The organism is Micromonospora sp. DT44 (assembly GCF_049841635.1).
Taxonomy (GTDB): domain Bacteria; phylum Actinomycetota; class Actinomycetes; order Mycobacteriales; family Micromonosporaceae; genus Micromonospora.
Map to the genome: position 1 here is coordinate 57672 of NZ_JBNCKS010000010.1, position 57206 is coordinate 114877.

General features: G+C 70.4%; 52 protein-coding genes (2 of these 52 cut by a window edge). 25 read left to right on the forward strand and 27 right to left on the reverse strand.

Annotation, left to right across the window (positions count from 1 at the left end; translation table 11 throughout):
* A protein-coding gene (locus ACLQ25_RS08070; RefSeq protein WP_425730263.1) for a Xaa-Pro dipeptidyl-peptidase crosses the window boundary here: on the reverse strand, positions 1-1722 show its 5' portion. It extends 162 nt beyond the left edge of the window; the window shows 1722 of its 1884 coding nt (coding positions 1-1722); its start codon is at positions 1720-1722; its stop codon lies off the left edge, out of view.
* 319 nt (positions 1723-2041) lie between these two features.
* On the opposite strand from ACLQ25_RS08070, the gene ACLQ25_RS08075 reads away from it, so the two are divergent.
* On the forward strand, positions 2042-5392 hold the full coding sequence (locus tag ACLQ25_RS08075) for a S8 family peptidase (protein WP_425730264.1): 3351 nt from the start codon (positions 2042-2044) through the stop codon (positions 5390-5392).
* Positions 5393-5441: 49 nt separating this feature from the next.
* Here the strand turns inward: ACLQ25_RS08075 and ACLQ25_RS08080 are convergent, their stop codons facing one another.
* Positions 5442-5927, reverse strand: a complete 486-nt coding sequence (locus tag ACLQ25_RS08080) for a DUF2231 domain-containing protein (RefSeq protein WP_425730265.1) — start codon at positions 5925-5927, stop codon at positions 5442-5444.
* A gap of 100 nt (positions 5928-6027) precedes the next feature.
* Positions 6028-7041 carry an SEC-C metal-binding domain-containing protein gene (locus tag ACLQ25_RS08085; RefSeq protein WP_425730266.1) on the reverse strand — a complete coding sequence of 338 codons (1014 nt, stop codon included), beginning with the start codon at positions 7039-7041 and terminating at the stop codon, positions 6028-6030.
* A 117-nt stretch (positions 7042-7158) separates the two neighbouring features.
* Between ACLQ25_RS08085 and ACLQ25_RS08090 the strand changes: the two genes are divergently transcribed.
* The 6 genes from ACLQ25_RS08090 to ACLQ25_RS08115 all read left to right on the forward strand — a co-directional run bounded on the left by ACLQ25_RS08090 (position 7159) and on the right by ACLQ25_RS08115 (position 15975).
* Positions 7159-9228, forward strand: coding sequence for a phosphocholine-specific phospholipase C (locus ACLQ25_RS08090; protein WP_425730267.1), 2070 nt, complete (start codon positions 7159-7161; stop codon positions 9226-9228).
* A gap of 642 nt (positions 9229-9870) precedes the next feature.
* Positions 9871-10923, forward strand: a complete 1053-nt coding sequence (locus tag ACLQ25_RS08095; RefSeq protein ID WP_425730268.1) for an ABC transporter permease — start codon at positions 9871-9873, stop codon at positions 10921-10923.
* Between the two features lie 49 nt (positions 10924-10972).
* Positions 10973-12712 carry an ABC transporter substrate-binding protein gene (locus ACLQ25_RS08100; RefSeq protein ID WP_425730269.1) on the forward strand — a complete coding sequence of 580 codons (1740 nt, stop codon included), beginning with the start codon at positions 10973-10975 and terminating at the stop codon, positions 12710-12712.
* Positions 12713-12833: 121 nt separating this feature from the next.
* Positions 12834-13811 (forward strand): ABC transporter permease, encoded by a 978-nt coding sequence (locus tag ACLQ25_RS08105; protein WP_425730270.1) that lies wholly within the window; start codon positions 12834-12836, stop codon positions 13809-13811.
* On the forward strand, positions 13808-14911 hold the full coding sequence (locus tag ACLQ25_RS08110) for an ABC transporter ATP-binding protein (protein ID WP_425730271.1): 1104 nt from the start codon (positions 13808-13810) through the stop codon (positions 14909-14911). The genes ACLQ25_RS08105 and ACLQ25_RS08110 overlap by 4 nt, the downstream gene beginning before the upstream one ends.
* Before the next feature lie 11 nt (positions 14912-14922).
* Complete coding sequence (locus tag ACLQ25_RS08115) at positions 14923-15975, forward strand: ABC transporter ATP-binding protein (RefSeq protein ID WP_425730272.1); 1053 nt, start codon at positions 14923-14925, stop codon at positions 15973-15975.
* Positions 15976-16059: 84 nt separating this feature from the next.
* On the opposite strand, the gene ACLQ25_RS08120 is transcribed toward ACLQ25_RS08115, so the two are convergent.
* The 4 genes from ACLQ25_RS08120 to ACLQ25_RS08135 are packed head-to-tail and all read right to left on the reverse strand — an operon-like array spanning position 16060 to position 19899.
* Positions 16060-16896 (reverse strand): aldo/keto reductase, encoded by an 837-nt coding sequence (locus tag ACLQ25_RS08120; RefSeq protein WP_425730273.1) that lies wholly within the window; start codon positions 16894-16896, stop codon positions 16060-16062.
* Between the two features lie 44 nt (positions 16897-16940).
* On the reverse strand, positions 16941-17582 hold the full coding sequence (locus ACLQ25_RS08125) for a hypothetical protein (RefSeq protein ID WP_425730274.1): 642 nt from the start codon (positions 17580-17582) through the stop codon (positions 16941-16943).
* Positions 17563-19362 (reverse strand): glycoside hydrolase family 15 protein, encoded by a 1800-nt coding sequence (locus tag ACLQ25_RS08130; RefSeq protein WP_425730275.1) that lies wholly within the window; start codon positions 19360-19362, stop codon positions 17563-17565. The genes ACLQ25_RS08125 and ACLQ25_RS08130 overlap by 20 nt, the downstream gene beginning before the upstream one ends.
* 27 nt (positions 19363-19389) lie before the next feature.
* Positions 19390-19899, reverse strand: coding sequence for a hypothetical protein (locus ACLQ25_RS08135; RefSeq protein WP_425730276.1), 510 nt, complete (start codon positions 19897-19899; stop codon positions 19390-19392).
* A gap of 224 nt (positions 19900-20123) precedes the next feature.
* Here ACLQ25_RS08135 and ACLQ25_RS08140 point away from each other — a divergent pair, with 224 nt between their 5' ends.
* Positions 20124-20636: an RNA polymerase sigma factor gene (locus ACLQ25_RS08140; protein WP_425730277.1), complete on the forward strand. Its 513-nt coding sequence runs from the start codon at positions 20124-20126 to the stop codon at positions 20634-20636.
* A 28-nt stretch (positions 20637-20664) separates the two neighbouring features.
* A complete protein-coding gene (locus ACLQ25_RS08145; protein ID WP_425730278.1) occupies positions 20665-21393 on the forward strand; it encodes a hypothetical protein in 729 nt (242 codons plus the stop codon).
* A gap of 195 nt (positions 21394-21588) precedes the next feature.
* Here the strand turns inward: ACLQ25_RS08145 and ACLQ25_RS08150 are convergent, their stop codons facing one another.
* The 3 genes from ACLQ25_RS08150 to ACLQ25_RS08160 all read right to left on the reverse strand — a co-directional run bounded on the left by ACLQ25_RS08150 (position 21589) and on the right by ACLQ25_RS08160 (position 23428).
* The gene (locus ACLQ25_RS08150) at positions 21589-22092 is read right to left on the reverse strand and encodes a hypothetical protein (protein WP_425730279.1); all 504 of its coding nucleotides are present in this window, start codon (positions 22090-22092) and stop codon (positions 21589-21591) included.
* A 243-nt stretch (positions 22093-22335) separates the two neighbouring features.
* Positions 22336-22548 carry a DUF397 domain-containing protein gene (locus tag ACLQ25_RS08155; protein WP_425730280.1) on the reverse strand — a complete coding sequence of 71 codons (213 nt, stop codon included), beginning with the start codon at positions 22546-22548 and terminating at the stop codon, positions 22336-22338.
* Positions 22541-23428: a helix-turn-helix domain-containing protein gene (locus ACLQ25_RS08160; RefSeq protein WP_425730281.1), complete on the reverse strand. Its 888-nt coding sequence runs from the start codon at positions 23426-23428 to the stop codon at positions 22541-22543. Before ACLQ25_RS08160 ends, ACLQ25_RS08155 begins: the two co-directional genes overlap by 8 nt.
* 232 nt (positions 23429-23660) lie before the next feature.
* Here ACLQ25_RS08160 and ACLQ25_RS08165 point away from each other — a divergent pair, with 232 nt between their 5' ends.
* Both ACLQ25_RS08165 and ACLQ25_RS08170 read left to right on the forward strand, forming a co-directional pair.
* Positions 23661-23963 (forward strand): DivIVA domain-containing protein, encoded by a 303-nt coding sequence (locus ACLQ25_RS08165; protein WP_425730282.1) that lies wholly within the window; start codon positions 23661-23663, stop codon positions 23961-23963.
* Complete coding sequence (locus tag ACLQ25_RS08170) at positions 23960-24211, forward strand: hypothetical protein (RefSeq protein WP_425730283.1); 252 nt, start codon at positions 23960-23962, stop codon at positions 24209-24211. Before ACLQ25_RS08165 ends, ACLQ25_RS08170 begins: the two co-directional genes overlap by 4 nt.
* A 50-nt stretch (positions 24212-24261) precedes the next feature.
* On the opposite strand, the gene ACLQ25_RS08175 is transcribed toward ACLQ25_RS08170, so the two are convergent.
* Together ACLQ25_RS08175 and ACLQ25_RS08180 are read right to left on the reverse strand one after the other, a co-directional pair.
* Positions 24262-24732 carry a PASTA domain-containing protein gene (locus ACLQ25_RS08175; RefSeq protein ID WP_425730284.1) on the reverse strand — a complete coding sequence of 157 codons (471 nt, stop codon included), beginning with the start codon at positions 24730-24732 and terminating at the stop codon, positions 24262-24264.
* A gap of 332 nt (positions 24733-25064) precedes the next feature.
* A complete protein-coding gene (locus ACLQ25_RS08180) occupies positions 25065-25322 on the reverse strand; it encodes a hypothetical protein (RefSeq protein ID WP_425730285.1) in 258 nt (85 codons plus the stop codon).
* A 424-nt stretch (positions 25323-25746) separates the two neighbouring features.
* On the opposite strand from ACLQ25_RS08180, the gene ACLQ25_RS08185 reads away from it, so the two are divergent.
* Positions 25747-26163 carry a DUF2267 domain-containing protein gene (locus ACLQ25_RS08185; protein WP_425730286.1) on the forward strand — a complete coding sequence of 139 codons (417 nt, stop codon included), beginning with the start codon at positions 25747-25749 and terminating at the stop codon, positions 26161-26163.
* A 139-nt stretch (positions 26164-26302) separates the two neighbouring features.
* A complete protein-coding gene (locus ACLQ25_RS08190) occupies positions 26303-26602 on the forward strand; it encodes a DUF2267 domain-containing protein (protein WP_425730287.1) in 300 nt (99 codons plus the stop codon).
* 69 nt (positions 26603-26671) lie between these two features.
* Here ACLQ25_RS08190 and ACLQ25_RS08195 read toward each other — a convergent pair whose 3' ends face one another.
* From ACLQ25_RS08195 to ACLQ25_RS08210, 4 genes are read right to left on the reverse strand one after another with little or no spacing between them, the layout of a single operon-like run.
* On the reverse strand, positions 26672-26869 hold the full coding sequence (locus ACLQ25_RS08195) for a DUF4926 domain-containing protein (protein WP_425730288.1): 198 nt from the start codon (positions 26867-26869) through the stop codon (positions 26672-26674).
* Position 26870: 1 nt separating this feature from the next.
* Positions 26871-28031, reverse strand: coding sequence for a WXG100 family type VII secretion target (locus ACLQ25_RS08200; RefSeq protein WP_425730289.1), 1161 nt, complete (start codon positions 28029-28031; stop codon positions 26871-26873).
* On the reverse strand, positions 28028-28348 hold the full coding sequence (locus tag ACLQ25_RS08205; RefSeq protein ID WP_425730290.1) for a type VII secretion target: 321 nt from the start codon (positions 28346-28348) through the stop codon (positions 28028-28030). Before ACLQ25_RS08205 ends, ACLQ25_RS08200 begins: the two co-directional genes overlap by 4 nt.
* The gene (locus ACLQ25_RS08210) at positions 28335-28733 is read right to left on the reverse strand and encodes a YbaB/EbfC family nucleoid-associated protein (RefSeq protein WP_425730291.1); all 399 of its coding nucleotides are present in this window, start codon (positions 28731-28733) and stop codon (positions 28335-28337) included. The genes ACLQ25_RS08205 and ACLQ25_RS08210 overlap by 14 nt, the downstream gene beginning before the upstream one ends.
* A 158-nt stretch (positions 28734-28891) precedes the next feature.
* Between ACLQ25_RS08210 and nhaA the strand changes: the two genes are divergently transcribed.
* From nhaA to ACLQ25_RS08230, 4 genes are all read left to right on the forward strand, one after another.
* The gene (gene nhaA, locus ACLQ25_RS08215; protein ID WP_425730292.1) at positions 28892-30826 is read left to right on the forward strand and encodes a Na+/H+ antiporter NhaA; all 1935 of its coding nucleotides are present in this window, start codon (positions 28892-28894) and stop codon (positions 30824-30826) included.
* A 63-nt stretch (positions 30827-30889) separates the two neighbouring features.
* A complete protein-coding gene (locus ACLQ25_RS08220) occupies positions 30890-31876 on the forward strand; it encodes a LuxR C-terminal-related transcriptional regulator (protein ID WP_425730293.1) in 987 nt (328 codons plus the stop codon).
* Between the two features lie 112 nt (positions 31877-31988).
* Entirely contained in the window at positions 31989-33773 is a 1785-nt protein-coding gene (locus ACLQ25_RS08225) for an alpha/beta hydrolase (RefSeq protein WP_425730294.1), read from the forward strand.
* Between the two features lie 96 nt (positions 33774-33869).
* Positions 33870-35660: a gamma-glutamyltransferase family protein gene (locus tag ACLQ25_RS08230; RefSeq protein ID WP_425730295.1), complete on the forward strand. Its 1791-nt coding sequence runs from the start codon at positions 33870-33872 to the stop codon at positions 35658-35660.
* A 12-nt stretch (positions 35661-35672) separates the two neighbouring features.
* Here the strand turns inward: ACLQ25_RS08230 and ACLQ25_RS08235 are convergent, their stop codons facing one another.
* The 4 genes from ACLQ25_RS08235 to ACLQ25_RS08250 are packed head-to-tail and all read right to left on the reverse strand — an operon-like array spanning position 35673 to position 38915.
* The gene (locus tag ACLQ25_RS08235; protein ID WP_357133162.1) at positions 35673-36299 is read right to left on the reverse strand and encodes a response regulator transcription factor; all 627 of its coding nucleotides are present in this window, start codon (positions 36297-36299) and stop codon (positions 35673-35675) included.
* Positions 36296-37489, reverse strand: coding sequence for a sensor histidine kinase (locus ACLQ25_RS08240; RefSeq protein ID WP_425730336.1), 1194 nt, complete (start codon positions 37487-37489; stop codon positions 36296-36298). Before ACLQ25_RS08240 ends, ACLQ25_RS08235 begins: the two co-directional genes overlap by 4 nt.
* A 53-nt stretch (positions 37490-37542) precedes the next feature.
* A complete protein-coding gene (locus ACLQ25_RS08245) occupies positions 37543-37995 on the reverse strand; it encodes an ABA4-like family protein (protein ID WP_425730296.1) in 453 nt (150 codons plus the stop codon).
* Positions 37992-38915, reverse strand: coding sequence for a hypothetical protein (locus ACLQ25_RS08250; protein WP_425730297.1), 924 nt, complete (start codon positions 38913-38915; stop codon positions 37992-37994). The genes ACLQ25_RS08245 and ACLQ25_RS08250 overlap by 4 nt, the downstream gene beginning before the upstream one ends.
* A gap of 164 nt (positions 38916-39079) precedes the next feature.
* Here ACLQ25_RS08250 and ACLQ25_RS08255 point away from each other — a divergent pair, with 164 nt between their 5' ends.
* Positions 39080-39829 carry a glyoxalase gene (locus ACLQ25_RS08255; protein ID WP_425730298.1) on the forward strand — a complete coding sequence of 250 codons (750 nt, stop codon included), beginning with the start codon at positions 39080-39082 and terminating at the stop codon, positions 39827-39829.
* Between the two features lie 37 nt (positions 39830-39866).
* On the opposite strand, the gene ACLQ25_RS08260 is transcribed toward ACLQ25_RS08255, so the two are convergent.
* On the reverse strand, positions 39867-41114 hold the full coding sequence (locus ACLQ25_RS08260) for an MFS transporter (protein ID WP_425730299.1): 1248 nt from the start codon (positions 41112-41114) through the stop codon (positions 39867-39869).
* Positions 41115-41196: 82 nt separating this feature from the next.
* On the opposite strand from ACLQ25_RS08260, the gene ACLQ25_RS08265 reads away from it, so the two are divergent.
* The gene (locus tag ACLQ25_RS08265; protein ID WP_425730300.1) at positions 41197-42081 is read left to right on the forward strand and encodes a LysR family transcriptional regulator; all 885 of its coding nucleotides are present in this window, start codon (positions 41197-41199) and stop codon (positions 42079-42081) included.
* 36 nt (positions 42082-42117) lie between these two features.
* Here ACLQ25_RS08265 and ACLQ25_RS08270 read toward each other — a convergent pair whose 3' ends face one another.
* Complete coding sequence (locus tag ACLQ25_RS08270; RefSeq protein ID WP_425730301.1) at positions 42118-43647, reverse strand: TROVE domain-containing protein; 1530 nt, start codon at positions 43645-43647, stop codon at positions 42118-42120.
* A gap of 519 nt (positions 43648-44166) precedes the next feature.
* On the reverse strand, positions 44167-44880 hold the full coding sequence (locus tag ACLQ25_RS08275; protein WP_425730302.1) for a permease-like cell division protein FtsX: 714 nt from the start codon (positions 44878-44880) through the stop codon (positions 44167-44169).
* Positions 44881-44931: 51 nt separating this feature from the next.
* Here ACLQ25_RS08275 and ACLQ25_RS08280 point away from each other — a divergent pair, with 51 nt between their 5' ends.
* A complete protein-coding gene (locus ACLQ25_RS08280) occupies positions 44932-45054 on the forward strand; it encodes a hypothetical protein (RefSeq protein ID WP_425730303.1) in 123 nt (40 codons plus the stop codon).
* 42 nt (positions 45055-45096) lie between these two features.
* Here the strand turns inward: ACLQ25_RS08280 and ACLQ25_RS08285 are convergent, their stop codons facing one another.
* Positions 45097-45507 (reverse strand): NUDIX hydrolase, encoded by a 411-nt coding sequence (locus tag ACLQ25_RS08285; RefSeq protein WP_425730304.1) that lies wholly within the window; start codon positions 45505-45507, stop codon positions 45097-45099.
* Between the two features lie 40 nt (positions 45508-45547).
* Positions 45548-46054: a low temperature requirement protein A gene (locus ACLQ25_RS08290; protein WP_425730337.1), complete on the reverse strand. Its 507-nt coding sequence runs from the start codon at positions 46052-46054 to the stop codon at positions 45548-45550.
* A gap of 129 nt (positions 46055-46183) precedes the next feature.
* On the opposite strand from ACLQ25_RS08290, the gene ACLQ25_RS08295 reads away from it, so the two are divergent.
* The 4 genes from ACLQ25_RS08295 to nrfD all read left to right on the forward strand — a co-directional run bounded on the left by ACLQ25_RS08295 (position 46184) and on the right by nrfD (position 52413).
* Positions 46184-46975, forward strand: a complete 792-nt coding sequence (locus ACLQ25_RS08295) for a PrsW family intramembrane metalloprotease (protein WP_425730305.1) — start codon at positions 46184-46186, stop codon at positions 46973-46975.
* A 147-nt stretch (positions 46976-47122) separates the two neighbouring features.
* Positions 47123-50398, forward strand: a complete 3276-nt coding sequence (fdh, locus tag ACLQ25_RS08300) for a formate dehydrogenase (protein ID WP_425730306.1) — start codon at positions 47123-47125, stop codon at positions 50396-50398.
* A 3-nt stretch (positions 50399-50401) separates the two neighbouring features.
* Positions 50402-51445 carry a 4Fe-4S dicluster domain-containing protein gene (locus ACLQ25_RS08305; RefSeq protein WP_425730307.1) on the forward strand — a complete coding sequence of 348 codons (1044 nt, stop codon included), beginning with the start codon at positions 50402-50404 and terminating at the stop codon, positions 51443-51445.
* Positions 51442-52413 (forward strand): NrfD/PsrC family molybdoenzyme membrane anchor subunit, encoded by a 972-nt coding sequence (gene nrfD, locus ACLQ25_RS08310; RefSeq protein ID WP_425730308.1) that lies wholly within the window; start codon positions 51442-51444, stop codon positions 52411-52413. Before ACLQ25_RS08305 ends, nrfD begins: the two co-directional genes overlap by 4 nt.
* Positions 52414-52425: 12 nt before the next feature.
* On the opposite strand, the gene ACLQ25_RS08315 is transcribed toward nrfD, so the two are convergent.
* Both ACLQ25_RS08315 and ACLQ25_RS08320 read right to left on the reverse strand, forming a co-directional pair.
* Positions 52426-53982: an OFA family MFS transporter gene (locus ACLQ25_RS08315; RefSeq protein WP_425730309.1), complete on the reverse strand. Its 1557-nt coding sequence runs from the start codon at positions 53980-53982 to the stop codon at positions 52426-52428.
* A gap of 177 nt (positions 53983-54159) precedes the next feature.
* Positions 54160-54714: a winged helix-turn-helix domain-containing protein gene (locus ACLQ25_RS08320; RefSeq protein ID WP_425730310.1), complete on the reverse strand. Its 555-nt coding sequence runs from the start codon at positions 54712-54714 to the stop codon at positions 54160-54162.
* 290 nt (positions 54715-55004) lie between these two features.
* Here ACLQ25_RS08320 and ACLQ25_RS08325 point away from each other — a divergent pair, with 290 nt between their 5' ends.
* On the forward strand, positions 55005-57206 hold the 5' end (the start) of the coding sequence (locus tag ACLQ25_RS08325; protein WP_425730311.1) for a S8 family serine peptidase. 2205 nt of this gene lie beyond the right edge of the window; 2202 of the gene's 4407 nt are visible here — the first part of the coding sequence; the start codon lies at positions 55005-55007; its stop codon lies beyond the right edge, outside the window.

The window sequence follows — 57206 nt, forward strand, 5'->3', positions numbered from 1 at the left end:
CTTCGGCTCCATGGTCCACCGGTAGTCGTACAGCTTGCCCTGCTTGACCGGCGCGGTGCGCGCGGCGCTGACGCGGTTCTGCGGGTCCATCCAGCCGCGCGTCACCACGACGGGCGTGGCGGTCGACCCGGCCGGGCCGTAGTCGACCAGGTAGGCCGTGAGGTTGGCGTCCGGCTTGTTGTCGATCGCCATCCGGAGCCGCATCTCGGGGCGGCCGGAGATGCGGACGCTCTGCGCGAGCGCGGGGGAGCGGTAGGCGAGCCGGTTGGCGCTGGCCGTGTCCGGGTCGGCGACCAGGGTGTCCGGGTGGATCGTCCGTCCCTCGTCGACGAAACTCTGCTCGATCCGGGCCTTCGGCGGTTTGCCCGTGGTGAGCGTGCCCGGGGCGGTGGCGTCGGTGGCGGCGAACCGTAGCCCGACCTCACGAGCGGCCGGGTCGGGCCAGTTGGCGTACGTGGTGTACGCCCGGTCCTCGCGCTGGAGCACGGCGGTCGGCTCGTCCATGATGCCGTTGCGCACGTTCCACAGCCAGAAGTCGAACCAGCGGTTCTCGGTCTGCTTGTACGTCCAGGTCTGCCCGCTGGGCAGGGTCACCGAGGCGCTGCTGCCCGGCCCGCCGTGCCCGCCCTGGTGCAGCCAGATCTTGCGCGGCACATGGCGCTTGGCCAGCTCGTCCCACCAGCCGGCGAAGTGCTCGGTCTTGACGTTCCAGTCGTTGAGGCCGTGCACGACGAAGACGCTGGCCTGGACGTTGCGGGCGTCGAGGTAGTCGCGGTCACGCCAGAACGGTGAGTAGTCGCCGGTGACCCGGTCCTGCTCCGTGGTGATCTGCGCGAGCTCGTCGGCGCACTGCCCCTCGGCACGTGCCTGCCCGGCCGTGTACTGGGCCAGGATGTCGAGGTCCTCGCCCTGGAACGTGCCGGGCGCGACCACCAGGCCGTTGGCCCGGTAGTAGTCGTACCATCTGCTGATCGCCGAGACCGGCACGATGGTCTTCAGGCCCTTGACCCCGGTGGTGGCCACCTGGTTGGGCAACGTCCCGTTGTAGGAGACGCCGGTCATGCCGACCGCGCCGGTGGTCCAGCCGGCGGTGACCGGGGCGCCGCTGGCGTCGTACGCCTTGGCCCGCCCGTTGAGCCAGTCGATGACGGCCCTGGTGCCGAGCGTCTCGGCCTGGTCACCGCTGGTCGGGCAGCCGTCCGAGTCGCCGGTGCCGACGCTCTGGCCGAGCACCACGGCGTACCCGCGGGGCACGTAGTAGTCGTCCAGCGAGCCGGGCAGGTTGGCCTTGGCCTGGGCGCGCTGCGTGCCGGCGTCGAGCGCACGTCGGCCGGAGCGGTCGGCCAGGCCGTTCTGCGGCAGGTCGTCGACCAGCACGCTCGGGTACGGCACGTCGCCCCAGGTGCCCTTGCGGTACGGGCTGTGCTCGAAGATGACCGGCACCTTGAAGCCCTCGGTGGCGGTCTCCCGGGGCCGGGAGATGTCGATCGCCACCCGGTCGGGACGACCGTCGTGATCGGTGTCCACCGGGGTCTGGACGTACACCCGCTCCTCGATGGCGTCGGCGAGCGAGAACACCGGTTGGGTCATCCCGTCGGCCACGACGATGCCGGTGGGCGTGGACGTTGTGGGGCGGGCGGCTGCGGGTGTCGGTGTCGCGCTCAGGACCAGTGCGCCGGACACGCCGACGCTCAGAAGGGCCAGATGACGGGGGCGACGCACGCGCGTCTCCCTTCGGTCGGGCTGGTTGCCGGGTCTCGGCAGGGGCCAGTCGCGAAGATCCATTCGTCGCCATGCTAGGTGCGGGTGGACGTCGGCGTCGATCCCTTCGGGTGGTCACCTCCGGCCGTTCTCCCGATCGGGATCGCGGCGGTAACCGAATCGACATCGAACCAGGTAGGCCGGCGACACATGGCAGGCAACGTTGTCTCGATTGACGAAAAAACCGTCTTCGCGACCTCCCGAAGATCCGCCGCGCAGACCTATGATCTTGCAAATGTCGCCCAAGAGGCGCCATTTGTCCACATCAGACAGGAGCGACATGCTCAGGAGAACACGCTGGCTGCTGGCCGTCGCCGTGACGGCCACGGCGCTGACCGCCCTGCCCGGCGGCACCGCCACGGCCGGCCCCGGCGGTATCGCCGGCACCGACACACCCCGCACCTCCCCGGACGGCAAGACGCACACCGTCACCCTGCTGACCGGCGACGTGGTGATCGTCCGCAGCACCGTTTCGGGCTGTCCGCAGGTCACGATCCGGCCGGTCGACGAGAACGCGGTGATCGACCAGAGCTGCGGCCCCGACGGTCACCTGCACGTCGTCCCCGCCCGTGTCGCGTCCCAGATCGGCTCGGTCCTCGACCCCGACCTGTTCGACGTCACCGCGCTGATCGCCGACGGGTACGACGACGAGAGCACCCCCCAGCTGCCGGTCATCGTGCAGCCCGCCACCGCGTCGGCCCGGGTGGCCGCGCTCGCCGACGTCCAGACGCTGTCCAGCATCGGCGCTGTGGCCGGACACGTACCCAAGAAGAGCCCGGCCACCGCGAAGCTCGCGACCAACTCGCTGCTGGCCGGCGCGAAGAAGGTCTGGTTAGACCGCAAGGTCCGCGCCACCGCCCTGCCCGCCGGCGCGAAGCCCGCCGGCCTGGACCGTAACCTGACCCAGATCGACGCGCCCGACGCCTGGAAGGCCGGCTACACCGGCAAGGGCACCCGGGTCGCAGTGCTCGACACCGGCGCCGACTTCAGCCACCCGGACCTCGCCGGGCGGGTCGTCGAGCGGGCCGACTTCACCGCCGAGGGCGGTGACGCCGTCGACCACAACGGCCACGGTACGCACGTCGCCTCGACCATCGCCGGCACCGGCGCGGCCTCTGCCGGTCAGCGTCGTGGCGTCGCGCCGGACGCCCAGCTCGTGATCGGCAAGGTGCTCGACGACCACGGCTCCGGCGAGGACTCGGGCATCATCCTCGGCATGGAGTGGGCGGCCACCCGGGCCGACGTCATCAACATGAGCCTCGGCGGCAGCCAGGCCGACGACGGCAGCGACCCGCTCTCGCTCGCCGTCGACGCACTGAGCGAGCAGACCGGCACGCTGTTCGTCATCGCGGCCGGCAACAACGGCGCGCAGATCTCCTCGCCCGGGTCGGCCGCCACCGCGCTCACCGTCGGGGCCGTCGACCGCGACGACAAGCTCGCCGACTTCTCCAGCCGGGGACCGCTGATCAACAACAACGCGGCCAAGCCGGAGCTGGTCGCGCCGGGCGTCGACATCGTCGCGGCGCGTGCCGCCGGCACGAACCTCCAGGACCCGATCGACAGGTACTACGAGTCGCTCAGCGGCACCTCGATGGCCACGCCGCACGTCGCCGGCGCCGCCGCGCTGCTCGCCCAGCGGCACCCCGACTGGACCGGCGCGAAGATCAAGGCCGCCCTGGTCGGCGCGTCCGACCCGCTCACCGGCTTCGACCCGTACGCCATCGGCGCCGGCCGCCTCAACGCGGCCCGTGCCCTCGGCGGCCCGACCAGCGACCAGCCGGTGATCAACCTCGGCACGTTCGCGTACCCGCAGTCCGGGACCAGCGAGACGAAGCTGAGCTGGACCGGCGGATCCACCCCGGCCACGACGGTCCTCGACCTCGACGTGTCGATCGTCAACCACGACGGCCAGAGCGTGCCGCGCGGCGCGGCGTCGCTGTCGACGAACCGGGTGACCCTCAAGCGGGGCGCGACGGGGGCGGCGACGCTGCGGATCAACCGCAAGGCGCTGGCCAGCCGGCCGGGCCTCTACCTGGCCACCGTCACCGCCCGCACCGGCCACACCGTGGTCGCCACCACCCCGGTGAGCTTCTACGTCGAGCAGCCCAGCTACGACCTGACGATCCACACCAAGCCGATGCCCGGCCTGCGGGAGGGCGCGGACGCCTGGATCAACCTCATGGTCGCCAACCTCACCGACCCGCTGCTGTTCTACGGCGGAGCCGGTGGCACTCAGGGGGACACGTTCACCCTGCGGGTGCCGGCCGGCCGGTACTCGGTGCTCGGCGCGTCGATTGCCTACTACGTCGACAGCGACGTGCAGGAGAGCACCCTCACCGCCGCGGGTGACCTGGACGTGCACGCCGACCGGAGCGTGACCCTCGACCCGGCGCAGGCCCGGCCGGTCACGGCGACCGTCGACGGGGCGGCCACCAAGACCACCCGGACCGACCTCACCACCTTCCAGACCGCGGTGAACGGCCTGCAGTGGTGGCACCAGATCAGCGGGTTCGGTGTGGCGGCGGCGATCCGCAGCGTGGCGGTCCCGAAGCCCACCATCGGATCGCGGCGCACCTGGGCGGCCGTCAACATGGATTCGCCGGTCGGCACCGCGAAGCCGTACCGCTACAACATCGTGCACGAGTACACCGACGGTGTGCCGGCCGACCCGTCGTTCCGGGTGACCAGGGCGGAGCAGGCGCGGCTGGCCCGCATCGACGAGCGGTTCCACCAGACCGACTCGCCGGAGATGTACACCACGTTCGTCCGCTTCGGCGAGACCGCCGACGGCGTGCCGGTGACCCAGACCTTCGAGGGCGTCATGCCGCCGAACCGGACGTCGTACCTCTCACCGGAGATCGTCTGGGCCGACCAGGGTGTCTACGGCGGACTGGGGGCCATGGAGGCGCCGCGCCAGTACCGGCCGGGCAGCCAGCAGTCCAAGGTCTGGGCACGGCAGCCGCTGCACTCCGACTGGTACGACGACCCGGCCGGTGACGGCTGGAGCTGCGCCAGCCCGCCGTCTCGGACCCAGGGCAACCTGCACCTGGACATGGTGACGCTGACCGACCAGCACCAGCGCGCCGACTGCCTGCAGGGTGAGGTGATCGGCGTGAAGCGCACGATGTCGCTGTACCGCAACGGCAAGCTGGTCGAGCAGAGCGACCGGCCGGTCGCCGACTTCACGGTGCCGCAGGCGATGGCCGACTACCGGCTGACCTTCGACGTCGACACCAGCCTCATCCTGCCGATCTCCACCAAGGTCAGCACGTCCTGGACGTTCCGGTCCGCCGGGCCGGACGGGACCGGCCGCGTGCCGTTGCCGCTGCTCGCGGTCGACTACGCGCTGCCGATGGACCACGACAACCACCCCGTCGGCGGTCCGGCGGAACTGACCGTCCGGCAGGCGCACGGCGTCAAGGCGCAGAAGGTGACGTCGATGCAGGTCTGGACGTCGACCGACGACGGCGTCACCTGGAAGTCGGCCCGGGTCACCGGAAGCGGTGACAACTACCGGTTCGACCTGCCGAAGGTCGCCTCCGGGCAGGCCGTCTCGCTGCGGGTGAAGGCCGCCGGCAACGGCGGTAGCGGCATCGAGCAGACCGTCATCCGGGCGTACCACGCCGGCTGACGGGTGACGTGGTGTCGGCTCGGCTACGGCCGGGCCGACACCACCGCCGTCACTGACCCTCCCAGACCGCCTTCGCGCCGGAGTCCCCGGTACGGACCACGTAGTACACGGCGACGGCGGCGGCCACCACCGACAGCACCTGCAACGTCACGGTCACCGCCCGATTGGCGGGTACGCCCTCGGCGACGCGCGGCGGGACGAAGCGGACCAGGGCCAGCGCCACGACCGCCAGCGCGATCGTCGCGTACAGGGTCAGGTCCCCGAAATCCTGGTGCGCCTCCAGCTTCGGGACGAACTCCGGCGTCACCCGGTTCGCCGAGCGCAACCGCTCGAGGAAGGCGTCCCCGGTGAGCTTCGCCAGCAGCGCGCAGATGGGCGCGCCCACCGCGAGCAGCGCTAGCACCCAGCGCGTGTGCGGCCGGATCGGCGCGACGAGCGCGTAGCCGATCGCGAGGAGCGCCAGCAGCGGCACGAACACGACCGCGGCGTGCAGCACGAGCGGATGGGCGGGGATGCCCTGGAACTCTTCGAACATTCGGCGACTCCTCCGGCCACGGCGGATCTCGATGATCCGCGGCATGGAGGCTATCGGTACCGACCGGGCGTGCCCAGAGTCGTTTACGGGGAGTCGCCGCTCAGCTCCGTGAGCGCGGCAGGCAGTCCTTCTTGTACTTCAGGCCCGATTCGCACCAGCACGCGTCGTTGCGCTCGGGTGGCCAGGGCACCCGGGCGGCAGGCCGCGCCGACACCTCGGCCGCGTAGCCGGCCCGGATCGCCGCGTCGGTCGGGTCGCCGTCGCGTCCACGGGCGAAGGCGTCCAGGCCGGCCACCGTCGCCCGGTACACGCCCAGCCCGGTCCGGCCGGCGCCCGTCAGCCGTACCAGCTCCTTCTCCAGCCGGGCCCGGTGCGCGTCCCAGTCCGGCCCGTACACGTCGGTCAGCTCGGGGTGGGCGGCGAGCAGCTTGTCGAACTCGTCCCGGGGCCAGAGCAGCAGATCCGACGCGCCGCCCTGGCGCTCCGAGACCTGGCGGACGAGCTGGTTCTCCAACCGGTCGGCCAGATCGTCCTGCCGGTCGTGCGGCAGGTTGAGGTTGCGGCGTACCCGGTGGCGCTGTTGCAGCAGCAGGAACAGCACACCGGGGGCGTCCGGCGGACCGACCTCCGGGTCCGCCGTGGTGTCGCGCTCGCCGAGCAGCGTGTCGACCGCCTCGCTCAGCCATGTCTCGGCGGTCGACGAACGACCGGCCGCGTCCAGCGCCGCGCTCAGGTAGGCGGGCACGTCGGGCTGCGTGAGCAGCAACGGACGCAGCGCCGTCAGCTCGGCCATCGCCTCGTCGTCCCGGCCGCCAGCCTGGAACATCACCCGGGCCCGCAGCGCGCGGGCCACGCCCGCCCGGGGGTCGTCCACCGAGGGGTACGCCGCCAGCGCCTGATCCGCGTACCGCAGGGCCGCGTCCGTCCGGGCCCGGATCCGGGCGATCTCGGCGGCGAGCGTCAGGGCGTCCCCGGCATCGTCCGGGTCCTCCAACCGGCCCTGCTCGACCGCCTCGGCGATGTCGGCCGCGACACCGAGCGGGTCGGCCGCACCGAGCGCCGAGCGGCGTAGTTCGGCGAGGTCAGCCTTGGTGAGTACGTCTCTCGTCGGCACGATCTCACGGTACGTCGGAGGGCTCCCGTCCGGTCCAATTATGGTCATCTGCTGTCAACCCGCCCCCGATAGCGTCCGGTCGCCAGTTTCTCGACCAGAGCACACAAAGGCGGAGTTATGGGCACGGTGGATCGGCGTACCTTCCTCAAGGCGATGGGAGTTCCCGCGATCGGCGCGGCGCTCCCGCTGGACCTCAGCAAGGCGCTCGCCATCCCGGCGAACAACCGGACCGGCTCGATCGAGGACGTCGAGCACGTGATCATCCTGATGCAGGAGAACCGGTCCTTCGACCACTACTTCGGCGCCATGCGCGGTGTACGCGGCTTCGCCGACCCCCATCCGGTGACCCTGCCGTCGGGCAAGGACGTGTGGCACCAGCCCGACGGCGCCGACGAGCTGCTGCCGTTCCGCCCCGAGGTGAAGAACCTCGGCCAGACCTTCCTGCCGGACCCGCCGCACGGGTGGAACGACGGGCACGCCGCCTGGAACGACGGCCGGTTCGACGGGTGGGTGCCGAACAAGGGCGTCACGTCGATGACGTACCACACCCGGCAGGACCTGCCCTACCACTACGCGCTCGCGGACGCGTTCACCGTCTGCGACAGCTACCACTGCTCGCTGATGGGGCCGACCGACCCGAACCGCTACCACATGTGGAGCGGCTGGGTCGGCAACGACGGCAAGGGCGGCGGCCCGGTCATCACCAATGCCGAGGCCGGCTACGACTGGTCCACGTACCCGGAGCGGCTGGAGCGCAACGGCATCTCCTGGAAGATCTACCAGGACGTCGGCACCGGGCTCAACGCGGCCGGCTCCTGGGGTTGGACGAACGACCCGTACATCGGCAACTACGGCGACAACTCGCTGCTCTACTTCCGCCAGTACCAGAACGCGCAGCCCGGCACGCCCCTGGCGGACCGCGCGAAGACCGGCACCGAGATCCGTACCCAGGGCCGCGACCCCGAGGCGCTGCTGGCCGACTTCCGGGCCGACGTCGAGGCGGGACGCCTGCCGCAGGTCTCCTGGATCACCGCGCCCGAGGCCTACACCGAGCACCCGAACTGGGAACCGGCCTACGGCTCCTGGTACGTCTCGCAGGTCATCGACATCCTCGCGTCGCACCCCGAGGTGTGGAGCAAGATGGCGCTCTTCATCACGTACGACGAGGAGGGCGGCTTCTTCGACCACGTGGTCCCGCCGACGCCTCCGCAGACGCGCGAGCACGGACAGTCGACCGTGCCCACCACCAACGAGATCTTCCCCGGCGACGCCGACCACCCGGCGGGCCCGTACGGCCTGGGCATCCGCGTACCCATGATCATCGTGTCGCCGTGGACGCGGGGCGGCTACGTCAACTCGCAGGTCTTCGACCACACCTCGCTGATCAAGTTCCTGGAGACGCGGTTCGGGCACGGCCGGTCGGACCTGGTCGAGAAGAACATCACCCCGTGGCGGCGTGCCGTCGTCGGCGACCTAACCACGGCCTTCGACTTCCGGCACCCGAACCGTTCGCGCGACGTGAAGCTGCCGGACACCGACGACTTCAAGCCCGGCGACCTGGTCCGGCACCCCGACGAGGTGCCGGTACCGCCGGCCGAGGGGCGGCTGCCCAAGCAGGAGCGCGGTGTACGGCCGGCGCGGGCGATCCCGTACGCCCTGCACGCCGACGGACGTCGGGGCGACGGCGAGTTCCGGATCGACTTCCGCAACACCGGCGGCGCGGGAGCGGTCTTCCAGGTCCGTCAGGCCGGCAGCACGGCCGCGCCGCGCAGCTACACGGTCGAGCCGGGCAAGCGCCTGGCCGACACCTGGCAGGTCTCCTCCGGGTACGACCTGTCGGTGCACGGACCGAATGGCTTCTTCCGCCGGTTCGCCGCCGGCCGCTCGGATCTCGACATCACGCCCACCTTCGACGAGCGGGGCGACAAGATCGAGCTCACGCTCACCAACCGTGGGCCGAAGCGGGTCGAGGTGACCGTCCGGGACGGGTACCACTCGCGGCCGGTCACGCTGTCGTTGCGCCCCGGTCACACCGAGCGCGCCACCTGGGCGCTGGCCCGCACGCACGGCTGGTACGACCTGACGGTCGCCGTCGCGGGTGACCCCGGCTTCGCGTACCGCTGCGCGGGCCACGTCGAGAACGGCAAGGACAGCATCAGCGACCCGGCCCTGGGTGGGCTCGTCTGAACAGTGTCGCGTCATCCGTCCTACCAGGACGGCCGCGATCAGCCCTCGTCGGTCTCCGGCTGACGACGGTACGCCGGTGAGCGTCATGACTCTGTGGTTGGACAAGCCGCAGAGTCATGGCGCTCGTCGCTGTTACGGCTCGCGTGGACGTCACGCCACGCTTCGCCGCACCAGCGGAACGGGCATGGTGCGACCTATTAAGTAGCCATGACCGCAAATGTAAAAGCGCTCCGAAGGGGCCTGTAGATCTGTGCACGACTAATGCGCTGGCAGCTTCAGGGAATGGCATTTCTGAGTATTGTTCTCCCATTCAAGGCAATTACCAGAAGTAGCCAATAAAGTTGCCCCGAGCAACGTTATGCTTCGATGCACGAGAAGATCGACGTAGTGAGCTGCTGTTATAGCGACCACCGCAACCCGGACGGCGGCGACGGCAGGACGTCGATGTCACCCTCAGTCACCGTGCGCTCCGTCCCGTCGCAGCCGTCGCTGACGACTCGACTGGCGGCAAGAAATGCTTAACGGCCGTCGTCCACGTAATTAACCCGTAACGGATCGGACCCACAACGAAATCATTTGCCCGGCTAACGTTCCGGCACTAGAGCCGCCACCTGTTCGGGGAACCGCTCAGGTGGCGGTGCCATGTGTCAGCTCGATGAGGAGGTCGTCCGCGTGGAGCCGATGGTCACCGAGCCCCAGGTGCTCCGCGCCGGAGAGCCGGGCGACGAACGGGGGCGCAGCGTGGCGTCGCCCGCCGCCCTGGTCCGGACGGTCAGCAGGTCACCGACCCGGATCGCCCTGGCCCGGCTGCGCCGCGACCGGGTAGCGATGATCTGCGCCGCGATCTGTGCCGCCTACGTCCTGATCGCGATCTTCGCGCCGTTGCTCGCCCGGGTGGAGGGGCAGAACCCCAGCGAGCTGCACCAGAGTCTGATCGACGAGTTCGGCTTCCCGACGATCGGGCCGACCGGCGAACACTGGTTCGGGGTGGAGCCCCGCCTGGGTCGCGATCTCTTCGCCCGCTGGGTGTACGGCGCACGCCCGTCGCTCATCGTCGCCGTCGCGGTCACCACGATCACCACGATCATTGGCGTGGTCGTGGGCCTGGTCGCCGGCTTCTCCGGCGGCTGGGTCGACCGGGTGCTCTCCTGGCTGATCGACCTGGTGCTCAGCCTGCCGTACCTGCTCTTCGCGATCGCCAGCTCCGCCGTGCTGGTCGCCATCTTCGGCGGCGCCGACGGTGCCGGCTCCGAGGACGTGGCCCAGATCCGCTTCATCTCGCTGATCTGCGTGCTGTCGTTCTTCGGCTGGGCGAGCCTCGCCCGCCTGGTCCGGGGGCAGGTGCTCTCGCTGCGGGAGCGGGAGTTCGTCGCGGCGGCCAAGGTGCTCGGCATCCCGACCCGGCAGGTGCTCTTCAAGGAGCTGCTGCCGAACCTGGTGGCACCGATCGTGGTCTCGGTGTCGCTGGCCCTGCCCGGCTACGTCGTGGCGGAGGCCGGCCTGACCGTGCTCGGGGCGGGGTTGATCGAACCCACGCCGTCCTGGGGCCTGACGATCTCCGCCGCCACCACGTACTACCGGGCCGACCCGCTCTACCTGTGGCTGCCCGTACTCGGCATCACGATCCTGGTGCTCGCCCTGAGCCTGCTCGGCGACGCCGTACGCGATGCCTTCGATCCCCGGACCCGTCGATGAGGACGACCCGGGTTGAAGTGCAACCGAAAGACAAGACAGGAGTACGTCTGTGAGGCAACTGAAGGTTGGTCTCGCCGCCGCGCTGGCCGCCACCATGGCGGTGGCCGGCTGCGGTAGCCCCTCGTCGAACAACGGCAGCAGCGGCGGGGGTGACGCCAAGGGCATCGAGACCCAGCAGAGCGCGCTCGACCCGACCGCCAAGGGGCCGGCGGCCGAGGTGCCCGGCGCCAAGAAGGGCGGTGTCATCACTGTCTACTCCCAGCTGACCCCGAACACCTTCGACCCGACCGACACCTACTACGCCGACGCGTTGGCGATCGAGAAGCTGATCTTCCGCAGCCCGACCCAGTTCGCGATCCGCAACGGCAAGCCGGTGCTCGTACCGGACCTGACCGACCTCGGCACCGTCTCGTCGGACAAGCTGACCTGGACGTTCAAGCTGCAGTCGGGCATCAAGTACGGCGACGTCAGCGAGGTCAAGGTCGAGGACCTGGCGTACGCGATCAAGCGGTCGTTCGCCCACGACGTGTTCGCGAACGGTCCGACGTACCAGCTGACCACCTTCAAGGACGGCGACAAGTACAAGGGCCCCTACGTCAGCGGTGACACCTACGCCGGTGTGGAGACCCCGGACCCGAGCACGCTGGTCATCCACCTGGCCCGGCCGTTCGCGGACCTGCCCCTCTACCTGACCTTCCCGGTGTTCACGCCGATCCCGAAGGCCAAGGACACCAAGGAGAACTACAAGAACAACCCCCTCGCGACCGGGCCGTACCAGTTCGACACCTACACCCCCGGCACCGAGCTGAAGCTGAAGAAGAACCCGAACTGGGACCCGAACACCGACGCGGTGCGGCACCAGTACCCGGACGGCTTCGACTTCAAGTGGGGCGGCGAGGACCCGAAGACCCAGCAGCAGGTGCTCAACAGCGCCGGCGAGGACGCCAACGCCCTCAACTACGGCGCCGTCGACGCCTCGCTGATCCCGCAGCTCACCGGGGACAAGAAGGCCCAGCTGATCCAGGGCGAGCAGCCCTGCACGTACTCGGTGCAGATGGACACCCGCAAGATCCCGCTGGAGGTGCGTAAGGCGATCGCCAAGGCGTACCCGTACGACCAGGTCAACAAGGCCGCCGGTCTGAACAGTTTCAACTCCCAGCCGGCCAGCACCATCCTGCCGCCGAGCGTGCCGGGCTACACCAAGTACGAGCCGCTGCCGGGCCTGAGTGGTGTCGGCCAGGGCGACCCGGCCGCGGCCAAGGCCGACCTGGAGGCGGCCGGCAAGGTCGGCTTCGAGCTCACCTGGTACTACGACAACACCAAGCCGATCCCGCAGCAGACCAACCAGATCCGGGTCGACGCCTTGAAGGCGGCCGGCTTCACCGTGAAGCCGATCGGTGTCACCACCGCGGAGCTGCGCTCCAAGATCGCTGACTACGACGCTCCGGTCAACATGGGCCAGGCGCCGCAGGGTTGGTGCTCGGACTGGCCGAGCGGCGGCAGCTGGTTCCCGGTGCTGTTCCAGTCGCACAGCATCTCCGACAACCTCAGCTGGGGCGAGCTCAGCGACAAGGCGCTGGACGCCAAGATCGATGAGATCGGCAACCTCCCGGCCGACCAGGCCGTCGCCAAGTGGGGCGAGCTGGACAAGGAAATCATGGGCAAGTACGTGGCCCTGCCGCGCTACTACGGCAAGCTCGCCTTCGCCATCGGCACGAACATCGGTGGCGCCGAGGGCGACGCCTCCGCGGGTGAGCCGTTCTACCTGAACTTGTTCCTCAAGAACTGACTCTCCGCACTCCCAGTCGTGGACGCCGGCCGGCCTCCGGCACTGTGCCGGCCGGCGTCCACCCTCTCCCGATCCGGCTTGGGCTCCCCGCCCCGGCCCGCTGCCACCAGGAGCCTCGGCGGTGCTCATCTACATCCTGCGACGGATCGTCAGCGCGGTCTCCGTCGTCATCGTGACGCTGATCGCCAGCTTCGGGCTGTTCTTCGTCGCGCCCACCGACCCGGCCGGAACGATCTGCGGCCAGCGCTGCACCCCGGAGCGCTACGCCGACATCAGCGCCAGCCTCAACCTCGACGAGCCCGTCGCGCAGCAGATCGGCGGATATCTCGAGGGGCTCGTGGTCGGGCGCACCTACCACTCCGGTGGGCTCGCCATCGACTGCCATGCGCCCTGCCTCGGCTACTCGTACACCCTCGGCCAGCCGGTCACGAAGCTGATCGGGCAGGCCCTGCCGGTCACCGTCTCGATCGTCCTCGGTGGCGCGGTGGTCTACCTGATCGTCGGCATCCTCGCCGGCATCGTCGCGGCCCGAAGACGAGGGACCTACCTGGACCGGCTCATGGTCGGCACCTCGCTCGGCATCAACGCCGTGCCGTACTTCGTGGTCGCGCTGCTCGTCTCGCTGTACGCGACGTTCCTGCCGCACGCCGGCTACCACCCGCTGCTGGAGAACCCGTTCACCTGGGCGACCGGACTGCTGGCCGCCTGGCTGACGCTGGGCCTGGCCAACGCCGCCTCGTACACCCGCTACGCCCGAGCGTCCATGATCGAGACGCTGGGCGAGGACTACATCCGCACCGCCCGCGCGAAGGGCATCAACGAGCGTCGGGTGGTCTACCGCCACGGCCTGCGCGCCGCGATCACCCCGATCGCCACCATCTTCGGCATCGACCTGGCAATCCAGTTGACCGGAGCGATCTTCACCGAGGCGCTGTTCGGGTTGCCCGGCCTCGGCGTGCTGACCCTGCGCGCCTTCAACCAGTACGACCTGCCGGTGCTGATGGCCGGCGTGCTGGTCGGCTCGGTGGTGCTGGTCGTGATGAACCTGCTCGTCGACATCCTCTACACGATCCTCGACCCGCGAGTGAGGCTGGGATGACCGAACCGCACCTGCTGTCGAGCCCGGAGCGACGGCCCGAGACGGTCTCCCGCGCCCGCCGCGCCGTCGGCGACCGTGCCGCCGGGCAGTCCTACCTGGAGGTCACCGACCTCACCGTCACCTTCCCGACCGCCGACGGCCTCGTGCGGGCGGTGCAGGGGCTCAGCTACTCCCTGCCACTGGGTCGCACCCTCGCGGTGGTCGGCGAATCCGGCTCCGGCAAGAGCGTGTCCAGCATGGCCATCATGGGCCTGCACGACCCGCGCAGCACCCGGATGACCGGCTCGATCACCGTCGGCGGCGAGGAGATCGTCGGCATGCCGTCCGCCGAACTCCGCAAGCGGCGAGGTGCCAACGCCGCGATGATCTTCCAGGATCCACAGTCGTCGCTGCACCCGTACTTCACCGTCGGCGACCAGATCATCGAGGCGTACCGGGCGCACCACCGCGTGTCCAAGCGGGTGGCCCGGGACCGGGCGGTCGACATGCTCGGCCGGGTCGGCATCCCCAACCCCCGCCGCCGCCTGGGTGACTACCCGCACCAGTTCTCCGGCGGCATGCGACAACGCGCGATGATCGCGATGGCCCTGGTCAACGACCCCAAACTGCTGATCGCCGACGAGCCCACCACCGCGCTGGACGTCACCGTGCAGGCGCAGATCCTCGACCTGATCATGGAGTTGCAGCAGGACTTCGGCTCGGCGGTCCTCTTCATCACCCACGACCTCGGGGTCGTCGCCGAGATCGCCGACGACGTGCTGGTCATGTACGGCGGACGCGGCGTCGAGTACGGCCGGGCCGACGCGATCCTCGGCCGGCCACTGCACCCGTACACCTGGGGTCTGCTGGAGAGCATCCCGGCGGTCTCCGGCGAACCGGCCCGGCTGCACCCGATTCCCGGCACGCCGCCCAGCCTGCTCGCGTTGCCCACCGGGTGCTCGTTCCACCCGCGGTGCGAGTTCGCCGGTCGGGCGCGGGGTTGCGCCGTGGACCTGCCCGAGCTGGTCTCCCGCACGGCGGACACCACCCGGACCTCCCGCTGCCACCTGCCCGACCCGGCCGGGATCTTCGAGACCGACATCCTGCCCCGGCTGCCCTGAAGGAACACGTGATGACCACTGCCACCACCGACACCGCGACCCTCGCCGCGACCGGGGCACCGTTGCTGGAACTGCGGGACCTGCAGATGCACTTCACCGCTCGGGGCGACGGGTGGTTCGGCCGCGACGACCACCGGATCCGCGCCGTCGACGGAGTGTCGCTGCAACTGCGCGCCGGCGAGACGCTCGGCCTGGTCGGTGAATCCGGTTGCGGCAAGACCACCACCGGCCGCCTGATCACCCGGCTGCTCGAACCGACCGGCGGTCAGGTCCTCTACCAGGGGACCGACATCACGCACCTGAAGGAGAAGGACCTGCGGCCGTACCGGCGGGAGCTGCAGCTCATTTTCCAGGACCCGTACTCGTCGCTCAACCCGCGGCACACGGTGGGCACCATCATCGGCGCGCCCCTGCGGGTGCACAACCTGGTGCCCAAGGGCAGGGAACTGGACCGCGTCCGCGAGTTGCTGGAGGTGGTGGGGCTCAACCCCGAGCACTACAACAGGTACCCGCACGAGTTCTCCGGCGGTCAACGGCAGCGCATCGGCATCGCCCGCGCGCTGGCCGTACAGCCGAAGGTGATCGTCGCCGACGAACCCGTCAGCGCCCTCGACGTGTCGATCCAGGCGCAGGTGATGAACCTCCTCGAAGACCTCCGCAAGGAGTTCACCATCGCCTTCGTCTTCATCGCCCACGACCTGGGCGTGGTGCGGCACTTCTGCGACCGGGTGGCCGTCATGTATCTCGGTCGGGTCGTCGAGACCGCCGACCGCGACGCGCTCTACGGCACGCCGCAGCACCCGTACACCCAGGCGTTGCTCTCCGCCGTACCCGATCTGGGGGTCGTGCGCGGCGGGGCGCCGAAGACCCGGATCCGGCTGGCCGGCGACGTGCCGGGCCCGATGGACCCGCCGACCGGCTGCCGGTTCCGCAGCCGCTGCTGGAAGGCCGAGGACGTCTGCGCCACCACGACCCCGCCGCTGCGCCAGGTGGGCGACGGGCACGCCGCGGCGTGCCACTTCGCCGGCCCGTTGTCGGAACCGGCCACCGCGGTGGCGGCCTGACGAGCCCGGCCCGGCCTCGTGGATGCCGCCGCCGGCCGGCTACCGCACGCGCCCGAGGTACGTCAGCATCGTGCGGCGGGCCCGTCAGAACTCCTCGTACACCGCGGGGTCCTGATCTGAGAGGCGCCCGTCCGGGCGGCCCAGCGCGGTGATGGCCTCGACCTGGTCGTCGGTGAGCGTGATGCCGAAGACGTCCAGGTTCTCGACCTGCCGCTGCGGCGAGGCGGCCTTGGGCAGCGGGATCACCTGGCGGGCCACGTGCCAGGCCAGGATCGTCTGCGCGGTGCTGACGCCGTGCGCGGCCGCGATCTCGGCGATGACCGGGTGCTGTCGCAGGTCGTTGCCGTGGCCCAGCGGACTCCACCCCTGCACCAGGATGCCGTGCTCCCGGTGGTAGTCGAGCGCCTCCTGCTGCGGAAAGTACGGGTGCACCTCGATCTGGTTGACCACCGGCGCGACACCGGTCTCGGCAACCAGCCGGTCGATGTGCTCGGGCAGAAAGTTGGAGAGCCCGATGTGCCGCACCAGACCCCGCTCGCGCGCCTCGATCAGCGCCCGCCAGGCCTGCACGTACCGGTCTTCCTTGGGGTTCGGCCAGTGGATCAGGTAGAGGTCGATCCGGTCGAGGCCGGTGCGGAACACACTCTCCTCGATGGTGGTCAGCGCCTCGTCGTAGCGGTGGTGCCGCCCCGGCAACTTCGACGTGACGATCAGTTCGTCGCGGACGTCGCCCGCGTCCCGCGCGGCCCGACCGACCGCGCCCTCGTTCTCGTAGTTGACCGCCGAGTCGAGCAGCCGGTAACCCGCCCGGATCGCGTGCCCGATCGCGTCGACGCCCGCCGAGCCGTTCAACTGGTACGTGCCGAGCCCGATCGCGGGCAGGGTCGTGCCGTCGGCAGCGCTCAGGTGCGGAATCGTCATGATCAGGACCCTACTCGCACGAGTGGCGCGTCACCGAGGGCTCGTCAACTGTCGATGAACCGTAGGAAGACCGTGCCGCTGCCGGCATCGAGGTAGACGGTGCCGTTGCGGGGTGTCGTCTGGACGTCCTCGGCGTACTTCTCACTGACCTGCCAGGTGCCGCCGGTGGGCAGGAACGGACGCAGTTCGGCGCTCAACGACGCTTCCCAGCCGGGTGGCGCGGGCTGCCACTCGTATTCCTTGAGGATCGTGGCGATGGTGTCGGGTCGCAGCACGACCAGTGCCTCGATCTGAGTGTCGGTCGGGCCCGGCACGGTGACGCGGCTTTCACCCCCGGCGGTTGCTGCCTGCCAGTGGGCTTCGACGAAGTCGCCGAGACGCGGGAACCGTTTCGCGATCGGTTCCCTGTCGGTCTGGACCGGTGCCGGGCTCACGCTGGCGGTCCGATCTGGCGGATCGTCGTTGCGGGCGGTGTCGGAGCATCCGGCGAGAGCGACGACGAGCGTCGTCGCCACCAGCCCGGCGCGAAGGTCAACCATCACGATGTGCTCCTTGTCGGACCCTGTCATGCAGAAAAGCGAACCGATGCCCAAACCGGTGACCCCCGGTTCGTCCACGATACTGAGGACACCACGGCGGCGACGCCAGCCGCCTGCGGCAGCCCTCTCAGACAGACCCGGGATCACCAACGGGGGCGTCGCGGATGGCGAGCGCGGCCTGGACGAGCGCGGCGTGGGTCAGCGTCTGGGGGTAGTTGCCGAGGTGGGCGCCCGTCGCCGGGTCCACCTCTTCGGCGTACAGGCCGAGGGGACTTGCGTAATCGACCAGGGCCTCGAACAGCTCGACGGCCTCGCGCCGACGTCCGGTGCGGGCCAGGGCCTGAACGAGCCAGAACGAGCAGGGCAGGAACGCGCCCTCGGTGCCGGGGAGGCCGTCCCGCCCGGGCGGGTAGCGGTAGAGCAGTGGACCGCCGGCGGACAGCCGGTCCCGGATGGCGTCGATGGTGCCCCGTACCCGGGGTGAGTCGGTCGGGTCCATGCCGAGCAGCGGCAGGACGAGCAGCGCCGCGTCGAGGTCCCGGGAGCCGTACGTGCGGACGTAGCTGTTCGCCGCCGGGTCGACGCCGCGCATCCGGACGTCGGCGGCAATGGCGTCCCGGGATCGCTGCCAGCGTCGACGTTGGCGGTCCGACAGGGGATGGGTGTCGGCGATGGCCAGGGCACGGTCCAGGGCGAGCCAGCCCATGAGCTTGGAATGGACGTGTTGGGCGGGCTCGCGTACCTCCCAGATACCGGCATCGGGCTCCGGCCAACATTGGGAGACCACGTCGGCGAAACCGCGCACCGCCCGCCACGTCTCGGCATAGAGGCGGTGTCCGGACTGAGCGAACGCCCAGGCCGCGTCAATCACCCAGCCGTAGCCGTCGAGCTGGTGCTGACCGGCAGCGGCGTTGCCCACGCGTACCGGCCGGCTGCCGAGGTAGCCGGGCCAATCGAGTTTCCGTTCCGCCGGTACGTGCCGGCCATGCAGCGTGAGCAGCGCCGGCAGGCGTGGCCGTTGCAGCCGGCTGGCGTGCAACAGCCAGGCGAGGAAGCCCTGGGCCTCGTCGGCCTTGCCGACGCTGAGGAAGGCGCTGACGCCGATGCTGGCGTCACGGGGCCAGACGTAGCGGTAGTCCCAGTTGCGTTCCCCGCCGGGATCCTCGGGCAGGGACGTGGTGGGTGCGGCCACCGGCGCTCCCGAGGGCGAGTAGGTGAGCAGCCGCATCGTGAGCAGACTCCGTACGACGTGCTCCCGGAAGGGCACCCGCTCGTCGATCTCCGCGGTCCAGGCGCGCCAGCGGGCCTCGTCCTCGACGAGCAGGTCCCAGGCGGCCGTCGGCTCGACGTGGACGATCGGCTCACGGTGGGCCACGGCCAGCACGAGGGTGACCGGATGATCGGGCCGGACCGTGAGGGGAGTCGGTCGGCCCGGTTCGATCCGGACCGTGGGCGTGCTGTCCAGCGCGACCGCCAGCGCCCCCCACTCACACACCAGGGTCTGACGCCGGTGCTGGACCCGGGGCCGGCGGTGTCGTACGCCCAGGCGGGGATCGAACTCCACCACCGCGTCGACCGCCGCCCGCTCGGCCGACAATCGGCGTACGACCAGTGTCGTGGGCAGCAGGCGACCGCTGACCTCGGCCACCATGGCCTCGGTGAGGCGGAGCCGGCCGCCGCCCACCGCCCAGGTGGTCTCCAGGGTGGCGGTGTGCTGCCGGTACCGGCGTTCGAGGACCGTGGCCGGCCGCGCCGGGCCGACCCGGAACGTTCCGGCGTCCGGACCCCCGACCAGTCGGCCGAACAGGGACTCACCGTCGAAGCGCGGTACGCAGAGCCAGTCCATCGCGCCGTCACTGGCGACCAGCGCGGCGGTACGCGTGTCGCCCAGCAGCCCGTAGTCACTGATCGGCCGCTCACCGGTCACGGCGGTCGCTCCTCGACGAGCCCCGGGTCACCGGGCCTGCAGGAGTATCCCGAGAGCAACCCCGTAGACGACGTGGACGACAACCGTGACCAGGGGAGTCTGGACCCCGTAGTTGAGGGCGAACAGCCCGGGCGGCTCCAACACCGCCGTGCTTGCCGGTCCCGCCCGCTGCGACGCCATGCGGGGGTGGACGCCAGGAAGCAGCGGCAGCAGCACCGTCAGGGCGATGCCGACGTGCACGATCCCGAGCAGCGCTCCGATCCACCAGGTGGCGCGGTACAACAGCGCGAACGTGCCCGCGTACCCGAGGGCGAACCCCTGACCGACGCACAGGTGCAGGAAGAACCCGACGACCCGGGCCCGGTCGGGATCGGCGGTGACGAAGGTCCCGAGCACCAGGGGCAGGTCGAGCCGGGTGAGGCCGGCCAGCTGAGCGGTGATCATCGCCGCGGTGAGCAGCGCGGTGGCGACCAGCCCGAACAACGCCCATCCGGCCCAGTCCATCTCAGCAGTCGTCGACGCCGCGGGGGTGCTCATTCATGGGTCCACCCTTCGGCTGAAACGGCGCGTGATCCGCGACCGAACGCCCACCCCCGAGCGTCCGGTTTATCACCATAAGCCACTGGAGCTGTCGAACTGGCCTGCTTGCCCAGACGTCTCTTGACGAGTTTGCCCGCCGCAACTGCCTGGTGGTTGCGCCCCAACCGGACCGGCCCCTCGTTCGTCCAAGATAGTGAGGACAACACCGAGGGGACTCTGTCGTGGCAGGTTGGGAGCAGGCGCTGGCGGATCTCGTCGACGCCCGAGGCGCGGCGCTGAAGCGCTACGCCTACCTGCTCTGCGGCAACGACAGCGACGCCGAAGACTTGGTGCAGGACGCGTTGGTGCGAGCATTCACCCGGCCACGGCGCGACAACGTCGAGAACTCTGAGCAGTACGTTCGCAAGGTCGTCGTCAACCTCTACCTCGACCGGATCCGGCGGCGGGAGGTGTGGCGGCGCGTGATGCCGTTCGCGCTGGCGCCGGACCGGGTCGAGGACGGTTCACGTGCCGCGGATGCCCGACATGACCTCCGGGCGGCGCTCCTGGAGCTCACCCCACAACAACGTGCGTGCGTTGTCCTCTACTACCACGTCGATCTGCCCATTCCAGAGATCGCCGCACAACTCGGCTGCGGTGCCGGCACGGTGAAACGCCACCTGTATGACGGTAGACGTCGCCTGGCGGGGCTGCTGCACGACGACATAGGGGAGGACGAACGTGCCGTCCGATGACCGTGTTTGGCGGGACCGTCTGGCAAGCGTGGCAGACGAGGCCGATCCGCCGTCGTTCGCCACTGATCGCGTACGCGCACGCGTCCGGCACCGTCGAGGGCTGCTGGCGGCCGGAACCGGCGTTGCTTCGATCATGGTGATGTCGCTGGTGACGGTCGCCGTGGCCGGGATCGTCAGCGGCGGTGATCCGACTATCGGCACAGGCGCGACTCCGGGGCCGTCGACCCCCACCGGGCCAACCGCCACTGCCGAGAAGGAGCCCGAGGTGTACGTCTGCGGCGACCGCTACGACCACGTGGCTCCCACTCCGGGCGGCCTCCTTACTGCAGACGTGTCCTCGGTGGTCAAGGTGAGGAACGACTCCGGCCCAGCAGTGACGGTGACATTCGCCGCCACGCGGGCGGTCCATGTGGCTTCCAGTCCGCCATCGCTTCTTCAGGTGCTCTATCTGAAGGACGGTGTCATTGTCGGCGGAGGGCCGATGGTCAACAAACCGGGCGATCCCAGTTCCCAGGGCATCGATGCGATCCGAAGTGGGTTTGATCTCGCTCCCGGCAAACCTCACGAACTGCAGCTGGGCCCGCGAGAGATGTTGTGCCCGTCCCTGACCTGGCCCGACATCTGGGCCACGCCCGATCGTTACGAGGTCGCGGTGGTGATCGGCCCGGTCGAAGACCGCGGGGACGAGCTCGTCCTCAATGTGCCGCTCCCGCCCTCGGCCGCCTCGCTGGTGATGAAAGCGGCGTTGCCGGGCTGAGCGACGTCTTCCCCGCGCAGCCCGACTTCGAGGCCACGCGGGGAAGTGTCGGTGCCGGAGATCAGGGTGCGAGCGACATTCCAAGTGTGTTGAAGATGGCCGGCGCTTACGTCCACCTCGCCATCGTGCCGCCGCCATGGCTCATGATTCCGCGAGCCTGACGAACGTTGGCACTCACGCCGCAGTGATCGCCTGTCACAACGAGATGACGACCGGTTGGACTTGGACGTTCTTGGGCAACTGCTGAGGCGAGGGGACCGGCGTACTGATGTTGACGGACAGGTTGTAGCCGTAAATGGCGACTCCGTCGAGGTGGTTCGCGCCCGGCCAGCTCGACTCGAGGCGAACCGCCATCAGGGTGGGGAAGTTGGTCACCTTCTCGGCGCACGAGCGGATCAAAACCACGCTCGGGGTGGCGGTCAGGTGGATGGCCAGCATCCGGGCCAGCTTCTTGTAGGTCCAACCCCAGTCCTTGGCACCTGCCTCGGCGTCACCGATCTCCTCGTCGTTGCCGTGCGCACGAATGCACAGTGGCTCACCGTTCTGCACCCCGGCCAGGTAGGTGGCCAACTGCCGATCCGCCTCCGCCTGCGTGAGCCCGGCGTCGATGGGCAGGAGGGCACCCCATGCGGCCGCGCCCGATTCGGCTCCCTCAGATTGACGGCGGGTATTCGGATCCTGGGTTGCCACGATGAACATGACTCGCTCCTTCGGATTCGCTGCCTCGAGTGGGCCGACGAGAGCAGGCTAGCCCGGTGGGCAGCGACAGAGGCTGTCGTCTATCCGGCGTGGATCGTTGTGGTCGCATCTCGGACAACCGCTCGCCGACCATTGTAGACAGTGCTGGCTAATCCCAGTCATTGATCCGCAATTCCTGTGGAGGCAATTGCCGTAGGGCGGACTTCCGCAGGGCGCTTTCTGTGCCACCCGTCGGAGTGGTCGTCAGGACTGCGGGAGGTGGATCGTGTTGCTGCCGGCGCTGCCGATGAAGGCGTCCCAAGCCGTTGGGTGGAAGGTGAGAGCCGGTCCGGCCTGATTCTTGGAGTCGCGGACCGCGACGATGCCGGGGAGATTGGTGGCGACCTCGACGCAGTCGCCACCGTTGTCGCCGCTGCGGGTGCTCTTGCGCCAGATGGCGCCACTCAGGTCAGTCATGCCGCATCTCCCCAGCGATCTGCTTGATCATGTCCATCGATTCTGCCTCGCCGAGGGCCAGCGCATCCAGTCCTCGCCAGACGCGCTCGTAAGCGGCCAGTTCGTCGGGCTTGTCAAGGTACAGGGCGCCGGTCAACGACTCGCTGTAGACCACCGACGGTTCCGGCGCGGTACGACCGCCCTTGGTCGCCGGGAAGTCAAGGATCACAAAGGATCCCGCTACCGCGCCAGGCTGCGGGCCTGCTGCCAGGGGTAGCACCCTGACGATGACGTTCGGTAGCTCGAACAGTCTGATGAGGTGAGCGAGCTGCTCGGTCATGACCTGCGAACCACCAACACCCCGCCGAAGCACCGCCTCAGACAGCACGGATTCAAGCCTGGGAGCTGCCGGCAAGCGTCGAAAGAGCAATGCCTGCCGTTGAAGTCGGACCTGTACCGCTCGCTCGCGTTCCTCCTCGTTGAGCATTCCGCCCAGGCGGTAGAGCGCGCGGGCGTACTCCTTCGTCTGAAGGATCCCAGGGATGAGCGACTCGTCATATCGGCGAAGGTGGGCGGCAGCGGATTCCAGGCCCACGTACAGCTCGAACCAGTTCGGCACTGCGTCGCCGTACGCGTGCCACCAGCCCTTCGACTTCGTCTCGGCGGCCAGTCCGCGCATCGCCTCGGTCATCTCGGGCGACACCCCGTACAGCTCGCACATCGCCTTGACGTCGAGCACCCGGACGGAGCCCTGGCCGCATTCGAGGCGCCAGATCTTCTGCCGGCTGTATTCGAGGGCTTCGGCGGCGGCGTCGAGTGTCACCCCGGCCTCGTTGCGGAATTGCCGCAGCAGCCGGCCGAGTTGCCGGCGCGGCACTGTCGATCCGATGTCGTCGGGCATCCGCACACTCCCTGGTTCCAACGCGCAACACTGCGTGACCTGCTTCTGCAACTCCTACGGGTTTCAGCAAAGAAAGTCAATGCACAACGGGGAAATCGCGGTATTGAACGTTGCATTTTCGATGCGGAGTGTCGCAGGCTGATCACAGCACGGCGGCCGGCCGGTCCCCCCGAACGGCCGCCGTGCATTCCCGAGCACCCCTCGCCCCTCCGCATCCGGAAGGCAGGCAGACATGAACGCCAGAAGCCAGCGACCAGGGACGGTGAGCGGTGGTGCGACCTACCGCTCCGCCGCGTACACCAGTCTCTTGCCGTGGCAGGTGCGTGAGCGCCGCTTTCCGCCTGTCGGGCTCGGGCGTCGCGGTCTGAACCCCGACGACGTGTACGCCTTCCTCGACCGGGTCGCCGTCGACATGGCGGCCGTCTACGCCGCTCTCGCCGAGAGTCGCCGCGAGACGGTCCGGATCAAGGCCGGCCTGCGTCGCTGGCAAGCCGGTCAGGCCCGCGCCCGCAACGAGCGGGACCAGGTCCAATGAGCCAGCGGTACGTCATCCACCTGCCCGTCGTCGCCACCGACCTGCCCGCCGCGCAACGCCTCGCCCGGGTGATCGGCCGCTGGATGTTGGTGCTGCCGATGACGGACCCGGGGGAGACCACCGTATCCGAGGAGGACCAGCAGTTCCTGCGCCACCGGGTCTTCTGCGACCTGCGGCTGCCCGGCGGCCGGCGCTGCCTCCTGCGCGACGGCCACGACGGCGACTGCTCCCGGCGTTTACGTCGATGACGAGTGCACAGCGCCGTACACGTCGCAGAGGCGATCTGCTTCGCTTGGCGTCAACGCTGCTTGGTGCAGGTGAGCACAATCAGCGTGTCAGTGGGCACCTTGCTCCCAGCCTTGGTGGACTGTTTGGTGACGGTCCAGTTCGAAGCAAGCAGAACAACGGTGTCGTGTTCGTCTTGGGAGCCGTACTGAATTTTGGTGAACCCGAGGTCACGGAGTTGGTCCGCAGCCACGGCCGCGTTCTGCCCAACCACGTTGGGCATCGCGACGGTTTCCGGCGCGGTGCTTGATAGCGGGGCGGCCGGTGTGCTGCTGGCGGCTGGAATCTCCGCCGAGACGGACGGTGTGCTTGGGGCATTGGTAGTCCGAGGAGCGTCGGCGGGAGCCGACGCGATCGCCGTAGGCGCAGGATCGGATTCGCCCATGCTCCGTCCGATCGCCACGCCACCGCAACACCCGATGAGTAGGGCGACGGAGCCTGCGATGAGGCCGACAACGAGCGGGTTGGTCACCTTCTTCGGCATTGTGGGCAGGCCCGGAGGGGGTGGCGGTTGTTGAGGAAAAGTCACTGGCCGATTTTCATGATCACCCGCGCTGTTGGCTAGCCGCCGACCAGGTGTCGCGATCAGCCCGTTCGGTCGACTGTCTACGCCACGTGGATAGATGAAATGAGCGAGTGGGGTTGCCGGGTAGGGCGCAGTCGTCACCGCTGTCGCCGCTGCGTTTGCTCTTACGCCAGGCGGCGCCGGTTAGATCAGTCATGCCACGGCGGCGAGTGCTCCCGCGGCTTGCGCCGGCGTGGGGAGTGGAGCGGGCCGCCGGGCCAGTGGGGCCCCGGCGGCCGGGAGTACGCCATTCAGTAGGTGAAGGTCCAGAGAAAGTAGAACCCGGGTGCGTTGGGACCGTACTGGCGGTACTCGCAGTAGTACCAGCTCCACTGCCCGGTGCGGGCACCCTCGCTGCCGTAGCTGTTGCAGAACTGGCCATCGGAGTAGACGCCGCGGAGCGTGCCGCCCTGCGGGTCGGCTGCCGCCGGGGCGGCGCCGGTTCCGACGAGTCCACCGATTGCGAGCGTCGCCGCCACCGCCAGCGTCGCCCATCTGCGTCCGCGCATGGGGTCTCCTTTCTTCACCGTCCACAGTGAACGTGCTTCGCGCCCAGTCGAGGCCAGGACATCGAAGCCTATGAGTGCAAGGCTATCCGTTGGAGCGGCCTCCGTAGTACGGGCCGAACGGGTGGCCGGTGGTGGGGAAATCCCCACTCCTGATTCGCCCGATCGGGATGAGGTGCGCTCACCTCGAGTTCCGGCAGGTTGTCGAGCTGCGAGGGTGCGCGACAACCAGTTGGGATCACGGGCGGCTCAAGGAGCGGGATCGCCAGGGAATCCTTCCGCCGTCGCCGGGAACCCAGGGCCAGCTAGTTCGAACACGTTGACCCTTGCGCGTGAGCGAGGAGCACTGAACGGACACGGGACGCATCGAGGTTAGGGGTGCCCTAACCGGCGGTTCGACGGCGATCGGGCCGGAGAGGAGAATCAGGTGGAATACGATGATTTCATCAACCTAGTGGCCACGCGGGCGAAGATGTCGACCGAGCAGGCGGCGACGGTCAGCCGCGCGACGTTGGAGACGTTGGCGGATCGGATCAGCGCCGGCCAGGCTGAGGACCTTGCCTATCAGCTTCCCGACGGGCTCGACGATCACCTGCGCAAGCCGCCACCGCATCGAAGGCAGGAACATGCCCAGCCGTTCGGGCTCGACGAGTTCGTGCGGCGGGTGGCGGACCACCCGGCGATCGACCGTCGGCTCGCGGATCCCGGGGTCCGCGCGGTGCTCACCACGCTCAGCGAGGCTGTTTCCCGTGACGAGTTCGAGGACGCGATGGCCCAGCTTCCGAAGGAGTTCCGGCAGGTGATCGAACCGGTGGGGGCCGACAGTCGGCAGCGCCGTAGGTAGCACGCAGGATCCCGCGACGCATCCCAACTGGTCCGGAAGGAGAGCTGGTGGACTACGCCGAATTTCTCGCAGCGGTGGGGGAGCGGGCGCGAATGCCGGCAGTGGAGGCGGAGAGCGTCGTCCGAGCACGCTGACGACCTTGTCGGAAGGGATCAGTGGTGACGAGGCACGGCACCTGGCCACCGAGGTCCCCGGGGAGTTGCGGGGGTACCTGTACAAGGACGTGGACTTCGCCGAACGGATTGACCTCGTGGAGTTTCTCAACGAGGTAGGGGTCCGTGCGGGAACGGATGGCGAGCGAACCGCTAAGGGCGCCCGCGCCGTGCTGACTACGCTGCGCGAGGCGGTGAGCGCGGAAGACATCGAGAACCTGGAATCGGAACTGCCAAAGGACTTCCGGCGGCTGCTCCATCCGGTGGACCGCAGCGTTGGGGCCTGAACCGAGCCATTCCCCGCTCGATCCGAGTACGGTGCGCGAGGCGGAGTTTCGATACGCCAGGCTGATCGTCTACTCGCCTCGGTGAACCAACTGGTCGGCTCGGAGCGTGAACATGGCGACGGTACGGCCATCGGCATCGGCGAACTCGACTTCGTAGGCAGCTGGGGGGCCGCTGAAAACATGCACGACCGTCCCCACGGCCCCGGCAGGCAGTTCTTCCTCCGGAATGGCTTCTCGGAGCTCAACCACGTCGTACAGCTCCAACATGTCACCCTTCCTTTGGTGGGAACGAGATGGTCACCATCCGAGGTGCGGATGCCCCGTTCTCCAGTATCCAGGCCGTGCGGACGGTGATCGTGCCACTTGGCCCGGTCAGAGGAAGGTCCACCTGCCACCGCTGGCCGAAATCGTCCGCCTTGCCTTGCAGAGGCTTGCCGACGAGTACGCCTTCGCGGATCTGCTGCATGATCACGTCGGCGTCGTCCGGACCGAGGCCGGTGGCCGAGTTGATGACGCGATACTTGTTCTTGCCGACCGGGTGCTCCGGGTTCATGGCGTAGGCGGTGATCTTCCGTGAGTCGATCTCGGCCTTACTGAAGTCCGGTCGGCTGGGGTCACCCGGAATTCTCGTCGGCTCGGGAGGGTCGGGCCTCTGCGAGCCGGGCGACTGCTTCTGTAGCCGCCCGAGTGCCTGCTTGAGCTTGTCGATGAGGTCGCCGAGGCGGCGTACCTCCGGGATCAGCCGTCGCAGGCTGGCCAGCAGTGCACGAAGCATCCGCGCGATCCGCGCCCCCCACGACGCGACGAGCGTCGTCACCTGTTCCACCACCAGCGGCGTGGCGAGTCCGCCGGTGATGAGGAGCTCACCCGCGTACGTGATGAGTCGGGACACGCACGTGGCGATGGCGTCGCGGACCAGGAGCCGGACGGCGGCCACCAGGCCGGCGGTGCCTTCGGTGATGGCGGCCATGGTGTCGGCGCCCTGGGCGAGGCCGATGATGGCCTGTTGTTGTTCGGCGGCCCAGGCGCGGTAGGCGGGGCCGGCGCTGCCGCCCCAGCCGGCGACGTCGTCGCGGACGGCGCGGGTCAGCTCGGCTGCGTCCTCGCGGAGCGAGACGGCGACGTTGCGCCAGGTCTGGGCGTGTGCGGTGATCTGCGCCGGGTCGCCGGCGAGCCAGTCGAGCGCCTCGCTGAGCGGCTTGACGTGTTCGATGAGCCAGGCGATTCCGTATTGCAGTAGAGCGCCGACCGGGTCGGAGACGAACGCGAGGGCGTCGAGGCCGGCGCTCACGACACCGAGGCTGCCGTCGATCCAACTGCCGCTGCGGATGCCCTGCGCGATGAGTTCGATGTCCTCGCAGATCCACACGCCCGCCCAGGCGCTGGGCGGGGTGTCCGCTGCGGCGGCGACGAGCGGGTTGGACGTCACGGGCGCTGCCGCACCCCGTCGAGCAGGTGCTTGGCATGGGCGTCGGAGTCTCGGTACTGGTCGGCGCTGGTGCGCAGCTTTCCGGCGGTGTCCCGCACCGAGCCCGCGGCGGCGCCGATGCCATCGACCAGGGTCCGCTGGAGGCCGTCGAGCAGTGTCGGCATCAGCGCGCAGAGCTGACCGTACGCCTCGGTGCCCAACCGGACGTGCTGGCCCGCCTGCCGGGCGGTGTCGAGGCTGCCGGCGCAGCGATCGAGGCGTGCGGCGTGGGCGGTCAGGTCGTCCGGGTCGACCTGGATGCCCTCACCGCCCGGCATCGTTCGGCCCCTGCTCGTGGTGCAGTCGATCGCGGTAGGAGTCGACGATGGCCCGGGCGCCCGCGCCGTCGCCGAGGGACTCCGCGGTCACCTCGGCGACCTGCCGCAGCAGGTCGGAGCGCGCGGCTCTCGTGGTGTCCACGATCTGCTCGGCGGTGCGTGCCGCGGGTTGGTGCCGGGTGCGCTCGTCGAGCCGCAGGTCGATCAGTAGGCCAGCCGAGTCGACGGTGACCAGGACCGTCCGATCGGGGGTGTGGGCGGTGCCGGTCAGCTCCCGCATCCGCGTCGACAGCGTCTTCGCCCGTTCCGCCCGTTCGGCGAGCGACGACTCCCACTCGTCGAGCCGGCGCCCCGCCGCGTCGAGCGCGGCGTCGTCCGCCCACATGCTGACCCTCCCCAGGGGACCACCGCCGAAATCCGTCAGCGAGATCACCGGTACGCTACCAACCAGTCGCATTCCGTGCATGCCCGGTGCGGGGTCGGTCAGGAGAGACGATCGCGAATCCCCGCCGGGAGCCGGTTAGGCCGAGGAAGATTGCCTCCGTGACGAGCAACAACGCGCACCGGGGGTGGTCCGCCCGGACGGCCTGGCAGGGGCGGTTCAACGCCCCGCTGCGCGCGTTCCTGCGCACCGAGACGGGCGGCGCGCGGGTGGTGCTGCTCGCCGCCGTGGCGGCCCTGCTCTGGGCCAACCTGCACCCGGCGTCGTACGAGTCGGTGTGGCGCACCACCCTGTCGATCCGGCTCGGCGACTGGCCCGTCTCGCACGACCTGCGCACCTGGGTCAACAGCGGCCTCATGACGTTCTTCTTCCTGGTCGCCGGGTTGGAGCTGCGCCGCGAGTTCGACATCGGCGAGCTGCGTGAGCGGCGTCGGCTGGCGTTGCCGATGCTGGCCGGGTTCGGCGGCATGCTGCTGCCGATCGGGATCTACCTCGCGATCAACGCCGGGCGGTCCACCGCGCTGGGCTGGGGTGCGGTGATGGCCACGGACACGGCCCTCGCGCTCGGGGCGCTGGCCGTCTTCGGGCCGCGTTTCTCGGACCGGCTGCGGGCCTTCCTGCTGACGGTCGCGGTCGTCGACGACCTGGTGGCGATCGCGGTGCTGGCGGTCGCCTACCCGTCGCACTTCTCGCCGACGGCGCTGCTCGTCGCGGCTCTGATCTTCGCCGTCGTACTGCTCCTGCGGGTCTGGAAGGTCCGGCACGGCTGGTTCTACGCGCTGCTCGGGGTGGCGGCCTGGCTCGCGGTGTCGGAGTCCGGCGTCGACCCGGTCGTGGTGGGCCTGCTGATGGGGCTGCTGACCTACGCGTACGACCCGGGCCGCAAGGACCTGCAGTGGGCGAGCGACCAGTTCCGCCTCTTCCGGGAGCAGCCCACCCCCAAGCTCGCCCGGATGGCCCAGGCCGGGCTGACCGCCGCGCTGTCACCGAACGAACGACTACAGAGCCTCTACCACCCGTGGGCGAGCTACGTCATCGTGCCGCTGTTCGCGCTGGCGAACGCCGGGATCGTCATCGACGGCGAGCTGCTGGGCCGGGCCGTGACGTCTCCGGTCACGCTCGGCGTGGTGGCGGCGTACGTCGTCGGCAAGCCGGCCGGCATCGTGATCACCTCGTGGTTGGTGACCCGGCTCAGCGGCGAGCGGTTCCGGCCGCCGGTCGGCTGGGTCGCCGTGGTGGGGGTCGGCACGGTCTCGGGCATCGGGTTCACCGTGGCGCTCCTGATCGCCAACCACGCCCTGCACGGCCCGGCGCTGGACGAGGCGAAGCTCGGCATCCTCGTCGCGACGGTGGGCGCGTCCGTCCTCACCTGGCTGCTGTTCCGCATCGTCGCCCGGCTCTCGCCGACCCGTCGCGCGCGTGCGCTGCTCGGCATGGTCATGGGCATCGTCGACCTGAAACTTCCGGTGGATCCGGAGCGCGACCACATGCGCGGGTCGCTCGACGCGCCGGTGACGGTGGTGGAGTACGGCGATTTCGAGTGCCCCTACTGCGGGCAGGCCGAGCCGGCGGTCCGGGAGCTGCTGGCCGACTTCGCCAACGTCCGGTACGTCTGGCGGCACCTGCCGCTCACGGACGTCCACCCGCACGCGCGGCTCGCCGCCGAGGCCGCCGAGGCGGCGGGCGAACAGGGCGCGTTCTGGGAGATGCACGACCTGCTGCTCGCCCACCAGGACGCGCTCAACCCCGCCGACGTGATGCGCTACGCCGAGCAGCTCGGTCTGGAGCTCGATGAGTTCCGGGAGCACATGGTCAAGCGGATGGGCGTCGACCGGATCGCCGAGGACGTCGAGTCGGCTGACCTCAGCGGCGTCACCGGCACGCCGACCTTCTTCGTCAACGGCCAGCGCCACCACGGGGCGTACGACATCGCCGCGCTGAAGGCGGCGGTGAAGTCGGCGTTCACGAGCGCGCGGCTGCAACCCGAGTACCGCCGTCGCGAGCCCGGCCAGGGTGGGGACGCGGCCCCGGAATGATCGCAATAAATGCGCTCCGACCTGCGTGAACCGTCGACACCGATGCGCTCTACGATCGCCGGCATGCGGATCGGTCCCCCCGCCGTGACGCCCGCCCTGGACGTGGAATCGCTCCCGCTCACGGCGGACGCCGTGGACGTCTATCAAAATCTCCTGCGGGTGGCGCCGGTGGCGCAGCGGACGTTCCTGACCACCGCCTCGCCGCGGGCCACGCGCGCGCTCGCCGGCCTGCTGACCAGCGGCGCCGTGCACCGCGACGACGCCGGCGTGCTGCACGTCCGGCCACCGCGTACCGCCCTGGAGAACTGGGCCGCGCTGCGGGAGATGGAGGCCGCCCGGGCGCGCGCCGCCGCCGAGACGCTGTCCGGGCTCTACACCGCCGTGCACGGTGCGGGCGCGGCGTTCGTCGAGGTCATCGAGGGCAAGGACGCCGTCCGCGAGCTGTTCCGCCAGTTGCAGGCCGGCGCCCGCGCCGAGGTGCGCGGTCTGGAACGCGGGCCGTACCTGCGCGACACCACCCGCGTGCCGGAGGAGGTGCAGTACGACGCGCTGCGGCGCGGGCGGCGGTACCGCTGCGTGTACGAGGGCGAGCTGCTGCACGACGAGGCGATGCTGGGCGCGGTGCGGGCCGCCGTCGCCGCCGGTGAGCAGGCGCGGGTTTTCCCCGAGCTGCCCCTGAAGATGATGCTCGCCGACGCCGACCGTGGTCTGGTCGTCCTGCCCCGGGCCAGCGGTGACGAGGCCGACGCGGTGCTGGTGCACCGCTCCCGGTTGTTGGAGGGGCTGTCCGAGCTGTTCGAGGTGTTCTGGCGACTCGGAGCGCCGATCCACGCCACCGCCGACACCGCCGAACCGGACGCCGAGCCGACGGTGGCCACCCAGCGGCTGCTCGCGCTGCTGACCGCCGGCCTGACCGACGAGGCGATCGCCCGTGACCTGGGCGTCAGCAACCGCACGGTGCACCGTCGGGTCAGCCGCCTCCAGGAGTTGCTGGGCGCGCGCAGCCGGTTCCAGCTCGGCGTGCAGGCCACCCGTCGCGGCTGGTTGTAACTGGCCGGATCCTGCCATGACCGGTCTTCGTCACGGCGGGACGGCGGCGGCGAAACACTCCTGGGCCAGGGTGAAGGCCGTTCGATCAATCGCTCCACGAGAGGACGGGACGATGCCCCATCCCACGACCGGGTCGCGCCACCCACGCCGCGTGCGCCGGCCGGCCGCCCTGCTCGCCGTGACCCTGGTCGCGGCGGCCCTGACCGGCGGCACGGCCGGGACCGCCGCCAGCGCGGCCACGGCCAGCGAGCCGGACACCGCTGCCCTGGCCGCGTCGCTGGCCACCCAGCGGATCACCTGGGAGCCGTGCGGGCTGGCCGAGGTCAGCCCCGAGGACGAGGCGCAGCTACGCCTGTCCTGCGCGACGGTCACCGTGCCGCGCGACTGGCACAACCCGCGCGACGGCAAGACGATCCAGGTCCGGATCAGTCGCACCGCCGCGTCCGGCCGCGACCGTGCGGGCATCCTGCTGGTCAACCCGGGTGGCCCCGGCGGCAGCGGCCTGTCGCTGGCGCCGTACGTGGCGCGGTCCGCGCCCGCCCTCGCCGAGCGGTACGACGTGATCGGCTTCGACCCGCGCGGGGTGGGGCAGAGCACCCCGCTGCTCTGCACGGTGACCTACCGCGACACCGACAACACCAACGACCTGATCACCCAGGCCAACGTGCGCGGGTGCCGCAGCACCGAGCTGACGAAGTACATCACCACCGAGCAGACCACGTACGACATGGACTTCATCCGGGTGCTGCTGGGCGAGCGCAAGCTCAACTACCTCGGCTACTCGTACGGCACGTGGCTGGGCACCTGGTACGCGGCGAAGTTCGGCAGCCGGACGGGCCGGATGGTGCTCGACTCGGTGGCGGCGGTCGGCTCGCCGACGCTCCAGGAGACCTGGGACCTGCAACCGTTCACCCGGGACCGGGCGTTCCAGGAGCAGTTGCTGCCGTACATGGCCCGCCACGACGACCTGTACGGCCGGGGCAGCGACCCGATGAAGATCCGGGAGATGTTCGAGCGGGCCGGCGGCACCCGCGTCGGCATGGGACCGTTCATGTTCGGCTGGTTCATCCTCGGCGCGCTCTACGACACCCAGAACTATCCGACGGCCGCGGCGGCGGTGAACACCGTCATCGAGTACTACGAGGAGTGGAACGGCTGGACGCCCGAGCAGATCCTCAGCGCCGCGACCGCGAAGCTGCTCGCCGCGCCGGGCATCACGGCCGACGACCGGGCGTACATCGAGCAGTCCCGCGTCGCCGCCCAGGCGACGCTGAAGACCCAGCGTGACCGGTCCCTGCTGACCCAGGGCACGGACGAGTACACGTACGACATCGACTACGTCTTCGAGGTGATCCGCTGCCAGGACGGGCAGTGGAACGACAGCATCGCGCACTGGAACGCCTTCAGTCGACGCCTCACCCGGGACGCGCCGCTGGTCGCCCCGTACCTGCAGAACCCGCCGGCGTGCGCGTACTGGCCGACCAGCAACCGGATGCCGAAGTTCGACCGTAAGACCTTCCCGAAGATCCTGATGCTTCAGGACGAACTCGACGTGGCGACCGCGTACGAGGGCGCGCTGGCGGCGTCGAAGAAGCTCCCCGGCGCGTCGATGATCAGCGTCGACAACGAGGGCAGCCACGGTGTCTTCCCGTACTACACCCCGTGCGTGGACGACCCGGTCTACGCCTACCTGCTGGACGGTCGCCTGCCCGCCGAGACGTACACGGGCTGCCAGGCGGTGCCGCTGCCGGGTGAGAGCGCGGTGTTCGAGGTGGGCGGCAAGCTGACCGGCAAGGGGACGGTGCGGACCCGTCTGATCACCGACGACATGCGGGCCGCCAACCGCATGCTCAAGCGGATGCTGCGCACCGAGCCGGGACCGTCGTACCCGGAGTGATCGAGCGGACGGACGACAGGGCCTAGCATTGCCCGCTGGGAGGCGGCCGTCGTCGGCCGCCTCCCAGCGCCACCAGGCCCCCAGTGAGGTGTTGTCATGTCGTTCACCACCCGACCGACCCTGCAGGGCACCTTCGGCATGGTGTCGTCGACGCACTGGCTCGCCAGTCAGTCGGCGATGGGGATCCTCGAACGCGGCGGCAACGCGTTCGACGCCGCGGTGACCGCCGGGTTCGTCCTGCACGTCGTCGAACCTCACCTCAACGGCCCGGGCGGCGAGGTGCCGGCGATCGTCGCCACCGCCCGGGACCCGCGCCCGACGGTGCTGTGCGGGCAGGGCCCCGCGCCGGCCGGCGCGACGATCGCCCACTTCCGGTCGCTCGGCCTGGACCTCGTCCCGGGCGCCGGCCCGCTCGCGGCGGCCGTACCCGGTGCGGTGGACGCGTGGCTCCTGCTGCTGCGCGACCACGGCACGCTGTCCCTCGCCGAGGTGCTGGAACCGGCGATCGGCTACGCCGCCGCCGGCCACCCCCTGGTGGGCGCGGTCGGCGCGACGGTGGCGGCCGTGCGATCGCTGTTCGAGGAGCACTGGCCCACGTCCGCCCAGCTCTGGCTGCGCGGCGGCCGGCCGCCGGTCGCGGGGGAGCGGTTCGCCAACCCGGTGTACGCCCGCACGCTGCGCCGACTCGTCGAGTCGGGGCAGGCGGCCGGCGGGGACCGGGAGGCGCAGATCGAGGCGGCCCGCCGAGCCTGGGGTACGGGCTTCGTGGCCGAGGCGATCGACGCGTTCAGCCGGCAGCCGTTCCGCGACTCCAGCGGACGCGCACACGCCGGGCTGGTCACCGGCGACGACCTGGCCGCGTTCTCGGCGACCTGGGAAACGCCGACCACCCTCGACTGGCAGGGCTACACGGTGGCCAAGACCGGCTTCTGGGGCCAGGGTCCGGTGCTGCTCCAGGCCCTCGCCGTGCTCGACGCGCTGGACGACGACGGCGCGTACGACACGGCCACCGCCGCCGGCATCCACGCTCAGGTCGAGGCGTTGACGCTCGCGTTCGCCGACCGTGAGGCGTGGTACGGCGACAGCGCCGACGTGCCCGCCCCGGCACTGCTGGACCCGGCGTACGCGCGGGACCGGGCGGCCCTGATCGGGGACCGCGCGTCGAGCGAGCTGCGGCCGGGGAGTCCCGGCGGTGCGCAGCCGCGCCTGCCGGACCACCTGCGCTCGGGCGTCACCCATCGGGCCGACGTGCCGGACCCCACCACGGGCGAGCCGACGGTGCGGTCCGACGGGGTCACCCGGGGCGACACCTGCCACGTCGACGTCGTCGACAGGTGGGGCAACATGATCTCCGCGACGCCGAGCGGTGGCTGGTTGCAGAGTTCACCCACGATCCCCGAGCTCGGGTTCCCGCTGGGCAGCCGGTTGCAGATGTGCTGGCTCCAGGAGGGACTGCCCGCGTCGCTCGTCCCGGGCCGCCGGCCACGCACCACGCTCAGCCCGACGCTGGTGCTCCGCGACGGGCAGCCCGTCCTGGCGTGCGGCACGCCCGGCGGCGACCAGCAGGACCAGTGGCAGGTGCCCTTCCTGCTGCGTCACCTCGTCGGCGGTCAGCACCTCCAGCAGGCCATCGACGCGCCCGCCTGGCACAGCCTCGGCGTGCCCTCGTCGTTCTACCCGCGCGACCGCGAGCCCGGCGTGCTGCTGGTGGAGGACCGGCTCGACGCCTCCGTGGTGACGGCCCTGCGGGCGTATGGGCACGAGGTGCGGCTCGCCGACGCGTGGAGCCTGGGTCGGCTCTGTGCCGTGACCCGGGACCCGGCCACCGGAGTGCTCGCCGCGGGCGCGAACCCGCGAGGGATGCAGGGCTACGCCTGCGGCCGGTAGGAGCCGCCGGTCTCAGGCGCCGCGCGCGAACAGCGCGAGGCGTACCCGGTTGGGGCTGTCGGTCTTGGTCATGAGGCTCGTGATGTGGGTCTTGACGGTGGTCACGCCGATGTGGAGCCGCTCGGCGATCTCGGTGTTGGACAGGCCCTCGGCGACCAGGGTCAGCACGTCCTGCTCGCGGGCGGTCAGTCCGTCATGCTGGCGGGGCGGCGTGACGCGGGCCCGCACCGCCCGCTGGACGAGGCGGTGCAGAACCTCCGGGCTGAACGGGCTGTCGCCCGCGGCGGCCCGCCGGATGCCGTCCAGCAACTCGGCCGGCGGCGCGTCCTTGAGCAAAAAACCGCACGCGCCGGCGCTCAGGGCGGGGTAGAGGTGGTCGTCGTCGCCGAACGTGGTCAGCACCAGCACCCGGGTCGCGGGACGTTCGGCGAGGATGCGCCCGGTCGCGGTGATCCCGTCGACACCGGGCATCCGCAGGTCCATGACGACGACGTCGGGGACGAGCCGCGCCGCGAGGGTGACCGCCTCGCGGCCGTTGTCGGCCTCGCCGACGACCTCGATGTCGGTCTGCGCGTCGCACAGCATGCGCAGGCCCGCCCGGATGAGGTGCTGGTCGTCGACGAGCAGGACACGGATCACGCCGGCCTCCGGGTGGGTGTTCCGGGTGGGGCCGTGCGGGCCCGGGGAGCCGGCGTGGGCAGGGTGTTCGGCAGGACGGTACGCACCCGCCAGCCCGTACCGGTCGGACCCGCCTCCAGCCGGCCGCCGAGGACCTCGACGCGTTCGGCCATCCCGGTGACGCCGTGACCACCGCCGGCCGGCACCGTCGTCGACGGGCGGTCGCCGTCGACACCACCCCCGTCGTCGGTGACCTCCCAGTGCACGGCCCCGTCGCGGACCGCCACCATCAGGCGCGCCCGCGCGGACGTCCCCGCGTGACGTGCCACGTTGGTCAACGCCTCCTGGGTCAGCCGCAGCACCGCCAGACCCCGTACCGCGTCGAGTGAGCCGATCGCCGCGTCGACGTCGGCCTCCACGGTGATGCCGCTCTGGCGGGCCCGGTCGACGGCGGCGCCGAGCGCCGAGGGGAGCGCCGCGGGCTCGATCGCGGTCAGCGCGGCGTCACCGCGTACCCCGTCGGGGTCGCGCAGCACCGCGACCAGGCCGCGCAGCTCCGACAGGGCCGCGGTGCCCGTGCCGTGCACGTCGTCGAACACCTCGTCCACCCGTGGGTCGAGGCCGGTCAGGACGTGCCGGGCCACGCCGACCCGCAGCACCATCGACGCCACGTGGTGGGCGACGACGTCGTGCAGCTCGCGGGCGATGGCCGCGCGCTCGTCGGCGCGCGCGGCCCGGCCCTCCGACTCGCGGCGTCGCTGCTCGGCCAACGCCCGCTCCAACGCCTGCCGGCCCACCTCCCGGTTGGCTCGGATGACCAGGCCGAGCAGCACCGGGACGCCGACCTCCAGGCCCAGACCGACGACACCGGAGGCGACCTGGCGCAGCGGGTCGCCGATGCTGGCGGTCAGGTCGACCACGGTCAGCAGCCCGGCCGCCAGCCAGATCGTGCGGGCGCGACCCGCGAGCATGGCGACCTCGAGCAGAGCCCAACTCGCGCCCACCTGGTTGATGGTGAAGTCGTCGACGAGGCAGATCGCGACCGCCAGCAACGCCGCCTGCGCCACCAGGTTGACCACCGGCCGGCGGTACGCCACGAGCGCCACGGCGAATGCGGCCACCGCGAGGGTCCACTGTGTCGGCGAGGGCGCGGACGCTGAGTGGGGCACGAAGAGCAGGTAGCACAACCCGCTGAGGTCGAGCAGCGCCATCCGCACGCGCGCGTCCCGCGCGTCGAACAGCCGCCCCCACCGCCCCACGATCGTCAGCCTAGGTGCTCGGTGTCGACGGCCGTGACCGCCGGTCGCGGCCACCTGGCCCGTACGCCCAGGTAGGCGGCTAGGCCGAGCGGCCCGAGCAGGATGGTCAGCAGCAGCACCGGTGCCATGACCAGCGCCGGTACCCCCCGTTCCCGGCTGTCCAACCACGCCCAGCGGCCCACGAACAGGTCGAACGCGATCATGTGCGCCCAGCCGGCCGCCGCGCCGTCGGGTGTGCCGAGCAGCTCCCGCACCCCGTCGAGGGTCGGCGACGCGACGGCGGGCAGCACCGTGCCGAACGCCGGCACCACCAGCAGCGCGTAGATCACCACGACCGGCAGCACGATCAGCGGCGAGCCGACGATCCGGGCCGTCCACGACCAGCGTGGCAGCAGGATCATCAGTGCCCAGAACGGCGCGGCCAGCGCGAACGTCAGCGAGAACAGCGCCCCGGTCATGCCGCGAGCACCAGCTCCGGGCGGCGGCGCGCGAGCACCAGGCCGGCGGCGGCCACGGTCGCGACCATCAGCGCCGCGACGACGGCCAGGGTGAGGGCGTCCGGGCGCAGCAGCGGCTGCCCGCGCAGGGCCTGCCAGGTCAACACCAGAGTGAGTACGCCGTACGCCGTGCCCGCGACGACCAGCAGCCGAATGCGGGTCCGCGCGTCGAGCCGGGACGCGTACCGGGTCAGCAGGATCCCCAGGAGCGGCAGGGCCTGCAGGGCGTGCAGCCCCACGAAGTGCCCGATCCGCAGGTCACCGCCGGTGGTGCTCCAACCGACCACGGGCAGCCCCGGCCCACCGTCGGCCACGCCCACACTGTGCGCCCCGGAGACGCCCTCGATGCCCGGGTCCTGCGTCGGAAGCACCATCGGCACGGCCGCGAGCATACCGAGCAGGGACAGGCCGAGCCCCCACCCGACGGCGGTCGCGGCGACCCGGTCGGGAATCCGTCGGATCAGCAGGACGACCGCGAGGACGAGGTGCGCGACGAACAGCACCATGATCGAGGCGCCCATCACCGCGAAGAGGATCGCGTTCAGCGGGGTGGTGTCGTTGAAGTGGCTCGTCGTACCCCGGATCACCTGAGCGACGATCACCACCATCTCCACCAGCGCCAGCGCGACGATGCTCGCCGCCGCCCACTCCGCGGCCCGGCTGCGACGCGGCAGCAGCGACAGCATCCACGCGAGCGTCGCGCCGTAGACGACGAAGGAGACCGCGAACTTGAACGGCTTGAGCCAGATCGGCGCCCCGGTGAGGACGCGGGGGTCGACGAGGATGCCGACGGCGGTGACGACGGCGAGCACCGCCGACGCGGCCACGAAGAGGGTCAGCGGGCGGTTCCAGTGCGCCGCCCGACGCAGAACGGTAGTCATGTCTGTAGATATTCGTGGCCGCCCCTCCCGTACGCGTCCGACCTCGGGCCCCGGTCGCGGCCCCGGGTCGGAGCTCGCCTCCTCCCTGGGTAGGAGGTGAGATCGGGCGCGATCCGCCGCCGATGCTGGCACAATGGCCGGCCTGCCGACCGGGGGAGTGAGCCGTGACGACCAGCGAGGACCGCGTCCAGCCGAACGAGACGACCGTGCCGCTGCTGCCCTGCCCGGCGCCCGAGGAGACCCTGGCGTTCTGGCGGGCCCTCGGCTTCGAGGTGACCTACGAGCAACTGCGACCGTACGTCTATCTGGCGTTCCGGTGGAGCGGCTTCGACCTGCACTACGGCCCGGCGCCGAAGGACCTCGACCCGGAGCGGGAGCAGTCCGGCGGCGCCCTGGTCATGGTCGACGCGGTCGCGCCGTACCACGCGGCGTTCGCCGACGCGATGCGCCGCGCGTACGGCAAGGTGCTCGTCAAGGGCCTGCCCCGGATGACCCGCTTCCGGGCGGGCGCGTCGCGGTTCAGCGTCGTCGACCCGTCGGGCAACACCATCGTCTTCATCCGCCGCGACGAGCCGAAGGACGTGGAGTACGGCGGGTCGTCCGAGCTTGAGGGCCTGGCCCGGGTGCTGGACAACGCGCGGATTCTGCGCGAGTTCAAGACCGACGACCGGGCCGCCTACCGGGCGCTCGACTCGGGGATGCGCCGCCGGGCCGAGGACGCCCCGGTGGTTGAGCAGGCGATGGCTCTGGCCGCGCTCGTCGAGTTGTCGGTGGCGCTGGGCAAGACCGACCGGGTGCCCGAGTGGGGGGCCCGGCTGCGCGCGCTGACGTTGACGGAGTCGGAGCGTACCCAGGTGGCGGCTTTTGTCGCGGACCCGGACCTGCTGGAACCCTTCTGGTCCGATCCACAGTGACCTGGTGGCCGGGGGCCGGGCACGGCCCCCGGCCAGCTCAGCGGTTGGCCCGGCTGCGGCGGAACAGCGCCGTCACGCCGGCCAGCAGGACGAGGAGCAGGCCGGTGAACCAGTTCATGGCCGTGATCGTGCTGACCGTGCGGGTGGCGATCCCGATGCCGAGGGCCGGCAGGCTCATCCCGAGGTAGGCGATGAGGAACAGCCCGGCCAGGGCCTCACCGCGCCGGGCCGGGGCGGCCATCGCCGCGACCGTGCCGACGGAGGCCTTGAACAGCACACCCGCGCCGACGCCGGCGAGCACGCCACCGAGCAGGAACGCGGTCAGGCTCGCGGTGTGCATCCCCACCAGCACGACGGGCACGCCGACGGCCTGCGCCAGCAACCCGAGCCGTACCTTCGCCGCGGCGGCCAGCCGGGTGGTGAGGCTCTGCGCCACGGCCGCGCCGCCGAACACGGCGAACACGACCGTGCCGGCCAGCGCCCGCGACGGCAGGTGCAGGGCGCCGGCGACGAAGCCCGGTGCCACGGAGGTGAACAGGCCGAACACGGCGAACGACGCGAAGCCGGCGGCGGTCGCCGCCACGTACCCGGCGGGGTCGCCGTGGTCGGTGCTGATCCGCTGCGGCCGGTAGGTGGGCCGGACCGGCCGCTCCAACACGGTCTCCGGTGTCGCCGCGACCGCCACGAGGCTGACAGCCAGCAGCACGGCGAACACCAGGTACGGGGTGCGCAGCGGCGCGTGGACGTACTGGGCGAGGACGCCCGCGACCAGCGCGCCCACGCCGAGGCCGCCGATGTTCGCGGCGGTGGAGACCACCTCGAAGCGCTGCCGGGACGCGTCGGGGCGGTGTGCCGCGTGCAGCTCCTGGAGGTACGCGGTGGCGGTCGCGGTGATCATGCCGATGCCCAGCCCGCTCACCAGGCGGGCGACCAGCAGCACCGGCAGGGACGTGTCGCCCAGGAACAGCGCGGCGGCGACCAGTTCCAGGGCCAGCGCCGGGATGAGGATCTTCTTGCGGCCGACCCAGTCCGACACGTGCCCCGCGAGCAGCAGGCTGATCACCACACCCACCGCGTACGCCGCGAACACGATCGTGACCGTGAACGTGGAGAAGCCGTCCCGCGCCATGTAGAGCGGGTACAGCGGGGACGGCACGGTGCAGAACGCCATCGCGGTGAGGAACGCCAGGGCGATCGCCCAGAAGCCACGGCCGTGGCGGGACGATCCTTCGCCGGGGCCAGCCGGGGCCACGGGCTGTCGGGAGGGCAGGGTCGTTGACGACATGAGCCCACTGTCACCCGAGCCGATCATCACGTCCAACGAAAGTTGACGCTAGTCACCATCGCTGCGAGTGATACTTGGGGGCGTGGAACTGCGTCAGCTCGAGTACTTCGTCGCGGTGGCCGAGGAGCAGAACTTCACCCGCGCCGCCGCCCGCCTGCACGTCGTCCAGTCCGCCGTATCGGCAGCCGTGAAGACGCTCGAACGCGAACTGGGCGCACCGTTGCTGGACCGCAACTCCAAACGCGTACTCCTGACCGACGCCGGCGTCGCACTGCTACCGCGCGCCCGCATCGCCCTCGACGCGGCCCGCGACGCCCGCGACGCGGTCGCCGAGGTGCACGGCGGCCTCCGGGGCACCCTGCGCATCGGCACCATGACCTCGACCAGGCTCCTGCACCTGCCGGCCCTGCTCGGCGAGTTCCACCGCCGGCACCCCGGGGTGCTGCTGCACACCAGCGTCGCGCCGTCCGGCTCCCAGGGGCTCATCGACGCGCTCACCGAGCGCCGGCTCGACCTCGCGTTCGTCTCGCTTCCCGGCACGCCACCGGCGGAGATCCACCTCACCGAGTTGGCCCGGTCGGTGATCGACCTCGTGGTGCCGGACGGTCACCCGCTCGCCCCCAGCGAGGCGGTGTCGCTGCGCGACCTCGCCGGTCTCGACTTCATCGACTCCCCGATCGGCTACGGCAACCGCGCCGTCACCGACCGGGCGTTCGCCACCGCCGGCCTGGCCCGGCGCGTCACCATCGAGATCCCCGACATCGCCACCGGCGCCGACCACGTCCGGCACGGTCTCGGTATCGCCCTGCTGCCCCGCTTCGTCGTCGCCGACGCTCCCGGAGTACGCACCCTGACCGTCACCGACGCCGACCTGGACTGGACCGCGTCGCTGGCCACGCCCGTGGACCGCCCGCTCGGCGCCGCCGCCCGCGCCCTCATCGCCCTGACCGGCGAGTTCCTGCCCTGACTCGCGCCGCGGGGCAGGCGGGCCCCGCAGCGCGAATCAGAAGGGCCACTGCTCGTCGGACCCGGCCTCGATCAGCGGGATCATCGCGAACGCGGCGTCGGACAGCCCGCCGAAGGTGTGTCGCCTGGTCGCCGTCGAGGTGTGCCCGACCCGGTATCCGGCCAGGTTCCAGGTGTACACGGGCACCTCCGCCGGCACCGACGCGGCCACATCCGCCGACCCGTGCCAGTGCGCCTGCTCGTCGGTGAGGATGATCAGCCGGTCGTGTGCGCCGAAGTGCTCCCGGACCGCCTTCTCGGTGTCGGTTCCCCGGCCGATGAAGTAGCCGCCGTCCTTGAACCGCCGCACCGCCGCGAGGACCGACTCGCCCGCCACCGAGGGGAACACCCGGCCGTGATCGGAGAACGACACCACGGTGGCCGCCTGCGCGCGGGCGGCCAGCGCGAGGCCGAACACCGTGGCGGCGTCCCAGCAGCGCAGCGTGCCGTCCTTGCTGAACGCGCTCTGCATCGAGCCGGACGTGTCGATGAGGATCAGCGTCCGTTCGTCCAGCGTGGGAACGTTCGCGAGGGTGTGCTGCAAGGCCTTCTCCAGGTGGTACGCCCAGCGCAGGCTCGGTGCCGCGTTGTACGCCGACAGGAAGCGCATCGGCAGTACCCGCGACGTCGCCACCTGCGCCGGGTCGGAGAGCTTGGCCGCCACCGTCTCCGCGACGGCGTCGCCGACTCCGGCCCGGTCGAAGTTGCGCAGGTTACGCAGCAGCGCCAGGTAGCCCATCGTCGGGATGACGGACTCCCACGCGGCCGCGTCCATCGCCCTCTGTCGCCAGCCGGCCAGGGCCTCCCACGTCATACCCGCCTCGTCCAACAAGGCCTGGTCGGAGACCTCCCCGCGCTGCTCGACCGGCATCGCCATGAGCGCGTCCCGCGCCCTCAGCATCCGCAGGGACTCCGGGACCGGGTTGTCCCGGTGGTGCCGCCGATCCAGCGCGTGCCGGAACAGGTCACCCTGTCGCTCGTCCCTGGCGGTGGGGTGGGTCAGGTCGAGGACGTCACCGAAGCGCACCTGACGGCCGACGGAGTCGTACTTGAGCAGGCTCCGCTCGGTGTAGAGCCGGACCGCCGCGTCGGCGATGCCCCGCTTCACCGGCTTGGGCAGTGCCCGGCCGTGACGAGCCAGCCAGTACGCGAGCGCCTCGCCCGGCTCGTCGGCACGCTGCAACGCCGCGTCGACGACCCCGCGCGAACCCGGTATGCCGACCGCCACCTGGGCACGGGCACCCTCGAGGGCCGCCACCACGGACGCGGAGCGCATCATCGCGCCGGTCCGGAGCCACGACACGAACCGGCCGAACCAGTCGGGGTCAGCGACGGCGACCGTGGCGATCAGGTCCCGGAAACGGGCGTCCCGATCGGTGGAGCCCTCGTAGAAGGCGGCCTCGCCAACCATGTTCGAGACACCGAGAAGGAACAGTTCGAGGCGCGGCTCACGGACGAAACCGGGCGCGCCCTCGGCGGTCACCGGCCGCTGCTTGCTCGTGCGCGGCTTGAGGTTGAACTTGGCCATGACGTCCCCCATGTGGTCGCGCTTCCCGAGATCGAGGTCGGCGACGGAGGTCCTTCGCCGGGGCCGGAACCCCTCCAGATGTAACCGTCGCCTGCGCACCGGGAAGTGCGGTCACGACCGTAGCGGCGGCGGCGCCGGGCGGGCAACGGAGTTTGTGATCACGTTACGAGCGCCCGGCGTACGCGCCGCACGCCCGAGATCTCAAGTGGACACGGCGTTAGCGGGTTCGAACCGCAGGCCCTTGCAGGGCCGTTACCAGAAGTAGCCGTATCCGTCGCACCGGCGTGCGGCGAGCGCACCTCCCGAGATCGAAGCGGCGACGGCGACCGGCCCTTGCGGGCCAAGGTGACCTCGGCCGCTGGTCGACGCCACCCGAAGTGGCGGTAGGATTTGAACCTACGTCTCCCCGTTTGAAGCGGAAGTAGCCGTTGCCTGCGCACCGGGAAGTGCCCCACGACGGTAGGCCCGCGTCGACACGCCGACAACCCCGTTTCGCAGCCACGTCGAGGGGGCCCGTGGCTACAGTATCGCCAGTGGGACGAGCTGCACGGTGTCGACGCCGTCGAGTTTCCTCAGCTCGGACACTCCCGCGCCCTTCTTGTCCAGGGGCATCTCGAACCGCCAGGACTCGTGTCCCATCTGCGGATCGAGCTGCGTGGGCAGGTCGCCCTTGCCCTGGCAGCGCTCACGCAGACGTTCGTACGCGGCGGCCCGGTCCTCGAAGTGGACCGACCGGGCGGTCGGCAGCGCCCGTACCGCCTGCTCCACGGCCGTCCGCTGCTCGCCGGTAGCGGACGGCTTCAGCCGAACGACGATCCCGATCCGCGAGGGCAGGGGATCGACGTCCGCGACCTTGAGGACGACATCCGTGACGCCCGCGACGTCGGCCATCACCAGCTCGACCGCCTCGGCGATCGGCGCGTCGGTGAGCGTGGCGTGGAACAGCTCCGGCACGTACTCCGGTTTGATCTCCGCCAACAGCTCGGGGCTGTCCTTCAGCGCCTCCTTCTCGCGCGCGTACGCCTGCTCGCGGTTCTCGAACGTCACCTGTTCGACGCTGGGCATCGACCTCAGCCGCTGTTCCACGGCGGTCTTCCGGTCCGCCGTGATGTCCTGTTCCACAAAGACGGTCAGGGCGACCTTGGTGAACTCCGCGGGCTTCGGTGGCTTCGAGGTGCAGGCGGACACGCCGAGTAGGAGGACCAGTGCCAGGGGTGGGGCGAGGCGACGCATGGGCGGAGATCGTAACGATCATTCGCGGGCGCCGCTGTCCATTGTCGGCCGATGCCCCTGCCGTACGGGACGGGCGAGCGACTGTTCGCGCCGGGGGCACGGGCCGACTTCCGCTTCGGCGCGGTGGAACCCGTCGAGGCGGGCGCGTTCACCGTGCTGCGCCGCGACCGCTGAGCACCGTTGCAGAGCCTCGGGGATGCTTGGCCGAACCCTGGATCAGGCGTCCCCGAGGTGCATCGACAGCACCGCCACGGTCGAGACCGCCAGCTCACGATCGAACACTTCGTCGCGTGGGACGAAGACCATGGCCTGCCCCTCGCCGAGCAACACGTCCTCCTGCCGCGCGGTGGTGGCGCCACGGAACACGTGCACCGTCACCGTGTGCGGGAAGCCGGCCTCGTACGGACGTGGGCCGCTCCACAGCAGGTGCAGCTCGCCGGCTGTCAGGCCGGTCTCCTCCAGCAGCTCGCGGCGAGCTGCCTGCTCGGGCGACTCGCCGGGCTCAAGGTGGCCGCCGGGAAGGCTCCACTGGTTCGGCGAGACGGGCGCGTGCTCGTCACGATGCTGCATGAGCACGGCCCCGGACGGATCGACGAGCAACACGAGGGCGACGTCGTAGGTGGCCACCACGAGACCATTCCACCCTGACCGGCTCCTGTCACGCTGGTCATTCGCTTCGCGGCTCGACGTGGCGATGTGCCGTTGAGCGGTATGCCTCAGAGGTATGAATATGACTCTGAGGCATACCGCTCACCACCGCATCCGTCCGTACTGAGCCGAAGATCACGTATTCGAAGCCGACACGGCCCAGCAGGAACAGAGCGGGACCGCCGATGATGCCGGCGATCCAGGGCGCTGGCGTGTGCGCGGTGGGACGGTCCATGGCCAGCGTGAAGCCGACCGCCGCGAGGAGAGTCCCGGCGACCATGGTCATGTGGGCGTACGCCGACCACTGGCTGAGCCGGTGGGGGTCGCGGGCGGTGTTGATGGCCGGCCCGAGCTGGCTCCTCAGGAAGACGCCGAACATGACCAGCACGACGTACCACTGGACCGGGGCGTGCTGCGGATCGAACTGGTCGGTCATCCACGCCGTCAGGATCCAGACCCACCACAGCGCCAGCAGCAGCACGAGCGCCTCGAACCCACCCTCCAGGGTGAGGTCGTTGACCAGCAGGTGAGAACGCCGGCTGCTTCGGAGCCTTCCGGTCGCGCAGCAGTGGCCGCTGCGGTGCGTGGCGAGTCATCGCAGTTATCTCAGCACCCTGGCTGGTCTTCGTAACCTGGATCCGCCAGACTCCCCGGTATGCGTGATCGTTCTCGCCGGTGGGCCTGGGTCGGTGTGCTCCTTGTCGGGCTGATCCTCTACATAGCGGTGCTGCGGACCCTGGTCAGCACCCAGAATCCGAATTTCGTGCCGGCGCTGATCCTGCTCGGCGCGACCCTGGCGCCCCTGACGTTCCTGACGTTCGCCCAGGCCCGTACCGGGCGGTGGCAGGTGCCGGCGTCGGTGCTGGTGACGTCGGCGTTCTTCGGTGGGGTGATCGGCACGGTGGTGGCCGGCACCCTGGAGTACGACACCCTGCGCGGCCTCGGCGCGCTGCCCATGCTGTTCGTGGCGTTGATCGAGGAGTCGGCCAAGCTGATCGTCCCCGTGGTGCTGTTGTTCACGGCCCTGGCCCAGCACCGCCGCCGGGTGCCGTCCGACGGCCTGGTCATCGGCGTGGCGGCCGGTATGGGCTTCGCCGCGCTGGAGACGATGGGGTACGCCTTCACCGCCCTGCTCAGCTCGAAGGGCAACATCGGCGCGGTGGAGCAGACCCTGTTCATCCGGGGGCTGACCGCGCCCGCCGGGCACACCGCCTGGACCGGGTTGACCGCCGGCGCGCTGTGGGCGCTGCTGGCCACCCCGAGCGTCCGCCGCCTGTTCGGCTTCCTGGGCACCTTCGTGGGCGTCGTCGTCCTGCACACGCTCTGGGACACCTTCACCGGCTCGTTCGTCTTCGTCGCCGTGGCGATCGTCAGCATCGGCTGGCTGCTCTGGGAGCTGCGCCGCTACCGGACCTTCGGCGACCATCTGGGTGTCGGGCATTCGTAGCCGACGTCCCCGTTCACCATGCCTCCCTCGGCCGCCGCGACCCGGCCGGGGGAGGCATTGCTCTGTTGATCCCGCTGCGGCGGGCCCGTCCGCTCATCTACTGTCGGAGTATTCATATTTTGGGTCTTTCGTCGGGAAGGTGCAGCGATGGGGGTGCGCCGCTGGATCGAGAGCTGGCCGCTCTATCGCCAGCTCAGCGGCACCGACCCGCTCGGTCGCGGCGCCGCCGCCAAGTCGGCCCGATCCCTGTCGCTGACCGCCCGCACCGAGACCGCTGAGAGTGTGGCGCGGTCGGTGTGTCCGTACTGCGCGGTGGGGTGCGGTCAGCGGGTGTTCGTCGCCAACGGGCAGGTCACGCAGATCGAGGGTGATCCGGACAGTCCGATCTCGCGGGGCCGGTTGTGTCCCAAGGGTGCGGCGAGCAAGAGCCTGGTCACCAGTCCGCTGCGCCAGACCACGGTCCGTTACCGCCGGCCGTACGGCACCGAGTGGGAGGACCTGGACCTCGACACAGCGCTCAACATGATCGCGGACCGGCTCCTGGCCGCCCGGGACGAGACCTGGGAGGACGTGGACGAGCAGGGCCGGCCGTTGCACCGGACGCTGGGCATCTCCAGTCTGGGTGGGGCGACGCTGGACAACGAGGAGAACTACCTCATCAAGAAGTTGTTCACCGCGATGGGGGCGTTGCAGATCGAGAACCAGGCGCGCATTTGACACTCCGCCACCGTCCCCGGTCTGGGGACCAGCTTCGGTCGCGGCGGCGCCACCCAGTACCAGCAGGACCTGTCGAACTCCGACGTGATCGTCATCCAGGGCTCGAACATGGCCGAAGCGCATCCGGTCGGGTTCCAGTGGGTGATGGAGGCCAAGCGTCGCGGCGCGAAGGTGTTCCACGTCGACCCGCGATTCACCCGCACGAGCGCGCTGGCGGACGCGTACCTGCCGATTCGGGCGGGCACGGACATCGCGCTGCTGGGTGGGGTGATCCGCTACATCCTCGACAACGAGCTGGACTTCCGCGAGTACGTCCTCGCCTACACCAACGCCGCCACCATCGTGACCGACGACTTCCAGGACACCGAGGACCTGCACGGGCTCTTCTCCGGCTTCGTCGAGGCGAACGCCAGCTACGACCAGAGCAGTTGGCAGTACGAGGGCGCCCCGGAGAACATCTCCACCCGGGACACCGAGACGCAGCGGGAGACGGCGGCCGGGCTGGAGCACGAGTCGCACGGTGCGCCGGTGGGTGGGCAGACCCAGCGGGACGAGACGTTGCAGCACCCCCGCTGCGTCTACCAGATCCTCAAGCGGCACTACGCCCGCTACACCCCGGAGATGGTGGAGCGGGTCTGCGGTATCCCGCAGGAGAAGTTCCTGGAGCTGGCGCGGGCGTGGACGGAGGACTCGGGCCGGGAGCGGACCGGAATGCTGGTCTACTCGGTGGGGTGGACGCAGCACAGCGTGGGTGTGCAGTACATCCGCGCCGGGGCGATCATCCAGCTCCTGCTGGGCAACGTGGGCCGTCCGGGTGGCGGGGTCATGGCGTTGCGCGGGCACGCCAGCATCCAGGGCTCGACCGACATCCCGACCCTGTTCAATTTGCTGCCCGGCTACCTGCCCATGCCCCACCACGCCGACCACCCGACCCTCGACGAGTGGATCGGCAGCATCGCCCATCCGGAGCAGAAGGGTTTCTGGGGCAACGCGCGCGCCTACGGGGTGAACCTGCTCAAGGCGTACTGGGGTGACGCGGCCACCGCCGACAACGACTACTGCTACGGCCACCTGCCCCGGATGACCGGCGACCATGGCACGTACCAGCAGGTGTTGGACATGATCGACGGGAAGATCAAGGGGTACTTCCTGCTCGGGCAGAACCCGGCCGTCGGTTCGGCGCACGGTCGGGCGCAGCGGCTCGGCATGGCGAACCTCGACTGGCTGGTCGTGCGGGACCTGTTCATGATCGAGAGCGCGACGTTCTGGAAGAACGGTCCGGAGATCGAGACGGGCGAGATCCTGCCGCGGGAGTGCCGGACCGAGGTCTTCTTCCTGCCGGCCGCGTCGCACGTGGAGAAGGAGGGCACCTTCACGCAGACCCAGCGGCTGTTGCAGTGGCGGGAGAAGGCCGTCGAGCCGCCGGGCGACGCCCGCTCCGAGCTGTGGTTCTTCTACCACCTCGGTCGCATCATCCGGGAACGCCTCGCGCGCTCGACCCGACCCCGCGACCGGGCGCTGCTCGACCTCACCTGGGACTACCCCACGCACGGTCCGCACGCGGAGCCCAGCGCCGAGTCGGTGCTGCGCGAGATCAACGGGTACGACGTGACGACCGGCCGACCCTTGGCGAGCTACACGGAGATGAAGGACGACGGCTCCACGGCGGGTGGCTGCTGGATCTACACGGGCGTGTACGCCGACGGCGTCAACCAGGCCGCCCGCCGCAAGCCCGGCGCGGAACAGTCCCTGGTGGCCCCCGAATGGGGTTGGGCCTGGCCGTCCAACCGGCGCATCCTCTACAACCGTGCCTCCGCCGACCCGGACGGCCGTCCGTGGAGCGAACGCAAGAAGTACGTCTGGTGGGACGCGGAGAAATCCGAGTGGACCGGCTACGACGTGCCGGACTTCGAGAAGACCAAGGCGCCCTCGTACCGGCCCCCGCCGAACACCCCGGGCGTCGCGGGCATCGCGGGCGACGACCCGTTCATCCTCCAGGGCGACGGCAAGGGTTGGCTGTACGCGCCCAGCGGCGTCCTGGACGGGCCGATGCCCACCCACTACGAGCCGGTCGAGTCGCCGGTGCGCAACCCGCTCTACCGCCAGCAGGCCAACCCGACCCGCAAGGTCTACATCCATCCGATCAACAACCTCAACCCGAGCCCGCCGGAGCAGCACAGCGACGTCTTCCCGTACGTCTTCACGGTCAGCCGGCTCACCGAGCATCACACGGCCGGTGGGATGAGCCGGACCGTGCCGCACCTCGCCGAGCTGCAACCGGAGATGTTCGTCGAGGTGTCGCCCGAGTTGGCCGTGCACCGGGGACTGATCCACCTGGGTTGGGCGCACCTGGTCACCACCCGCGCGGCCATCGAGGCACGGGTCCTGGTGACCGACCGCGTGACGCCCCTGCGGGTGGACGGTCGGATCCTGCACCAGGTGTGGCTGCCGTACCACTTCGGGTTCGAAGGTCTGGTGACCGGCGACTCGGCCAACGACCTGTTCGGCATCACCCTCGACCCGAACGTCCTCATCCAGGAGAGCAAGGTCGGTACGTGCGACGTACGCCCCGGCCGTCGGCCGAGAGGCCAGGACCTGCTGGATCTCGTCCTGGACTACCGGCGGCGGTCGGGCAATTTGAGCCACCGCTATCCGCCGCTGGTCACGACGGACGTCGCCGACAGCAGCAGCGACCAGGAGGACTGAGCGATGCCGCATGCCAACGCCCTGTACGGGCCGCTCGATCCGGCGCCGGACGCGGGGTATGTGGACCCGCCGGAGCGGATGGGGTTCTTCACCGATACGAGTGTGTGTATCGGGTGTAAGGCGTGTGAGGTGGCGTGCAAGGAGTGGAACGGCGTTCCGGGGAGTGGTCTGGATCTGTTGGGGATGTCGTATGACAACACGGGTGCGTTGACGGCGAACTCGTGGCGGCACGTGGCGTTCGTGGAGCAGCCGCGCCGGCTCGGCGGGGCCTCCCCGGCGTTCGCCGGTTACCCGGACGGGCCGGCGGTCAGCCCGGCGACGGCGGCCGTCGGGGCGCGGACCGTCGCCGACACCGGCACGGACCCGGGTCTGCCGCCTGGCTCGCCGGGCGCGGCGACCCGCATGTCGGGCGGCCCGGAGTTCCTGGGTATGCCGGGTGCGCAGCCGCCGGGGCGGGGCACGGGCGCGGAGGGCCGGTCGGACTTTCGGTGGTTGATGATGTCGGATGTGTGTAAGCACTGCACGCATGCGGCTTGTTTGGATGTGTGTCCGACGGGGTCGTTGTTCCGGACGGAGTTCGGGACGGTGGTGGTGCAGGAGGACATCTGCAACGGGTGTGGGTACTGCATTTCGGCGTGTCCGTACGGGGTGATCGATCAGCGTAAGGGTGATGGTCGGGCGTGGAAGTGCACGCTCTGCTACGACCGGTTGGGTGTGGGGATGACGCCGGCGTGTGCGCAGGCGTGTCCGACGGAGTCGATTCAGTACGGGCCGCTTGAGGAGTTGCGGGAGCGGGCGGCGGTGCGGGTGGCGACGTTGCATGGTCGGGGTGTTCCCGAGGCCCGGTTGTACGGGCATGATCCGGACGATGGTGTGGGTGGTGACGGGGCGTTCTTCCTGTTGTTGGACGAGCCCGAGGTGTACGGGCTGCCACCGGACCCGGTGGTGACGACCCGGGACCTACCGGCGATGTGGAAGCGCGCCGGTCTTGCCGCGTTGACGATGGCCGCCGTCACGGTCGGCGCGTTCCTCGGCAGGCGGCCATGACCCGCGAGCAGCTGACCGTGCCACCGGCCGACTTCAGCTCCTACTACGGTCGGCCGATCCTCAAGGCGCCGGTGTGGAAGCGCGACATCGCCGGATACCTGTTCACCGGTGGCCTCGCCGCCGGCGGCGCCCTGATCGGCGCGGGCGCCCAACTGACCGGCCGTCCCGAGCTGCGCCAGGTGGGCCGCTGGACGGCCTTCGGTGGCATCCTCGCCAGCGCGTACCTGCTGGTGCACGACCTCGGTCGGCCGGCGCGGTTCCACCACATGCTCCGGGTCGCCAAACCGACCTCGCCCATGTCGATGGGCACCTGGATCCTCACCGCGTTCGGCCCGGCCGCCGGGGTGGCCGCGTTCGCCGAACTCGCGCCACGGCTGCCGCGGCACGGTGTGCTGGGCCTCGCCCGTCGGCTGGCGCCCGGCGTCGGTGACATCGCCGGTCTCGCCGCGGCGGCCACCGCTCCGGCACTGGCCACGTACACCGGGGTCCTGCTCGCCGACACCGCCGTACCGGCCTGGCACGACGCGTACCCCGATCTGCCGTTCGTCTTCGGCGGCAGCGCGCTCGTCGCGGCCGCCGGGGTCGGCCTCATCGTGGCGCCCCCCGCCGAGACCGCCCCGCTGCGACGGCTCGCCGTCGCCGGCGCGGCCATCAAGCTGGTCGGCGGTCACCGGATGGAGCGGCTGCCGGTCACGGGCGAGCCCTACCGCAGCGGTCACAGTGGTGGCCTGGTCCGGGCGGGCAACGTGTTGATCAGCGTCGGCGCGGTCGCCGCGTTGCTCTCCCGACGTAGCCGGTTCCTGTCGGTGCTCGCCGGCGCGGCCCTGGTGGCCTCGTCGGTGGCTACCCGGTTCGGGATCTTCGAGGCCGGCTCGGTGTCCGCGTGCGATCCGAGGTACACGGTCGTACCCCAGCGGGACCGCCTCGCCGACGGCGGCCCGGCGCCGGCCGGCCGCCCCGCGCGGTGAGCGACGGCCGCCTCAGCCCGTGAACAGCTTCGCGGCCGTGCTGACGGTCTCGACGATGCCGTAGCCGAGCAGCACCGCGACGAGCAGCCACGACAGCCAGAGCCGCCCGGTCTGGTCGCCGACGTGTTCGGGCACCGGTGGGCTGCTCCGTGGGCCGAGGGCGACCGGCTCGGTGACGCTGGCCCGTGCCACGGGCGAGGCCGACCCCCGGTCCGGCTCGTGGAACCGGTCGGGGACGGCACGGACCAGCAGGTTGGCGACGAAGCCGATGGCGAGCACGCCGACCATGGTGAGCAGCGCGGGCCGGTACGCCGACGCGGTGAGCGTCCCGGGCTTGCCCTGGGTGTCGAGGATCCGGTTGACGATCAGCGGGCCGGCGATGCCCGCCGCCGACCAGGCGGTTAGCAGCCGCCCGTGGATGGCGCCGACCTGGAAGGTGCCGAACAGATCCCGCAGGTACGCGGGCATGGTGGCGAAGCCGCCGCCGTAGAAGGAGATGATCAGAGCGGCGATCAGTACGAAGAGCGCCGTCGCCGCGTGCCCGGCCACCGCGAGCAGCGCGTAGAGCACCATGCCGACACCGAGGTAGACCAGGTAGATGGGCTTGCGGCCGATCAGGTCGGACGTCGTCGACCAGACGAACCGGCCGGCCATGTTGAACAGCGACAGCACACCCACGAAGCCGGCCGCCGCCGACACCGACACGGCGGTGGACCCGTTGTCCCGGAAGAAGTCCTGGATCATCGGGCTGGCCTGCTCCAGGATGCCGATGCCCGCCGTGACGTTGCAGAACAGCACGATCCACAGCAGCCAGAACGAGCGGGTGCGTACGGCGTTGGACGCGGAGACGCTCGCCCTCGTCACCAGCGGTCGGGCCGCGACCCGATCGGGGTCGAACCCGGCGGGCCGCCAGTCGGGCGGCGGCACCCGCACGTTGAACGGACCGAACATCATGATCACGAAGTAGCCGATGCCGAACGTGACGAACAGTCCCACGAGGGCGGACCCGGACGCCACCGCCGCCGGGTTGGCCGGGTTGTAGTCGGGGTCGTAGAGCGACAGCAGTTGGCGCGCGAACGGACCGGCGACCAGAGCGCCACCCCCGAAGCCCATGATCGCCAGGCCGGTGGCGAGCCCCGGCCGGTCCGGGAACCACTTGATCAGCGTGGAGACGGGCGAGATGTAGCCGATGCCCAGTCCGATGCCGCCGATGACGCCGTAGCCGAGGTAGAGCAGCCAGAGTTGCTGGGTCGCGATGCCGAGCGCCCCGACCAGGAAGCCGGTGGCCCAGAAACAGGCGGAGACGAACATCGCCCGGCGCGGGCCGTTGCGCTCCACCCACCGGCCGCCCACCGCCGCCGACGATCCCAGCATGACGATGGCGATGCTGAAGATCGCCCCGATCGCCGTCTGGCTCGCGTCGAAGTGCGCGATGAGCGAGTTCTTGTAGACGCTCGTCGCGTAGACCTGACCGATGCACACGTGCACGGCCAACGCTGCGGTCGGGATGAGCCAGCGGCTGTATCCCGGGGGAGCGACGGTGTGCCGGGGATCGAATACCGACAGCATGGGCTCTCACCTCCTGCGGCTGAGCGGGCAGGCGGCGGGCGCGTCCGGCGTTCGCCGTTGATCGGCTGTAGTTCACGTTACGTGCTCGTACCGCGCGCCTCCCGGATACGGGGAAACGCGCTGACCCGGGCCGTTGCGGTCGGCCCGTGCTGAGGAACTGCCTGAATCAGGCAGCAGTCAGGCACGCCCGATCCGCGGGTCCTGCCGGTCCGTGAGCCGCAGCCCGACGCCACGGACCACTTCGATCGTGGCGCCGGTGCCGAGGACCACCAGCTTGCGCCGCAGCCGCTTCACCAGGGACTGGATGTCCGCCCGGTGCGCGCGCCCCTCGTCGTGCCACACCGACCGGTGCAGCTCGGCGTAGCTCCACACCCGGACCGGCTCGGTGGTGAGGCAGATCAGCAGGTCGTGTTCCAACCGGGTCAGGCCGACCTCGCGCGCTGCGTACCGGGCGGTGGAGCGGGCCGAGTCGACGACCAGGGCGGGGTGGGGCTCGGCCGTGGGCGTACGACCCGGCGGCGGCTCGGTCGGTGGCCCGGGGCGCTGCTGCGGCGCTCCGATCAGCCGGCGCAGCTCGTCGAGGTCGGCCACCAGCAGCAGCGGCGCGACCCCGTCGAGCCGTTCCGCGAGTCGGATGCGCTCGCGCGGTGACGGCGTCACCGCGATCAGCAGCGGAAACTCCTCGTCGGCCGGGTCGCCCCCGTCCAACGCCGCGTCGTCGGTCTCCGCCACCGCACCGCCTGGAATCGATGGGCATCCCTGCCCACCTATCGTCATGGTCCTGACAATGTTTGGCAAGCGCGTCACCAGCAGGGCAACCGGTAGCGACAAGATGCTCACAGCAAGTTCTTGATCGTCCTTTCCTCTCGATCATAGTGTCCACTCGGGCAACCGGCGTGACCCGCGCGGTGCATGGGGGAGGCATGAAGGGGTCCGTTCGCTCGGTTCCGTCGAGTGGATCTCGTGCACTTCCCACCGTGGCCCACGTACACCCCTGGGTCGTTCTGAGGAAGGCGGCACCGATGTTCAGACGTCCACAATGGAGACGCACGGCCAGGTCGGCGGTAAGCGCCGGCGCGGCGCTGGTCCTCGCCGCCACGTGCCTGGCCAGCTTCGGCTCCGGGGCGCAGGCCGCGCCCGGCTCGACGGGTACGGCCGTCGGGGACAAGATCCGGCCGGAACTCGCCAAGCAGTTCGAGGCCAAGAGCGCAGGGGACTTCTGGATTCGGTTCAAGGACCGCGCGGACCTGGGCAAGGCCAGCGCCATCAAGGACTGGACCAAGCGGGGCGCGGCCGTGGCGCAGGCGCTGCGGGACAGCGCCGCCGGGAGCCAGAGCAAGGTCCGCGCCGAACTCGACAGCTCGGGTACGAAGTACCAGAGCTTCTGGGCCACCAACGCCATCAAGGTGAACAGCGGCTCCCTGGCGATGGCCCAGCAGTTCGCCGCCCACAGTGAGGTCGAGGGCCTCTACGCCCCGGTGGCCTACGAGCTGCCGAAACTGACCAAGGGGACCGACGAGAAGACCGTCAACGCGGTCGAGTGGGGCGTCGCCAACATCAACGCCGACGACGTCTGGTCCCAGTACGGCGTCACCGGCGAGGGCGTCACCATCGCGAGCATCGACAGCGGTGTGCAGTACGACCACCCGGCCCTGGTGAACTCCTACCGTGGCAACAACGGCGACGGCACGTTCGACCACGACTACAACTGGTTCGACGCCGCCGGCACGTGCGACGGCGCGCCCTGCGATGACGACGGCCACGGTACGCACACCATGGGCACCATGGCCGGCTCCGCCGGCGCGAACCAGATCGGTGTCGCGCCCGGCGTCAAGTGGATCGCGGCGAACGGCTGCTGCCCCACGGACGAGGCGCTGATCGAATCCGGTCAGTGGATGCTCGAGCCGACCGACTCGAACGGCCAGAACCCGGACGCCAGCAAGCGCCCCAACATCATCAACAACTCGTGGGGCACCCGACTGCCGTCCAACGAGCCGTTCATGGAGGACGTGACCCTGGCCTGGGCCGCCTCGGGCATCTTCGGGGTGTTCTCCAACGGCAACAGCGGACCGGCGTGTCAGACCAGCGGTTCGCCGGGAAGCCTGGCCAGCAACTACTCGGCGGGCGCGTACGACGTCAACAACACCATCGCCAGCTTCTCGGCGCGCGGCGTCGGGCAGAACGGCGAGATCAAGCCCAACATTTCCGCACCCGGCGTGAACGTCCGGTCGAGTGTTCCCGGCAGCGGGTACGGCACCGCCAGCGGCACGTCGATGGCCGCACCGCACCTGGTGGGCGCGATCGCCCTGCTGTACTCGGGGGCACCCTCGCTGGTCGGTGACGTCGACGCGACGCGCGCGCTGCTCAACGGCACCGCGATCGACAAGGCCGACGACCAGTGCGGTGGCACCGCTGCGGACAACAACGTCTGGGGTGAGGGCCGGCTGGACGCCCTCGCGCTGCTCAACGCCGCCCCCACCGGCGACGTCGGCACCCTGGCCGGCACGGTCACCGACGCGGCCACCGGCGCCCCGATCGCCGGCGCGACCCTGACGCTCACCGGCCCGACCTCGCGCGAGATCACCACCGGCGCCGACGGCACGTACTCGAGCCTCGTTCCGACCGGTGACTACCAGGTCGTCGTGTCGGCGTTCGGATACGGCAGCGCCACGAAGACGGCGACGGTCACCAACCGCACGACCACGACGCTCGACGTCGCCCTGACGGCGGTGCCGCGCGTCAACGTCACCGGCTCGGTCACCGACGGCTCCGGCCACGGCTGGCCGCTGTACGCCAAGGTGACCGTGAGCGGCCCGGCGGGCGTGTACGACTACACGACCCCGTCGAACGGCCGCTACAGCATCACGGTGCCGTCCGGGCAGACGTACACCCTGACGTACGAGGTGCAGTACCCGGGCTATCAGAAGGTCACCAAGGAGGTCGTGGTCGGCACCCGCAACGTGACGGCCAACGTCGCGGTGCCGGTGGACACCACCAGGTGCACGACGGCCCCCGGCTACACGTTCGGCTCCGACGGCGAGTACGAGACCTTCGACGCGACGACCACCCCGGCCGGTTGGACGGTGGTGGACAACGTCGGCGGCGGCCAGGTGTGGAAGTTCACCGACGACGGCGGTCGGGGCAACCTGACCGGTGGCACCGGCAACTTCGCGATGATCGACAGTGACGACTACGGCGCGGGCAAGACCCAGGACAGCTCCCTG

Bases quoted from the DNA above. Each gene is read 5' to 3' on its own strand.
- ACLQ25_RS08275 (WP_425730302.1), bottom strand. From the start codon at position 44,880: ATGCGTCGCCTCGCCCCACCCCTGGCACTGGTCCTCCTACTCGGCGTG.
- ACLQ25_RS08280 (WP_425730303.1), top strand. From the start codon at position 44,932: ATGCCCCTGCCGTACGGGACGGGCGAGCGACTGTTCGCGCCGGGGGCA.
- ACLQ25_RS08075 (WP_425730264.1), top strand. From the start codon at position 2,042: ATGCTCAGGAGAACACGCTGGCTGCTGGCCGTCGCCGTGACGGCCACG.
- nrfD (WP_425730308.1), top strand. From the start codon at position 51,442: ATGACCCGCGAGCAGCTGACCGTGCCACCGGCCGACTTCAGCTCCTAC.
- ACLQ25_RS08260 (WP_425730299.1), bottom strand. From the start codon at position 41,114: ATGTCGTCAACGACCCTGCCCTCCCGACAGCCCGTGGCCCCGGCTGGC.
- ACLQ25_RS08270 (WP_425730301.1), bottom strand. From the start codon at position 43,647: ATGGCCAAGTTCAACCTCAAGCCGCGCACGAGCAAGCAGCGGCCGGTG.
- ACLQ25_RS08095 (WP_425730268.1), top strand. From the start codon at position 9,871: ATGTGTCAGCTCGATGAGGAGGTCGTCCGCGTGGAGCCGATGGTCACC.
- ACLQ25_RS08225 (WP_425730294.1), top strand. From the start codon at position 31,989: ATGCCCCATCCCACGACCGGGTCGCGCCACCCACGCCGCGTGCGCCGG.
- ACLQ25_RS08120 (WP_425730273.1), bottom strand. From the start codon at position 16,896: ATGACGATTCCGCACCTGAGCGCTGCCGACGGCACGACCCTGCCCGCG.
- ACLQ25_RS08080 (WP_425730265.1), bottom strand. From the start codon at position 5,927: ATGTTCGAAGAGTTCCAGGGCATCCCCGCCCATCCGCTCGTGCTGCAC.
- ACLQ25_RS08205 (WP_425730290.1), bottom strand. From the start codon at position 28,348: ATGCCGGGCGGTGAGGGCATCCAGGTCGACCCGGACGACCTGACCGCC.
- ACLQ25_RS08180 (WP_425730285.1), bottom strand. From the start codon at position 25,322: ATGCGCGGACGCAGATGGGCGACGCTGGCGGTGGCGGCGACGCTCGCA.
- ACLQ25_RS08305 (WP_425730307.1), top strand. From the start codon at position 50,402: ATGCCGCATGCCAACGCCCTGTACGGGCCGCTCGATCCGGCGCCGGAC.
- ACLQ25_RS08230 (WP_425730295.1), top strand. From the start codon at position 33,870: ATGTCGTTCACCACCCGACCGACCCTGCAGGGCACCTTCGGCATGGTG.
- ACLQ25_RS08315 (WP_425730309.1), bottom strand. From the start codon at position 53,982: ATGCTGTCGGTATTCGATCCCCGGCACACCGTCGCTCCCCCGGGATAC.
- ACLQ25_RS08295 (WP_425730305.1), top strand. From the start codon at position 46,184: ATGCGTGATCGTTCTCGCCGGTGGGCCTGGGTCGGTGTGCTCCTTGTC.
- ACLQ25_RS08195 (WP_425730288.1), bottom strand. From the start codon at position 26,869: ATGTTGGAGCTGTACGACGTGGTTGAGCTCCGAGAAGCCATTCCGGAG.
- ACLQ25_RS08165 (WP_425730282.1), top strand. From the start codon at position 23,661: ATGAACGCCAGAAGCCAGCGACCAGGGACGGTGAGCGGTGGTGCGACC.
- ACLQ25_RS08175 (WP_425730284.1), bottom strand. From the start codon at position 24,732: ATGCCGAAGAAGGTGACCAACCCGCTCGTTGTCGGCCTCATCGCAGGC.
- ACLQ25_RS08090 (WP_425730267.1), top strand. From the start codon at position 7,159: ATGGGCACGGTGGATCGGCGTACCTTCCTCAAGGCGATGGGAGTTCCC.
- ACLQ25_RS08135 (WP_425730276.1), bottom strand. From the start codon at position 19,899: ATGAGCACCCCCGCGGCGTCGACGACTGCTGAGATGGACTGGGCCGGA.
- ACLQ25_RS08240 (WP_425730336.1), bottom strand. From the start codon at position 37,489: ATGGCGCTGCTCGACCTCAGCGGGTTGTGCTACCTGCTCTTCGTGCCC.
- ACLQ25_RS08245 (WP_425730296.1), bottom strand. From the start codon at position 37,995: ATGACCGGGGCGCTGTTCTCGCTGACGTTCGCGCTGGCCGCGCCGTTC.
- ACLQ25_RS08160 (WP_425730281.1), bottom strand. From the start codon at position 23,428: ATGCCCGACGACATCGGATCGACAGTGCCGCGCCGGCAACTCGGCCGG.
- ACLQ25_RS08170 (WP_425730283.1), top strand. From the start codon at position 23,960: ATGAGCCAGCGGTACGTCATCCACCTGCCCGTCGTCGCCACCGACCTG.
- ACLQ25_RS08155 (WP_425730280.1), bottom strand. From the start codon at position 22,548: ATGACTGACCTGAGTGGCGCCATCTGGCGCAAGAGCACCCGCAGCGGC.
- ACLQ25_RS08220 (WP_425730293.1), top strand. From the start codon at position 30,890: ATGCGGATCGGTCCCCCCGCCGTGACGCCCGCCCTGGACGTGGAATCG.
- ACLQ25_RS08110 (WP_425730271.1), top strand. From the start codon at position 13,808: ATGACCGAACCGCACCTGCTGTCGAGCCCGGAGCGACGGCCCGAGACG.
- ACLQ25_RS08250 (WP_425730297.1), bottom strand. From the start codon at position 38,915: ATGACTACCGTTCTGCGTCGGGCGGCGCACTGGAACCGCCCGCTGACC.
- ACLQ25_RS08210 (WP_425730291.1), bottom strand. From the start codon at position 28,733: ATGTGGGCGGACGACGCCGCGCTCGACGCGGCGGGGCGCCGGCTCGAC.
- ACLQ25_RS08115 (WP_425730272.1), top strand. From the start codon at position 14,923: ATGACCACTGCCACCACCGACACCGCGACCCTCGCCGCGACCGGGGCA.
- ACLQ25_RS08150 (WP_425730279.1), bottom strand. From the start codon at position 22,092: ATGTTCATCGTGGCAACCCAGGATCCGAATACCCGCCGTCAATCTGAG.